Source organism: Peribacillus kribbensis DSM 17871 (assembly GCF_000430765.1).
Classification (GTDB): Bacteria; Bacillota; Bacilli; order Bacillales; family DSM-1321; genus Paraperibacillus; species Paraperibacillus kribbensis.
In genome coordinates this window covers 1-57332 of record NZ_AUMQ01000036.1, presented here as the reverse complement: position 1 = coordinate 57332, position 57332 = coordinate 1, and the positions used below count along the sequence as shown (strand labels likewise).

Sequence of the window (57332 nt, the reverse complement as noted above, 5' to 3'; positions counted from 1 at the left end):
AAAAAAAGTTTTATCGCACACTTAGGAAAAACATCCAATATATCTATAATAATATAGTATTTATGCAGTAGAAAATTTAAATGGAAGTAGAACTGTCCGTTTAAGAACCAGAGCAGCTTAAGGAAGCGTTTATAAGGGTTACCCGTACCTTTGGGAAAAACGGTACAAGGGAACCCAAGTTTATTAATGTGCAGGAACTAATGGGAATCCTATCGTTTTGAAAGGGGGAATTTATAGGTTACTTTGTCTGGAAGTGATATCTATGGACCGTCGGATATTAAATGCATTAACACCTGCCTATTACTACTATAAAGTGATCTGATAAGAACCCGGGGGAAGACTATGAGAAAGTTTAAATCGAAAATGACTTGGTCACAAATAATATTATTTTTAGGTGCTACCATTACCACCATATCGGACTTTTTATTCACTGGGAACATCCTATAATTGCGCAATCTATTATTTCGTAACTTTTATGATCTGTGCTTATATCTCTCAACTAATAATTAAAGTTGGGGAGTAAATGTTTTACATATGAAACTGTTCTGTAAGGCTTTTAAATACCAAGTACATATTTGCTTACGGGTGCGTTAGTTGAACAAGTCTAGGCTGCTATTGCAGCCTTTTTATTTTTACGCCGCTGTGCAAATAGTTGAACAAGATCAAGTTGGTAGATGTTAAAATAAGTAAAAAGATTACGGAGGAAGGATTCATGAAGAAAGAGGGAAGCATAGTTAAACAAACTCTAAATTCATTACAAAAACGATTACTGGCCCTTGAACTAACCTGTGCGATAGTTGAAGTTCTCCATATTAACCCAAATGATTTAGATTAAAATAATAAATTTAAGCTATATGATTGGTAAGCGGCCAATAGTTAAGGAATTGAATTTCTCTGGTCAACGGAACAAGTTTTACAAAATGGGGAGACATATAGGAAGAGGTAAAAATTTAATGGAGTATGAATTCCAAATATGTAGAGTTATATTTTGTACCAGTATTTAGTTGTGAAGATGGAGCAATTATTGAAATGAATACTTATTTAAAACTTAGTTTAAGGGCTTTAGATGACGATTGTTCCACTAATAAGAATAACCATATAAATCCCCGTTCCCAAAAACGGGGATTTTATATTGTATAGTGTATAACCATACTTAATCGAGTTAATATTTCTCCAGAATTATGATAAGAATGAGGTCTATCTGCTTTAAACCTTATAGAATCTCCAGTTGATATGGTGTATTCAGTGTCATTTACTCTTACTGTTAATTTACCATCAAAAACAGTTAAAAACTCTTCGGTTCCTTCTCCGTGGGATTCCGAACTAAGATACCCGCCTTTTTCTATTTCAATGGAATAAACCTCAAATCGTCGATTATCTTGGAATGGGAAGTAAGGATATAATCGGTATTTTCCATTATCCTCAGTTAATGTTTGTACCTCACTTTTCAGGACTACCTTTGTGTCAGGCTGCGGTGAATTTATTAGTGATGTAAATGAAATTTTTAGCCCATTTGCTATTTTCCAGATTGTTGTAATGGTAGGACTAGATTCCCCTCTTTCAATTTGTCCAATCATCGTTTTACTAACCCCAGTAAGTTCAGCAACTTTTTCAAGGCTTAATTTCTTACTTTCTCTCAAAGCCTTTAAATTATTTGCAACGATGAGATTAATTTCTTCCATAAAAACACTCCTTAGACTATATACAATATAACGTCGATAACATACAATATAACGTAAGACGTTATAATGACTTTTTAGACATTATAACATACATTAGGAGGGGGTTTATTTTGCCTGCATTATCATTTTTGTTATACGTATTTGTTACTACTTTTACTCCAGGTCCTAACAATATAATGGCAATGTTATCTGCTAATAAGTATGGTTTCAAAAAGACGATAAAGTTTTGCTTAGGAGTTGGTACTGGGTTTTTCGTCATTATGGTATTGTGCAGCTATTTTAATTTGTTATTAAAAAATACCATTCCTAAAATAGAATTCGGAATGACTATATTCGGTTCTATCTATATGTTGTACTTAGCTATAAAGATCATTTTTAGTAAGAAGGATGATAAGGAAAATGACCATAAAAACCATAATGGCTTTTATACAGGAATGTTTTTACAATTCATAAATCCCAAAGTTATCTTGTATGGAATCACAGCTATATCTACATTTGTCATACCATTCTACACTACTAATATAAGCTTAATTTTATATTCACTGTTTCTCGCTTTTGTCGGTTTTGTAGGCACTGTTTGCTGGAGTTTATTCGGTTCCTTGTTTGAAAAATTCTTAACAAGATATAAAAGTCATTTTAATGTGGTTATGGCTTTATTACTTTTATATAGTGCCGTATCGATATTTTTAAAGAAGTAAGGTAAGCAGTACCTACAAATGTATTTTTTACTTAACTTATCTGGTAACAGGAAGGATTAATACATCTTTTCGAAATGTACGTAGAGTTTCTTAAGAGCGGAATATGTAGAAAAAATACTTCTTTCCCTTCTCTGAATAGAAAGGGAAATGAAATAAACAGGAAGAATATTAGATAGAGCAAAAGGATGGTTTGTGGGTGGTTTGCTGGTAAAGTGAGACTTTTAAGAAGCTGATCAGTTTCCTGGTCCAGCAAAAACGAGCAAACCCGTATGAGCCATAATAAAATCAAGAGACAGAATCAAGACCTTCTCCGTAGATAATATGTTCAGTTAATAATTTCGCCATTGTTTTTGGCTAAATTTTTGCGCCATTCACTTCGCTCCGTAGTTGTTAGTTTCGCCCACTCAGTTTCTTCACCAATAATTCTTAAAGGTTTTTGAGAACGATAAGATCGTGTTAAGTTACCCGGGAACTTTTTGTCAGTAACATTTGGGTCGTTTTCAAATTCACCTGTTGGTTCTATTTTATAAACTCGTTCTCTTCCTTCTCCTTTTGCTAATGCTGCTGCAAGTCCTGCACCATTGGCATTAGCAGTGAAATAAATGTGGTTCATTTTAAGTCCTGGTTTGTAATTTGAATTTCCACCTGCTGTCAGCAAATCACCAACCTGTAAATCTGCCTTTGTCCCATGATAAAATGGTCCTTCATCAGAAGGTGCGTCGTTATATGAGTTTGACAATTCATAATTTCTTTTTGCATTATCAGAATCACACAACTCCTCATAGCATTTGGCAATGTTTAAATATAACGTTGAGTATGCACTCTTAACATTATCATCATTTATATTAAGTGCACACTGTAAAGAGGTTTCCATCCATTTCATTTTGTCTGAAATACTCTTTTGTTTACGAGCCATATGATAAGCTGCAATAAACCTTTCATAGTCGTCTTTTGCTTCATGCCATGCTTGATGAAACATCGTGGTTGCACCTTCAATATTTCCGCCATCTTCCATGTTCATCCCACTCATACAGAGTTTAATAACGACGTTGTTTGGGTCAAATTTTATATTCATCTAATCTTACCTCCAAAGTAATGAAATCACATTTCTCCAAAACCCTTATTTAAAAGACCATGCCTTCCCTGTGATATTTTTAAAAAAATAAATTTATTCCGCTAAATGTCCTGTTTATTGAACAAAAGTTAAGCAATTCTTCACCTGTATTTTACCATAAATATCGCTTATCCTTCTTGCACTAACCCAGACATAGGGAGATCCGAAAGAGTTACCCGAACCTCATTTGGTATTTTCTGAATCATAACTTCTTTCAAAAAAGACACCTCTTATACGTTCTATTAAAATGAGTGGATGGCAGGAATAGAAAAAGTTGCCGGTTGTTTCTCCCTTTCAAATGTATGACAATGAAGGCAGCAGGATAAGCAGTCAAACACAAACAACTAGGAGGGAAACCATGAGAAAATTGAGATTGCTAGTATCATCCATTGCGTGTGCGGTTATTATTTTTTCAGCTGCGGCTATGAAGCCTTCTGTTTCCAAAGCAGAGGCGGCAGGCCATGATCCGGTCATCTTCATCCACGGAGCTGGCGGCATCAGCGCGGATTTTTTCAGCATTAAAAACTACCTAAAAAAACAAGGCTGGTCTGATAATGAACTGTATGCGATTGAAATGATGGATAAAACCGGGAACAGCTTGAATAATGCCAGACAGCTTTCGGCCTTTGTTGATGAAGTTTTAAAGAAAACAGGCAAAAGCAAGGTGGATATCATCGGCCACAGCGCCGGGGGTATCAACGCTCTGACCTATATTCTGAACGGCGGCGGAAGCAAAGTGAATGATGTTGTCACACTAGGTTCGCCTAACAAATTTATCACTTCAAAAGCACCAGCTGGTACAGATCCAAATCATAAAATACGCTATACGTCCATTTACAGCACAAGTGATCTAATTGTTCCAAATTGGCTTTCCACTCTTGACGGAGCAAAAAATGTGAAGATCAGCGGAGTCGATCATGTTGGATTGATCTTCAACAGCAAAGTCGATGCGCTGATTAAAGAAGGCTTGAACGGCGGCGGACAGAATACGAATAATTAAGGGTTAAAGAGCTTTAACATCAAGTATAAAAAAACAAACCCAACCATGATGCCGGCACCAAGGATCACTTCGATCGCAGCCATTTGATACTCAGCTTTTTGCTGAAGTTTTTCCCGATATTTCATTTGGATCTTATTCTTATTATCATCTTTTTTCATTTCGAGCCCTTCCTTTCATTTTTATGGTGTTTAATTCTATAAAAATGGTGATATTCCTTTAATAAAATGAGACAAAAACAACCAGTGGAAATCTTTTCCACTGGTTGTTTATAATTTGTTAAAGAGGTGTTATCAACAAGTGATGAAACGCTTAATTCATAACGGAGCAGAGGGAATCGGTCTTGGCTGTACAGATATTGGCTTATTGGTTAAAGAAGGGGATTCTTCTGTATACAGCAGTCATTCATGCAGTGGAAGCTGTACGTACAGCCATGGATTCAACATCATGAGGAAGGCCTGTCCCGATTTAGGGAAAGGCCTTTTTTCATTTACTCGACTGTGAACATCCAGGTAACTCCAAAACGGTCTTTTACAGAACCATGAAGCTTGGAGAAGAATGTCGGCTGAAGATCCATATGTATCGTTCCGCCTTCTTTTAACACACTCCACGCTTTTTGGGCACGCACCTCAGAATCGAGCTCCACACTGATGGAGACTTTTCCGGAAGTTTCTGTTTCCCTTGTTCCGTCAGATCCCATAATGCTTCCTGATTCGGTAAGCTTCAGCTGGGCATGCAGGACAAGATCCTTATCACTTTCACTTACGGGGAAATCCGGATTTGGGGGCATGTCTCCATATTTCTGGATGGAAATCATCTCCCCATCAAAAGCCTCTTGATACAGCCTAAACGCCTCGCCGCATTCTCTGTTGAACATTAGATAAGGTTTGATCATAGTATTCACCTCCTTTTATCACTGCTGATTCAATTATATGTCATGAACCCTCGTGAGTTAAAGAAGACCCCATTTTTTTATAGAATTCATGTTAAATTAATGGAACTTTAATCATACATTTAGAGGATTTTCAGACATAAGAGCTATGATTAACCTGGGCCTGATTAGCATTTATAGGGGTCCTTAACTCTTAAGCTGCTTAACATGAAGGAGTACTAAGATGAAAAAAACGGACAAGAAAAAAATACTGATTCTTTCCGCTAATTTTGGTGATGGACATAAACAGGTAGCAAAGGCTATCACAGAAGCGGCAGAAGGTGCAGGTCAGGAAATAGAGACGATTACCCTTGATATCATGGAGTGGACCCATCCGCGGCTTTACCCGCTGAGCCACTTTATCTACATTCGAGGAATCAAAAAACTTCCATTTATATATAGCTTCCTTTACAAAAATACACGAGAGCCCAGTTATTTATCGGCAAAGTTAAATTCGATTTTAGCATCGGGGCTTGAGCAGGTGACAGCCATTATCAAGGACATTAACCCCTCTGTAGTTGTGAGCACGTATCCATTTGCCGCGGGAATTATGTCCAAAATAAAAGAAGCTGGATTAAGCCAGGTTCCTGCTATTACGGTCATCACGGACTATACGGACCATTCTTATTGGATTCATCCCTATACGGATCAGTATTTAGTAGGATCAAAAGAAGTGGGAGAGCGCTTAATTTCTTTAGGTGTGGAACCAGAAAAAATCAAAAATACAGGGATTCCAATCCGTCAGAGGTTCTCAGAAGTTCACTCAAAAGCCGAGCTCTCAAAAAAGTACAAGCTCGAACCGGGCAAATATACGGTGCTGGTTATGGGAGGGGGAGATGGATTGCTGGGAAACGGTTTATCCACTCTTCATGCACTTGAAAGAATTCCAAAGCCTCTTCAAATTTTTTTCGTTTGCGGCCGGAATAAAAAGCTCCAGAATCAGCTGGAAAACAGACTGAATGATTCCATTCACAGTATCCGGGTTCTTGGTTACTTTGAAAAAATTGATGAATTGATGGCTGTGTCCGATTTAATGATCACCAAACCGGGAGGCGTCACCATCTCGGAAGCCATGGCCATGGAACTGCCTATGCTGATTCACAACCCGCTGCCTGGGCAGGAGGAAGACAATGCGGATTACCTTTTACATGAAGGCTTCGCTATCCTGGCTAAGAGTAACAGGGATGTAAATGCTCAGCTTAAGCTTCTGTTTTCAGAGTCTGGACTCTTAAAACAAATAAAATCAAGAATACATCACCATCAGCGGAACGGCTATCCGCTTCAGGCGTTCGAAACAATTCTTCGTTGTATCCCTGAATAAACAAGAGGAATTGGTTAATATGGAAAAATGTTTTAGTGGAGTGGAGGAAAAGAGATATGTACGCTGAGGCTGTTTTTCTAATCCTGGCCTTTATTATTTTATATACACTGATTCCTTTTCTTCTTTCGAGAATACTGGGGATAAGAGCCCTAAAAAGAAATCGAGAATCATCCCATGTTGCTTTCACTTTTGATGATGGGCCGCATCCACATTATACTTCCCTGCTCTTGGATTTATTATTAGAGCACCAAGTGAAGGCCGCATTTTTTGTATTAGGATCAAGGGCAGAGAAATACCCAGAATTGATTCTTCGTATGAAAAAGGAGGGCCACATAATCGGCATCCATAATTATGAGCACCATTCGAATTGGCTTACACCCCCCTGGAATATTTATAGAGGAATTAAGCGAAGTGCCTCTATCATTGAGGACATCACCGGGGATAAGCCAGTCTATTACCGCCCTCCATGGGGGCTCCTAAGCATAGTTGATTATTTTATGATGAAAGAATATAAAATTGTTCTTTGGTCGCTTATGGCAGGGGATTGGCGGGCTAAAGGCGGATATCATAGAATAAGGAATCATCTCCTGGCGAGAGTGAAACCCGGGGATGTAATTCTATTGCATGACTCCGGGGAGACCTTCGGCGCTGATGAAGTCGCTCCAGGAAACACGATAGAAGCATTGAAGGGTGTTTTTCTTGAATTGGAGGAGCGGGGAATAAGATGGGTGAGGATTGATGAGCTTCATGGATGAAAAAACAGCTCTCCCAATCAGCTTCTTTCTCAAACTTTGGACAAACTCGGCGAGGATAGAGTTTGTCTTTTTTTCGTTCATTTATAAAGGGTGCAGATTCTATTCAAAAAAACGTACAAACCTTATTCTGGGAATCGGTTTGCGGAAGATATGTGAATAAAATCAAAAAGGCTGAAGAGAAAATCTCTTGCAGCCCTTTTTTCATCAATCAATTTAAGTTATTGAATCTTCGAATTACTTAATTTTCTATGGATGAGGCCTTTAATAACCGGAACCATGGAGATTAGTATGATCGCAATCGTCACAAGGCTAAAATGATTCTTGACCAGTGGAATGTTCCCGAAAAAGAAGCCGCTGAACGTCATTAAAAGGACCCAGAGTGCGCCTCCAGAAAGATTGTAAATCAGAAACTTTTTATAAGCCATCCCTCCAATGCCTGCAGCAAAGGGGGCAAAGGTCCGGATAATCGGAATAAATCTCGCCAGTACGATTACAATAGGGCCTTTCCTATCATAAAACTCCTGTGCTCTCTGCAGATGGCTTTTGTTGATTAATTTTATTTTTCTGCTTTCAAATACCTTAACACCGTATTTTGCTCCTATATGGTAATTAACAGTGTCCCCAAGCACAGCGCCCAAAAAAAATATCACTGCAAGGATACCGAGATTCAGGGATCCTTGGGCAGCGATGGAACCTGCTACAAAAAGTACGGAATCTCCTGGCAGGAAAGGAACAATCACCAATCCTGTTTCTAAAAAGAGAATGAGAAATAAAAGAGCATAAGTTAATCCTCCGTATTGCTTAACCATGGATAGGATATGCGTATCCAGGTGAAGGATGAAGTCGATAAAGTTTTTTATGGTATGCAATGTTAAACTTCCCTTCCATGATTCTTGCTGTAAAGTATTTTTACATGACTGTTTTGTTACTAATGAAGCTTTTCATGTTCACCTTAATTGTACCTCTCTTTCCTCATTGAATTATAAAATCTTCCTGAGGAGAGGATTAATTTTTGATTAAAATTTTTGATGGAGCTAGCAGGTGGTTCTCAAGATTGCAGACTAACTCGAGAAATGTCTTCCATAAGTGGGATAAAGGTGAGGTATGTGATGCCAGAGAATGAAAAAGATTAAACTTTGTCAATGTCAGAATAGGTATTATATTATGAATGAGGGCGGCCATTTTATTGGCAGAGAAGACAAAGGAAGTCAGTAGCCGGCCTATTAAAAAATACATAATGAGGTGGGATATGTTTATTAAGCAGCTTTTTGATGATTTTTTGGGGTTAGAATATGAAAAGTTGGATGAACATCATGTAAGAGTTAAATTGCCTGTTAAAGATTTATTGATCAATAGTGCCGGTGTTGTCCATGGAGGCATTATTTCTTCCATGGCAGATGTCGCTATGTCCAATCTAATACCTGCTAATCAAGAAGGTAAACAACAAGCACTGACTGCTGATTTACATGTATCCTTTTTGAAGCCCGCTTCTGGAGCATACTTGGTGGCAAATGCTAAAATAGTAAAACAGGGCCGTACTTTAATACGTACGGAATGTTCGATTTTTAACGATAAAAATGAGCTGGTTGCCACTTCGAAAGCTACTTTGTTCCGCACACATTAAATGTCAATTGATAGAATGCAAAAAGAGCTAGTATAATTTACTTATTTACTTTCCTAAACAATCAAGTATCATTGAAGGTTGTAAGGGAGTGCTGAATATGAGAATGTCTAGAAGCGATCGAAATTCATTTGAAAAAGGCGGAGCAATCAAAGCTTATACAGTAAAAAATATCTGGGAGAATACAGACTTTATTATTACACTCGATATTGAACTGGAAAATGGCTTAGTACTGAAGGATGCCAAAATGGAAATCACAAAAGAAGAAGTCATGGTCATGAGCAATCAGTCCGGTGACCTGAATGATGCAATAAAGTTAGCACTTGGCTTCTAATAAAAAATTAAAAGATAACAGCAGCAGGAGGGTGAAACTCAGGGTTTCATCCTCCTTTTTATATTTGCAGACAGGAAATACCGCATGAGTGAAAGAATTAGTTAAAAGGAGAGTCTGATAACTTAGTAATAAAGCGCTTGTTAGTGGAAAACGTCTAGTGGAGGCTTGATGAAGAGAGAATTGTCCGTTAGAAGGGGTCTCAAGACTAATATCGCGGCAGAATCAAGAAGTTATGGTTCAGAAGAATTTTGCGGCACTGCCGCGATCAAATGATAAGGTAAAGGAGAATAATAACCCATGGAAACACCTAGTTCAAAGAAACCGAACAGTTCGCCAATTATCCTAGTTCCTGGCTTTTGGCTGGGCGCCTGGGCGTGGGATGAAGTTGCAGATGCTCTGCGTCAAGAGGGCCACACTGTTACCACGCTGACACTGCCCGGTCTAGAATCGGCAGCTGAGGACCGTTCTGGAATCAAGATGTCTGATCATGTCGAGGCGATCGGAAGGGCGGTGAGAGAAGCTGGGGAACCGGTCGTGCTGGCCGTACACAGTGGAGCAGCTGCGCCAGGTTACGGTGTGAGTGACCGCATGCCGGAACAGATTGCTGCGATGGTCTACGTTGATACATTTCCAACAAAAAGTGCCATGAATCCCGAATTCGACGGAGTCGAGATGCCGCTGCCGTCTTGGGAGGAACTTGATGAAGCTGACATACGCGGGATGAGCAGCGAACACCGAAGTCTCTTTAGGCAGAGAGCTGTTCCTGAGCCGGGAAATATTGTCCGTGAGGCACCTGTATTAACCAACGAGAAGCGGCTTGAGATACCGAGCACAGTTATTTGTACGTCAGCACCTTCTGATAAGATGAAGTATTATGTCCAAGAGGGATATGAGTGGATAAGCGGTCTGACAGAACTGCATAATGTCACATATATCGACCTGCCGACTCACCACTGGCCTATGTGGTCGCACCCGAAGGAGCTTGCCAGTATCATAGGTGGTATTGCCGCAGAAACCCGCTGAATAGGAATGTGGAGATTTCAGTATGCTGCTCTTTATCAGAGAGCAGCTTTTGTTTTATTTAAACGGTTTTTTTCATTATTGATTTCGTGTTGGTAATGAGAATTCATAAAAATCACAGAAATTGGATGGCCATCCCATTCGACCATATGAGTTAAATTGGCGGTTTGGATGATTTCCTTTAATTTCAAAATATCCTGATTCACCAGCTGACTATTAAACAGAGGAATAAGCGACTATAACAAGGAGTGACGCTCAATGAGCAGCAGCAGCTGGATAAATAGATTCCGGATTTTTTATGTCATATTTAATAGATCTTCCCGTTTTTTCGTGAAGAAAAAGAAAGGGGTAATATGAGAAACCGTGGTTCTGTTGTCATTATAGAAGGAAATCAAGTGGCTCTAATAAAACGAGTCAGAGACGGCATGACTTATTTCGTTTTTCCGGGCGGGGGTGTCGAGAATGGGGAGCTTCCTGAAGAGGCGGCTAAAAGAGAAGCCCTTGAAGAACTTGGTGTAGTAGTTGAGATAGGGGACTGTATTTCCCAAGTTCGTTATGAAGGCACTCAGTATTTTTATTGGGCTAGAATGATAGGAGGTGATTTTGGGACAGGAGGGGGCGATGAATTTACAGATGTAAAGAAGGACAGGGGAACTTATGAACCGTTATGGGTGAGCTTAGGGGCGCTTTCAGAAATGGATATCAGGCCGAGAGAAATAGCTGATAAACTATCAGTGGAAATTGATGAGGGGCTGCTTTCTCCATGTCACACTGTCGGATAAAGCGAATAGGAAAGAAAAGCGGCCAATGATGAAACAAGTTTTCATCCCTGAGATGATGATCAAAGCTTTAGGCCGTAATTAATAGAAAAGCTTCTACCGTTTAATGTAAGGCTGGCCAAAGCCGATGTCCCGATTCTCACTTCTCCTTACTCTTTTATTAGCTTGTCTGGTTTCTTCCCTTCAATTGAGACAGATTCACCGCAGATGGTGTACCATCGGTCCTCAATATCCGCCTTGTCGAGCGTGCATGCTCCCTTGCTCACCAATTGATCCATGATGGAAATACCATAGGGAAATATCTTTGGTTTTCCGGTGAGAAACCGGCCAGGATAGTCATGGGGATATGCATCCAATTCCTCGCAAAGCGACCAGACGCTGATCTTTCCATTTTCCTCGAGGTATTGAATGATAAAGCGGTGTATATCCGAGCCTAGTGGAGATTGAAGATCAGGGATAAAGGATAGTTTTCTGGCTGATGCGGCGGCAGGAGGTATCTTAGCGGGTGATGCTTTCTTTTCTGTCTGCCTTACCGTCACATGATGCAGGAGCCTTTGAAGCTTGGCAAGCTGCTTGTTTAATAATGGGAGGGACAGCTTCAGCTGTTCCGCGATATCTGAGGGAAGCTCGATTTTTTCCTGCTTAACCAATTCAACGTATTTGTGGTCCCAGCCATATAGAAGCTTATGAAGGAGCTCGTCCAGTTCATAATCGAGTCGTTCAAAGCCTTTAATAATATCTTTGACGATGGATGAGGGTATTCCGGTGTGAAATTCAAAATGATTGCGGCCGAATTTTTTGATTTCTTTTGTTTTGCTGTTTCTCACAATATATTGAAACCTTAGGGCCATGCCGCATTCACATCGATAAGGACGGGAACCCGGACCCGCGTCACGAAGTTCGATGAATTCCCATTCCTCTATTTCTTTTTCCAATTCAGAGTCTGAACCGGTATATGTGCCTTTGCCCCGTGCCAGCTCATTGGAAAAAAGAGTCTGTTTTCCCCGTTTCAGCTTCTGAAGCAAATACTCTTTTTGCGGAGCTTCAAGGGTCTCCAAAATGGCATTTCGTTCTTCAATGGTAAAAAAATAATCCACGTTCAGCGCCTCCCTTGTTTTTATCTTATCATGTTTTCCAGGTGGTTCAGCATGTAGTTAATAGAGTAAATAAAAGAAAAAACCTTCTACGCTGTAAAAGTGGATATAAAGAACCTTCTCGCAGGTGCTTATCCAACTCAAGGTAAAGATAGCCTAATAAAAGAGGGAAACCACTAAAAAATGGTTTCCCGTTAAAATGTTCGGTATTTTAGTATAAAGTTTAATTTATACCTGCTGAGCAATGACAATTATCATCAACACAGATTTCTATTTCGGTTAAACAATTCAAGGAATGAGATAAGAGTGTGAACTCCTTATACAATAGGAAGCCAGCCAGGGATGCCAGTATAGTACTCCCACATTTTATCAGAAATAACCAGTTCCTTTTGATCTTTTTTAGATAATGTTGTTCGGATTTTGTCTTCTTCACCGGCTTGTACTTTTTGTACCCATTGAGGTTCCATTATCAATTCCCGCCCTAAAGCGATTAAAGGTACACCTGTTTCAAATGCTTCCATCACTTCATCGGGTGTCCTCAGCATCCCAACACCCATCACAGGAACACGATCGCCGACACGTTCGTGGATCATAACAACTCGGGATGTCTGATCGTTATTATCACGGATTGATCCGTTCCAAAAGCCGCCGACAGAAATATGGAGATAATCCAGGTCCTGGTCCGCTAACCTGTCCACTAATTGCAGCGTGTCTTCCATGGTGATCCCAGGATTCTCTCTTTCTTCAGGCGATAACCGATAGCCGATGATAAAAGGTTTTTCTGCATGGTCTGAAACTGCTTTTTTAACAGCGTCAACTACAGCAAGCGGGAAGGACATACGTTTTTCCAGCGTTCCACCCCACTTGTCAGTTCTGCGATTGGAGTGTGGAGAAAAGAATTGCTGAATCAAATACGTATTGGCACCATGGATTTCAACTCCATCATACCCAGCTTCGATTGCTCTTCTGGTTGCTTCTCCAAATGCTTTAATTATTTCATCGATTTCGTCTGCTGTCATTTCCCGGGGTACCACGGCATCGTCCCGTTCCGCTGCTACCGCACTCGGAGCAATTGGTTGACGATCGAGCAATTCTTCAGGCGGGCACATTCTGCCACCGTGAAAAATTTGTAAAATCGCCTTTGAACCTTTTTCCTGTATAGCTGTCGCCACACGTCTTAGACTGGGGATTAGGGAATCGGAATCTGCACCAAATTCACCCGGGAATCCTTTTCCATTCCTGGTGACGTATGTGCATGCGGTGATTACCGCTCCTACACCACCGGCACGTTCTTGATAATACGCAACTTCTTCGTCTGATACTTCACCATTTTCATGTGCCGCCGTATTGGTCATGGGTGCCATTGCAAGACGGTTCTTTATTTCAACTCCAGAACGGAAGGTAAATGGTTTAAAAGCAGCTTCATATTTTGGATTCATCATTTTTTCTCCTTTTGTTTACATCAAATTTGTTAAAGGGTTCAGCTATTTTAGCAAATGGATAACAATGACTACAAAAACTTCTTTTAGCAGGCACTTTTTTATATTCTGCACAAAGAATTCATAGTGATACATTATGCGGTCGGCCCGTTTTGACCTATTTTAGCTGAGTAATTTCAGCCAATATTTCATAGGAATGGAGGCGGGCCTTGTGATCGTAGACCTGGGCGATTGCCATGATTTCATCGGCTTGACTTTCAAGCAAAAACTCTTCCAGCTTTTCTTTTACGGTTTGAGGACTGCCGACAATCGAAGTTCCTAATTGATTCTCAAGGGCCGCCATTTCATAATCGCTCGCTATATCAGTAATATTATCCACTGGCGGCTGCAATGGGACTTCCTTCCCGCGCATCAAATTCAAGAACTGCTGCTGCAAAGTTGTAGCAAGCCGCTCAGCTTCCTGATCTGTATCGGCCGCAATGATGTTTAGTCCTACCATTGCATGCGGCTTGTCCAGTACTTTAGAAGGCTTAAACGAACGGCGGTACAGCTGGATAGCCGGCAGTGTGTTATGCGGTGAGAAATGGCTCGCAAATGCAAACGGCAGTCCAAGCTCTCCTGCCAGCTGGGCACTGTATCCACTTGAACCTAACAGCCAAACAGGTATGTTTAATCCCTCACCTGGAATTGCTTTCACATGACTATATCCTTGTGCCAGGGAAGGGTCAAAGTAATTCCGGAGCTCAGCCAGCTGCTCAGGGAAATCTTCACCTGAACTTCTCAAGTCACGTCTTAATGCACGTGCGGTAAGCTGGTCAGTGCCTGGCGCACGGCCCAGGCCAAGATCAATACGTCCTGGATACAATGATTCCAGAGTACCAAATTGCTCAGCAATAACAAGAGGTGCATGATTCGGCAGCATAATGCCTCCTGAACCTACCCGGATTCTTGATGTACCTGCTGCAACATGGGAAATGACTACCGATGTTGCAGAGCTGGCGATAAATGGCATATTATGATGCTCAGCGAGCCAATACCGGTTATACCCCAGCTTTTCAGCAAATCGGGCCAGCTCCAAAGTATTGCGAAAAGAATCAGCCGGCGTACTTCCATCTGCGATTGGGGAGAGATCCAGGACCGAGAATGGAATATCCGTTATTTGTTTTGTATTAGTTTCAGGCATTATGCTCATCTTCTTTCTTCATTAATTAATTTAACTGATTTACTATCTGCAGAAATTACGTCCTTTATTAGACTAGACACTCATTAATTTACTGCAGCCTGAGCCAAAATTTCATAAGAGCGCAGCCGTGCCTTATGATCAAAAATCTCTGTATGAGCCATAATCTCATCAGCGTCAGTTTTTTCTATCAACTCATGGAGCTGCTGCTTCACACCTGCAGGATCCCCGATAATGGAAGTGAAAAGCTGTTCTTCAACCGCCTTGCGTTCAGTATCGTTCCAAAGCTCGTCCATATTATCAACAGGAGGCAGAATGGGCGAAGGCTTTCCGCGGGTTAACAAAAGAAACTTTTGATACATCGAAGTGGCAAGCCTTTGTGCCTCCTGTTGCTCATCAGCAGCCACCACTTGAACGGCTAACAGTACATAAGGCTCCTCCAAAAATTGAGACGGACGGAAATATTCCCGGTACAGTCTAATGGCTTCCATCATGTTACCTGGAGCAAAATGTCCCGCGAAAGAGAATGGCAGCCCAAGGATTCCAGCCAATTGTGCACTATAAAACCCTGAACCCAACAGCCAAATTGGCACATTTGTTTTTTCGCCGGGAATGGCGTGAAAACTAAACGAACCATCCTCAGTGGTCGTTCCTGTACCATAAAGATAGGCGATAAGCTCCTGAAGCCGGGCATCAAATTCTGGTTCCCCAGCTACCCGCTGCCGCAATACATTAGCTGTAAATTGGTCGGTGCCAGGTGCCCGCCCCAATCCAAGGTCGATCCGGCCAGGGAAGAAGGTTTCTAATGTTCCAAATTGCTCAGCCACGGAGAGAGGCGAATAGTGGGAAAGCAGCATTGCGCCTGATCCAATACGCATTTTTTCCGTGACAGAGGCTACCCGGCCAATTACGATCGGGGATGCTGAACTCGCCATTCCTGTCCAATTATGATGTTCAGCAAGCCAAAACCGTTTATATCCCCACTGCTCAGTTTTCTTGGCTAGATCAAGCGTGTTTTGAAGGGAAAGTTCGGCTGATCCTCCTTCGACAATAGGGGAGGGATCTAGTACTGAAAGTTGTATTTTCTTTGCCATCATTCTTCCTCCTTTTATACAATTTAATTTAAACCTGGCCTGTACCTTTATGAGTTGGAAAGAAGGGTAAAACATATTCCCCAAGTTCCTGGATTACTTCCTCTGGAGGGCGCTTGGAAAAATAGAGAACAAACGCCAAATGGTTGACACCAATCGCTTGAAATTGATGAAGCAGATCAACTAAACGGTTTCTTCCCACGGAATAGCCTAAGGGTATGGGGACAGGCATTTCATCGGGGTTTTCCACTAAATTGATGAACAAGCTTTGAGAGAAGGGTTTAAAATCTCCTTGAGCATGAACTTCAGTTAAAGCACGATAATCCTGGATAAGCTGTGCCTGTTGAATCATGCTTCTTGGGTATTGAAGCCACCCATCCCCATTCCCGGCTATCCAATTGATAGACTGATTGCTAAATCCGGTCACCATGGTCGGAATCGAAGATACAGGCTTTGGGAATAACCTCATATCTGTGCCATCGATCAGCCCGGCGTGGGTGTGGATGGTCGGTTGATCCTCCTTTAACAGACGATCGAGAATTTCGAAATTTTCCTTAAATAGCGGACCGCTTTCTTGCTTAGATATCCCTAAAGCTGTAAAATCTTTTTCCCTGTCCCCTGATGCCACTCCCATAATCAATCGACCTGGAAACAATCGATCGATTGATGCAGCTTCCTTGGCTACCCTGACGGGGTGGCGCAGAGGGAGAACTACACTTCCTGTCACTAACGCAATGTGCTTCGTATAGGCCGCAAGATACGTTAAATAAATCCATAAATCGTACATTTGGCCGTTATCATCCACATTCAAATTCTGCATTGTAATATCACGGAGCCATAATGAAGCAAAGCCATATTCCTCAATTTTACGTGCAAGCTCCAGCTGATTCTCCATAATTGGATTTTTAGACATCCTGGCAGTCGGGAGGACAAATCCGAGTGTCATTTTGTCTTTCTGGTACATGCTGTTATAGGCATGATGATGTTGAAAACTCACTCTTGGTCCTCCTTAAAGGTTATATTTTTTGGCCTATATACTTTTCAAACTGTTTAATCGTTACCTCATTCCGCCGATAGTAAGTCCATTGTCCGATTCGTTTCATTTCCACCAGACCGCTTTGCAAAAGGATAGATAGATACTGGGAGGTAGTGGACTGTGATAGTCCTACTCTGCTGCGAATATCACTAACACAAACCCCGCCATCAAAGCCTTTTTCTCTGATAACATGTGCCTGCGTGGAAAAATTATGATCAGGATCTTTCAATATTTGGAGAATATTTACTCTTATTTGATTTGACAGTGCCTTGAAAATTTCAACTGCCTGTTCATCATTTAACATATTTGATTCCTGATTCAACGCTGCCCGCCCCTTTCTGATCTTATTAAAAACTATTTTGCTTGGAATGCGTATAAATTAATCGGACAAGAGGATATTGATAATTTGCGATATCTCTATATTATGTTCCTTTATACCCAAAATCAAATTTTATGCTTAAGACAGGGTTAGGAAACAGCTTTAAAGGAATGACACAAATCAGCTTAGAGAACAGGCGGAGGAGAGATGAGGATTATTTTTGCCCATCTTTTAAATGGTTTGGGTTGGTATATAGCTTTAAAAAAATCAAGACTTTAAAAGGATGGGTGAAGAAACGTCTGATGAAGAGAAAGTTGTAGATGACGATACAATGTCTATGGATTCTGTTGCTTCGTTTTTGGATCCTTGGAAACCACGTTTTGAAGCAGTCTTGATTGAGCCAAAGAGACGAGCTAATAAACCCTCTCAGGATGATATTGTAAAAGTAATTAATAGAGGAAAGTGATGATTTATCACCATTTATTGGGGAATTGGTTTATTGAATAATAAAAAATATGGCTATACATTGCTGTAGTATAGCCACAAAAATAACATTATGATGCTCACTTACACCAAGTGAGCCCGCCATCAATTCGAAGAACGGTACCAGTTGTAAAATCATTTTTCACTAAGTACAAGCAGGGTATTACATATGCTTTGAAATCATTTCTGTCAAAGCTTCTTTTGGATAGAACCCAATAACTTTATCTACAGCTGCTCCGTCTTTGAAAAGAATCAACGTTGGAATGCTCATGACTCCAAATTTTCCTACTGTTCCTGCATTTTCATCTACATTAAGCTTGATAATTCTAACTTTGTCACCCATTTCAACATCGATTTCCTCCAATACAGGTGCGATCATTTTACAAGGACCGCACCATGGTGCCCAAAAATCCGCTAAAACTAATCCCTCTTTAATTTCAGTGCTAAATGTTTGATCTGTTACGTGTGAGATAGCCACTTTTCATATCCTCCAATTCATTCTTATCTTTAATAAAAGTATTTTTTAATGCATACAAATAAATCAAAATTACCTCCTTCTAAATGTAATAATAAAAAAAGTTACAGATTGCATTTCTATAAAACGCACTGTAATAAAATAGTTTACAGTTTAGACATTACAATAGCAAAGGACTAGTAAATGTCCTGTCATAACTAACTAAACTATTTTAAAAAGGCACTTTTTAAAATATGCTTCCTTTCAAAAGGAATTACTGTAATTTTAATAATTACAGTTTACGAAGTCAAGAAAAATTAATTCGATATTCTCAAATGCTGCTATAGTGGGTATAAACCGATGCATGAAATAGGGGGACAGCAACTCCACTTGATAAACGAGCCAGATTCACAGAGGATTCGTCAATATGAAATCGTATCCGACAGAGAAGGTCACTTTTCATTTAAAGTTGAGAACTATTATGACACTCTTAAATGGCTTAGTATTATTTAAATGCTCTTGGCTAAAGAATGCTAATGAAATCAGCGCTATAACCAAATAAAGTAAGGTTGAAAACAGAAGTCCAAGGTGAGTCCATTTTTGTAATTTTCCAGAGTTCTTAATAAAGGGGCAAAACATAAATAATGGCTCAAAACCTAAGTATTGAAACAACATTTCTAAGTATCGGCTATAGCGATCTGCATACGACTCCCAGCAGTCGGATCTTTTTTGAGACTTATTAAAACTTCAGTGACTCCTCTTTTTGCAAACTCCTTACCAACACAACCATGTCCAATTTTCCTATTTCGATCGGGTAAGCGGCTTTTGTATCCAATCTTGGAAGGGTGTCCTCAAACGTACCGGAAACGGTTTTAAAATCTTTTAATACGGTTTTCCCTTTTTCCGTGAAAAGAGGATAGATCACCATTCCTTCGATTTTGTCTTTTTTCTTGTCATAAGCTAGTGTATCAGTGATTTGAATTTTATCGATAATTCGTTCATTACCACACCCTGATAATAGAACAAGAATGAACACAGCTACGAGGGAAAGGATTTTATTTTTTCCTTTTTCATTCATTAACTTCACTTCTCCTTCTTCAGGATTAAATTTACTATTTAATTATGTTTCCATCTCTTTCATTATTATCCAATACCTCATTCAAGAGGTTAGCGTAAGTACAGTGTTTTTTAAAGAGTTATACACTTTAATGCATTTTCATATCTTATCCATAAATTTACAGTTGACTTCGTGAACTGTAATATTTAAATTTACAGTATTGCCAGTAGAAAATGAGTTGGATAAGAATCTTATAACACACCAAGTTGTGCTTCTTTTCGAAAAGCAAAAAAATGGCTTGAGGAACATCAATTGACTATATTGAAAGAATCATATTAACTAATCCAGGATAAAAGCATCGGGCTAGTAATTCCACCTTTTGACTACGATTTCGATCAAATGAGGAATCCTCTACAATAAAGACTTTAGGACGGCTTTTGTCTGTGAGACGTTCTACTTAGAAAGTCCCAAAGAGAAGTAATAAACGCTGCCAGTTAAAATGTTGATTGGTTTAAGAAACGATAGAGGGAGGAAGAAAGTGGTGATTGAAGTATTCGTTACGGTTAATTTTAAAGATAGAAATTATCAAACCAATGTCATTGTAAAAAAGGAAATAGCATGGCTAAAAATTAAAAAGATAGCGGAAGAACAAGTCAAAAAACAATGGGATATTTAAATGTATAACTGGCTATAGCTATACAAAGATTTTACCAGCGTGTTTCCATTACTGTTTGACAAACTAAACTGTAATAATTATTATTACATTATGCTATAAAAAACTAAAAAGGCTTACTATATACTAAAAGCGTTTTTTATTTCTTAGGGGGCAGGGCCATGAATAGTGATTTTACGCTTGCCATTCATAGTTTAACTTTTCTTGCGTTGCAGTCAGACCGGATGTCAACAAGTGATGCTATCTCAGAGAGTGCTGGTGTCCACCCGGTACGCATTCGTAAAGTGCTAAGCTTATTAAAAAAACATGGATTTATAAAATCAAAAGAAGGAACCGGCGGCGGATTTATTTTTACTTTAGACCTTAGTGAAGTTAATCTCTGGGATATATATATGATAACTTCTGAAGGTGCTTTGCAGCCTAAGTGTCCTGATTCAAATGAAAAGTGTATTGTGGGCGCGAATATGAAAAGAGTATTATTTGCAATTTTCTTAGGTGCGGAAGAGCATTTGGGTGAATATTTAAAGAACTATACAATTAAAGAAGTTGTTGATCTTGTAAATCAAGATCAAAATAGCGGCTGTGACTAAGGCCGCAGACTTTTTTTGCTAAATGTAATAAAAAATATTACAGTTTTATTCTAGGTGATATATCTCCGATCACTGTAGCTTAAAAAGAGGTTATTTCTTGGCTGCATTCATAAAATTCAAAAATAGCATAAGAAGGTGAAAAAGGATGTTGACGAATGGTAATTCCGTTTTGAAAACAGGTGACTGGATTAAGGGGAAATTAAGGGATGGACAATTAATAATTGGTTATATTGAATCACAGAGTATTCTCGATGGAGTTGTTAAAGTAACGGTTGCTACTAGTGATAATCGTGAAACACTTGGCAAAACAATTTCGATTTTAAGTGAAAATGTTAGGAAACTGCCACTTTCTAAGGTGGTAAACAAGGAACAAATTCTATTTCTAATAGACTTGGCATTATCAACGGGGGATGAAGAATGGTTTATTGAGCTTGCTTCCAAGTTAAACTCGATCCATCAGCTTGTTGAGGGAGTGCGTTAAACCTTTCCATTAACCTTGTTTAATCATTTGTTGCATTTTTGCTGCTGCTGCTTTAATATCTTCTTGTCCACGCCAACAATGATAAAGTCTGGTTGTGCTTTGATTACTTCTGGAATTGTTTCTATTTTAATGCCTCCCGCCACTGCAGTTTTTGCATTTTTTACAACGCTTTTAATGGTTTTTATATCCTCAAATGAGTTTTTTCCAACAGCTTGAAGATCGTAACCAGTGTGAACACAGGAAATGGGAATGGTGAAAAAGGCGTGAGGGACGCCTTTTTTTGCTGAAATCAACTGATTGCGGGCTGGACGGCGCCCCATAGTCTTGTAACTTTAGACAGCTTCTCTCCTAGAAACTCCATCCGGTAAACATCAGGTTTTGTAGTCTGCGGCAGGAAATCCATACCGTAGTTATTGTCAAAATAGTTCATCATGAGCGTCATGACGGCTCCATGCGTGCCCAATGCAATTCTTTTTCCCGGATAATCTGAAAGCAGCTTCTTTAAAACGGAAATGGACCGTTCCTGGCATGCAGAGTTGGATTGTCCGCCGGGAAGCGCAAAGTCTGGGTCCAAAAAGGATTTCTCAAGCATAGGAAACAGCTCATTATTCGGCATAGGATGACTGCTTGATGAGAAGACTCGTTCCTTTAAATCTTCAAAGATCAGGACGTTTTTTTCCTGAACGTTGTGCGCATTCCCGGACAGTCAGAATTGCCCGGCTGTAGGGGCTGGAAACAAAAACCTCAATTTCCTCCTCCAGGATCTCCGCAGTACCAATTGCATCCGCTTTTCCTTTTGGAGTGAGTCCCTGTTCTCTTTCACGTTCTCCGGTTTTAGGCGACTCTCCATGCCTCACCATGTAGATGTATTTTTTATGATTTTCCTCCTGTAACTTTGATACTATTAGATTATGAATATATACGACACAAATCGACCAGTTCCTTCAAAATTACTCAGATTCAAAAATATTATGGGAAGACTTTCACTCAGTAAGGAATGAGACGGCTTTCTATGATAAACTGATAGCATCAAAATTTTCCAATTTTCAGTACATTCATCTGGTTGAAGAGAACAGGAGATTATTGTGCAAAAAATATTCAAAGCAGGCTTAACCGTAAGTTGTATCATTTATTTATTCATATTAGCGGTTATATTGTTTTTTGGAACAAGCAGATATTTTACAGATCCAGCACTTTCACTGACTGATTCGATAAAACCTTTTTTAAGTTGAAAAGAGGTGGATGAAATGAATCAATTTATGATTGCAGGTAAACAGGGATTCATCCGGATAAAATTTAATAAAGTGCACGGTTTTCCAGAGGAAACAAGTTATTTAGGCGGGTATGATGTAGAAGGCAATGTCGAGATTAAGAGTGGGAATTATTATGTTAAAGATGCTGAATTTTGGTTTTCAACTGGTCAGGTGTATCAGTTCTTCATTCAGCTGCAAAAATGCTATAGCCATTTAAAAGGCTGTGTTAGTTTTTCAGATGAAAATACTCTTAAAATTGATATGCATTTTAACAAATTTGGCGGGATCACGATTCAAGGGTATTTTCAAGAAACAGCACATCAAGAGAATATTCTCCACTTTGAGTTTGAAAGCGACCAAAGTTATTTGGTATCCACATTACAGCAATTACAAAATATTGCAGATCAATATGGTGATTTAAAAGGTAAAAGGTAAGATTTAACTATAGGAGAAATCTACTTGAAAAAGAAGAGAAGATATTTTATATCTGTTCTAGTCATAATAGGATTGGTTCTTTTGAATTATTTAGGGCCATATGATGTATTAGAAGCAATATCGGTCGGGAATTTAAAAGATTACCCTGAGCTCCAGGAACAGCTAGATGGAAATATCCAAAAGATTATATATTTAAGAAGAAAAACATATGAGGTACATACAGACAAAAAGGAATATATCTTGATTGAAAATCATAGTGATGACGTGTTTAGGAGATTTAAAGTATTCGAGATGAAGGAGAAGAGGCTGAAGCTATTTTTGAATCCAATGTAAACAGAGACGCAGCGGTCATCAATCCTTACAAACACCAAGTCCAACGCAGGATTCCTGTGGGAGACAGCCCACTGGGTATTGCATTTACACCAGACGGCAGGCGTACGTATGTTGCCATTATGGGGGAATACCGTCTCTGTCATCGGAGTTACTCCTGTAGGACTGGTGCCTTTAGGAACCGCAGCCGGAATCATCTGCAGAAGAAAATGGAAAAAATCATAACGAAGCATCCCTAAAGAATTGAGGGGATGCTTCGTTTTATTTCTGGAGCCCATAAGTTAAAAGATTGGTAAAAATCTTGCAAGCACTGACCATGGTTTGATGATGGAAACCGCAGTCACATAACATAGAATAGAAAAGATCCTAATACACTTTTAGATGGTAAAAGTTTTTCTGAAGAGTTATATTCTGGTTAGTTAGTCGATATTACTAACAAAAAAATTAATAAGGCCGTGATTGTATGAGCAGTAATAAAACTCCCTTCACTTTGAAAGAGCACAACAAGAAAAGCATCCTGTATTGTATTATGAAGCATTCTCCTATTTCAAGGGCTGAAATATCAGCAAGGATACATATCAGCAAGCCAACTGTGTCACAGCTGGTGGATGAGCTAATCCGCGATAAATGGATTTATGAAAGCGGGATTGGTGAATCTGCCTGGCAGGGAGGGGGAAAACCTATCCAGCTGCACTTTAATGAAAAAGCAGCCTATATCATCGGGGCAGATATTGGAGGAACAAAGGTCAAGACGGTCATCAGTGATTTAAGCGGCACCATCGCCGCATCTAGCAGTTTTAAAACGGAAGCATATTTGGAATCTGGGCTGATTAAGCAGATTGCTGCAGAAATTGAGCAAATGACGGAAAAATCCGGGATTGAGAGGGAAAAGATTTTGGGCATGGGAGCTGGAGTACCAGGCATTACCGATGCAGAAAACGGCATTGTAATTGAAGCGCCAAGCTTGAACTGGATCCGCTACCCTTTTGTGGCAGAAGCAGAACGCTATTTTTCCTTTCCTGTCTATGTAGAAAATGATGTGAATGCTGCCGTGTTAGGAGAACAGTGGCTGGGAAATGCCCAAGATAGAGAGAATGTGATGTTCCTGGCAGTCGGCACAGGAATTGGCTGTGGAATCATCATCCATAACAAGCTCTACAGAGGATCAGCCAATGCTGCAGGCGAGCTGGGCTATATGGTTACCGATAAAAATGATATGGAAAATGAGTTCAAGCCCACCTTTCACCGGTATGGCTATCTGGAAAGCATGGCAGGAGGAGAGGCAATCGGCCGAAAATTCAGCTCCCTTGTCATGAAGAACCCGGCCTATCCCTTGCGCCATGATGCAGGGTCAGCAGGACTGACCAGCGATCAAGCCTTCACCTATGCGGAAAAAGGGGACCGAGAAGCGCTCGCCGTCGTACAGGAGGCTATCCAGCACCTTGCCTATGGAATAATTAATGCCGCATGCCTCTTAAATCCAGAGGTGATCATTTTAGGAGGGGGAGTATTAAAGTCCGCTGATTTTATATTACCGAGACTGCGTGAAATCGTGGATCCTTATCTTCCGGTCTCAGTAGAATTAAGGCCTTCCCAGCTAGGGGACAATATGGGGGTTTTGGGTGCTGTTTCACTATTTTTAGGAAAACACGATGGCCTCATAAATGATCCAAAGGGTAATTAGTAGTCGAAAAAACAAGGTGATTTTTGATTGTTAATGCAATTGTCCTGAACGTTCTCAATAAATTGTCCGGCATCACGGCCGAACAATCCTTGTCTTAAAAAAATGGAGATGAAGCCATGAATAGATTAGAAGAATTTATGAGAAACGAGGGAAGCGTCTTTCCCGGGAAAACGTATGTAGAAGAACTTTTAAAGCCAGTTTTCAATGATCAGCGCGATTTCTTGTTTCATGTGATGTTTGATATCCACCGGGCACACGTGATCATGCTTGAAGAACAAAAGATTATTGAAAGCAGCGAAGCAAGAGTCATGCTGGAGGGCATTAATAGAGTGGCAGAGACCGATCACAGCACTCTTTCCTACCAGCCGCAGTACGAGGATCTGTTTTTTATGATGGAAGCAAGAATTGGGGAGGAAATCGGCCCTGATCTTGCAGGAAAGATGCATATCGCAAGAAGCCGGAATGACATGGGCGTTGCGATGTACAGGCTGGTGCTAAGGGAGCAGCTGCTTTCCTTTCTTGGCAGCTGCTACTGTCTCAGTGAAGTCCTCCTGGAGCAGGCAGGCAGCCATAAAGAAACGATCATGACCGGATATACGCACACCCAGCCTGCCCAGCCGACAACGCTCGGTCATTACTTCCTGGCCATCTATGATGTGCTGCAGCGGGATATCAAGCGGCTTTGGGGTGCATATCGCACCGTGAATCAATCCCCTCTGGGGGCCGCTGCCCTTACCACAACCGGTTTTCCGATCTGCCGCAATCGAACCTGTGAGCTGCTGGCCTTTGATTCGGTAATCGAAAATTCCTATGACTCCATTGGAGGGGCAGATTATCTGCTGGAAACGGCATCCGCTTTGATGGTGTGCATGGTCAATACGGGGAGATGGATCCAGGATTTTCTCATGCATGTTACGAAAGAATTCGGTTCCTTTTGTGTGGCCGATCCATATGTCCAGGTAAGCTCTATCATGCCGCAGAAGAGGAACCCGGTATCCATCGAGCATTCCCGTTCCATCGCGAGCAGCGCATACGGCGAAGCACTGGCTGCGTTGAACATGGTTCATAACACCCCATTTGGGGATATCGTCGATACCGAGGATGACCTGCAGCCGCATCTATACCGTGCCTTCGCAAATGCGAAACGGGTGATGAGGCTCATGCATGCAGTGATCCTGACTTTAAAGGTGAACGAGGAGAGGACAAGGGAGCTCGCGAAGAAATCGAATATCACCATAACCGAGCTGGCGGATACACTTTCAAGGGAGCATGGAGTGCCGTTCAGGATGGCCCATGGAATTGCAAGCTTTATCTCAAAGGAAACCATCAAGCAGAAAAAGGAATTGTACGACTGGGAAATGGCTGAGATCAACGAAATGATTGCAGGATTTGTAAACATCTCTTTGACTGAAGAAGAGTGGGAAAACATTCTTTCTCCTGTGCATTTTGTAAAAATCCGAAGCATTAAGGGAGGACCGAGCCCAAAGGAAGTTGAAAGAATGTTAGGGGAAAGATTGAACGTACACAAGAGTGAGATGGAATCCTATAAAAAGACCCTTGAAAAACTCGCCGATAAAAGAAAGCAGCTAAAAGGGTACAGATTGTAAGCTGGGTCCTCACCGTGCTGCAGCACGGCGGGGACTGGCCATTTTTTTGTGCATTCTAGTCTTTGTCAGACCCCGAGTAGTAGGGGTTTTTCTCGCTCACAAGCTGGAGTCCGGTTCTGGGGTCGTAGTAATAGACAAGGCCCTTTTGGTTTCTTTCCTCGGTTATGTAACGGAGCTCGGCTGCCTGGTTATGTTTGGCTTTAAAGCGGGAGATTTTCATGTTGAGTTCAAAGGAGTGGCCAAAACGCAGGTTGACTCGTGTTTTCAGTGGTGAGAGCTTCTCGGGCCGCCCTACATGTGTGAAGGCGAGCCAAATGCATTTTTCACTTTTAGGAGAATAAAGCGGAAACCAGTATATATTCAGCTGTGAACAAACAACAACAGGGCACATGCTGATATTTCCAAGCTTAGATTTAGTGCTCTGGATCCCTCCCGGAAGATTTGATCCATAATAGAGCATGCTGTTATTCAAAATATCGGCGGGCTTTTCCTTGACGAGAAAGCTTTCTCTTCCTTGAATGACTCTCGAGCAGTGATTTCCAAGTGAATCAAATTCTGACTTAATCAGCACCGTGTCTGGATTAATAATATAATGATTTTTTTCTTCCATCCCAGTTCCTCCCATGAATCTTTCTTTTAATCCCTAATGACCATCCTGCCGGCAGAAATCTACAGATCATGCACCCCCTTTATTTGCTAATTCCATTATCTTACAAAAGTTAAATAATGTAAAATATTTCTTAAAAAAGAGCTAGTTTTTTCAAGTTGGCCATTTAAGGCAAGCCTGAGGGTAGTTTAATTGGTGATTTTTAGTTCAATATTTCCTGGGAGTCCCGAAAAATTTTAAATTTAAATCTTTAAGAATAATAGGGGGAAAAGTCCTTTACAATAGAAGAGGCTGGGAATTTAAAGAGGAAACATATTTATCAGGCTGCTATGCTGGATCCCCTTACTTCAGCGGTGCTATCCATGGATGTATCATTTCATTGTGTGATGAATTAATAGAGGTCCATGGGGAGTATCTGCCGAAGTTTTCAGGCAGTCATGTGGTTTAAGATGATAGTTTCGGTAAGAAGAAGCCCTCTCATAGGAAAAGGGCTTTATTTATGAATAGACTGGACTGTTTGTAAGTCTTTTGAATAGATCACCGGAGCTCTGTTCGGTATTTTTATCAAATAAGGCTATAACACCGTACATTTTATGACCTCCTGGATTCCAAGATTTTAATCAAAAAATGACCAATCAGGATAGGCAGACTATACATCTATCTTAACTCAAAAATTAGACTCATACTATATCGCAAATGCTTGTCTCCTCTCATAACATAAATGGAAGTCTTTAAACCCTGAGATCATGACCGCTCTGTTTGTCATTTCTTTTTAGCATCAGTCCTGCCATTCTCCAGGGATTATGAGGGGAGAGGTCCGTTTGGCAAATGTACAATTAATACCCTTTAAATTAGAGGGGATGAATAGCAATATTTTTGAGGTGCCCGCCGGAGTGCGGATGATTCGAGCAAGTTCTTTCTGGACACTTGGGTATCGCGGGGAGAATGCCGTGGTGGCGGTGATTGATACGGGCTGCCAGACCAATCATCCTGATTTGAGGGGACAAGTTATTGGAGGCCGGAATTTTACAGCAGATTATAATGGAAATCCTGACAATTATTCCGATAATAATGGCCACGGTACGCATGTGGCCGGAATTATTGCGGCTGCTGAGAATGGTTTTGGGGTTGTGGGAGTGGCTCCGAAAGCTAAGCTATTGGTGCTTAAGGCGCTAAATGGTCAGGGAACAGGTACGATAAAGTCTATTACGGAGGCTGTGGACTATGCCGTAAATTGGACGGGTCCCAACGGGGAGAAGGTACGGGTCATTTCCATGTCTTTGGGAGGGCCGGATGATGACCAAGCCCTGCATACAGCCATCCAGAATGCTGTCCAACACAATATCCTTGTGGTTTGTGCAGCTGGCAATCAAGGGGATGGCAGCGCACAGACGACGGAAACCAGCTATCCAGGTGCCTATGAAGAAGTAGTGGAGGTAGGGGCAGTGAATCAGTCCCGGAGGGTATCCACATTCAGCAACTCCAATAGTCAGGTGGATTTAGTGGCACCAGGTGAATATGTGATATCGACCATGCCAAAATTTCTGTATGGAATCATGTCCGGTACATCCATGGCTGCACCGCATGTGGCCGGGGCAGCAGCCTTGCTGATTGACCGGTTTGAAAAGAAACATAATCGTCCGATTACGGAGCCTGAGCTGTTCCAGGAACTGATTGCCCATACCCTGCCTTTAGGCTATCCGAGGTCACAGGAGGGAAATGGGCTGCTGAGGTTAAATGAAGTGCAGCGCCAGAAAATGCGCAGCTTATTAATCGATATTCTCCGCCAATCAGCAGGACAATAAATGCAAAAAAAAAGAAGGCCGCCTGGCCTTCTTTTTTAGATCCGCTTAGCCCCGATGAACTTAGGCTTCCAATAAGAATTGCTTGTGCTTGCTATAGAAACTCCATAAGAGGTCGCTGCCTGAATCATCTTGCCGCTTCCTATGTATATGGATACATGAGTTGGTCTTGAAGCTTTATTAGGAGCAAAGAACATTAAGTCTCCGGTTTTCATCGTGCTTGAGCTTGTCCTGGTTCCTTTTTTGTACATTTCAGCTGCAGTGCGCGGCAAAGTTTTACCGGCTTTGCTGTAGGAATATTTCACAAGTCCTGAGCAGTCGAAACCGCTAGGAGATATTCCGCCGAAACGATATTTGACACCTAAGTTGCTTTTTGCGACAGAAACTGCTTTTGCATGATAATCAGTTTTAGCTGTTGGTGCGGCAGGCTTAGCAGTCGTTAAATACTTCGAGCTGACATAACCCGTCTTTGAGCTGGCATTAATTTTAGCCCAGCCTTTAGATTCAGAGTAAACTGAAACCTTGGCTCCCTTTGATAAATGTGCTAGAACGGCACCGTTTGTGGATGCAGTTTTCCGTAAATTCAATGTTCCAGAGCTGACCTTGACATATTTTGTAGTGACCTTCGCAGCTGCTTCACTAATGGAAGGGACTGCAACCGAGAGACTAGAAACAATTAACAAGACTGAAGCTAATTTCTTTAACAAATTCATTTACCCCCGTTGTTATCTGTTAAAACCTACTATACAGGAAATAACATAACAAAATCTTCACGACACTATTACAGTTTTGTTACATATTATGTCGAAAGGATTACCTAAAAAGAGATTCCGTGTAAATTTATGGGAAAATATATGGAAGGTTTATACAATTTCTGCAAATCTTGTTGGGAAAATTAGAGGGATTAAAAGTGGAAATTGTGTATGATTTGGCAATAAACCCAGCGGAAAATATAATTGTACCTGTGCTTGAATATTCACAGATTGGGGTATCAGGATATATAGAAATCTACTTTTATTTGTCTTGGGAGTGAATGATTTGAAAGCAGAATTGCTTATAAATAGCGCATGTATACTTGGGGAAGGACCTTTTTGGCATGACCATAAGATTCACTGGATCGATATAAAGGAAAAGACGTTGTTCACCTACAAACCATCCAGTAGCGGAAGCCGATCTATAAAACTTCATGATTATGCAGGTGCGGTCGTCCCAAGACAGTCGGGAGGATGGACCGCTGCGTTAAGGGATGGCTTTTATCATATCCACGCAAACGGAGAAGCAGAGTTTATAGCCGACCCGGAGAGCCATCTTTCCGATAATCGTTTCAATGATGGGAAAACCGATCAGCACGGACGGTTTGTTGCCGGGACCATGTCCCTTTCAAATGAAGAGAAAAAAGGAGCGCTCTACAGACTTGAACGAGATGGCAGCGTCCATAAAATGCTGGACCATGTTTCACTATCCAATGGGCTGGCTTGGACCCATGATGGAAATACGTTTTACCATATAGACACTCCAACCCAAAAAATTAATGCCTATGATTATAATCTGGATACAGGAGAATTATCGAATGGCAGGACCGTCATCGAGGTTCCTCCTGGCGAGGGAGCTCCGGATGGAATGACTATCGACACAGAGGGAAACCTGTGGGTTGCCCACTGGGGCGGGGGACAGGTGGCCTGCTGGGATCCAAGGACAGGGAAGAAGCTTCGATCTATCGAGCTTCCAGTCGAGCAGGTAACCTGCTGCACATTTGGCGGAGAAGAAATGAATGAATTATTTATCACGACCGCAAGAGATGGATTATCCCAGGAAGACTTGGAAAAACAGCCTTTGGCTGGCGGACTTTTTCATGTGAAGCTGGATGTCAAAGGATATCCTGTGACTCCCTTTCGAGGATGACCGTTCCAGCCTATTGAGATAAAGGGTTCCCTTTTGAGATGCTTACATGAAAAAATAAAACTCGCGAATTGAACTGCACCCCAATTGTTAGACACTTGATATCTAACAATTGGAGGTGCTTTTTTATTGGGATACATAAGCTTTATTAAAATAAAACAAATAAAGAAATAGACGTATGACCATTCATACGTCTATTCTTATGTCATTTAATCGGAATCCTTTATCTATAGAAAATGGCGGCTTTCAGTTAGGGAATAGGTATTATTATATGAACAGAGGGGAAGTGGTTTACAGATTAGAACTTTTTCCATCTAATCGATTCAAATCCAGAATGCGGGTGGAAGTTAGCCTGAAGTTTTAGATATTCATTTTTCAGCTCATTCAACGTTAACTCGAAAAGCTGTTTGCCATCTTTTTTAAATTGTTCAAACTCAATCAGTTTATGAATCAGTTCGTTTCTTCTTCCTTCAATTGTTCTGTTGGAACCCATCCTGCACTCCTCCTTATATGTTTCAAAACGTCCTTATATAGAAAATAGGCATACCCAAGTAAACTTATAAGCTGTAAATCTGTTGGAAATCATTATCTTATTATCTTATAATTTATTCTTATTATTCCGACCTGTCAACTATAATTTAATTCTGAATTCATGATGGGTCCTTTTTTTTTAGTGAACGGCCCATTTCTCTGGAGGAGCTGACTCTGAGCAAAAATCCATGCTATACGAGTAATAACAAGAAAATCTCGAGTGAAAAATAAAGGAATACGAGCAAAGAAGTTCAAGCAAATAGTTAACCTGTTTGAGTATAAATTAGCGGAGGCTGAGAAAAAAGAAGGGCAGCGTGAGGGGACCGGGGCTGAATCTCAGGGAGGCCAAACCAGAAAAAAACGCCACCCAGAAGTGCCTCCCAAATGGCGTTCCTAAATGAACTTTCGGCCTTAATCCAGCTCCACACTCTCCATGAACTCCACAAAGGCTTTTACCACTGCCAGCTCCAGGGAGGATTCCTGATATACAAGTACAGTCTTTCGTATGATTTCTCCTGTGATTTTGGATTCGATCTTTAATGTGTGCAGTCCCTCGTTGCCAACAAGGCAGATACCAGGCAGGATAGCATATCCGAGACCCCTGATGACCATTTCTTTGCAGGTGTCAATATTGTCGACGTCCATGGTGATATAAGGGGGCAGTGTGAAGGAATCCTTCCACCATTTATCAATGGTGGTTTTAAGGGTCTGGTCGGTCTGGTAATTGATCCTGGGCAGGGCAGGCAGTTCTTTTGGAACAATGGGGTCTCTTGAAACAATATAGATATTTTCTTCATTCAACAGCAGCTGTGGGCCCTGCCAGTTGTAACGGCCCCTTGTGATCCCTACGTGGACTTCTTCTTTATTCACCATCTGATTGATATCGAAGCTCCAGCCGGTTTTCAGGTTGACCTCGATATCGGGATATCGGGATAAAAATCCTTCGAGAATTTGCGGCAGCTTATAGCGGGCAAAGTTTCCTGAGGAACCAAGCCGGAGGGTCCCCCTAACTTTGTGATCCATATTTGACAGATGTTCCTTTGTTTTTCGCAGCTGGAACAGCATGTTCTGAGAATACTGGACCAGGTATTCACCATGGGTAGTGAATTCTACTCCTCTTTTCTTTCTTAATAGAATCTTCGTATTGAATTCCTTTTCCAGCTGCTGGATCCTGTAGGTCAGGGCGGGCTGGGAGATATATAAGCGCTCGGATGCCTTTGAGAGGTTTCCTTCCTCGTATATGGTCTGCAGCAGAATCCAATCTTTTTCCTCCATTGAGCTTCATCTCCCTCTAATAAATCTTAGATATAAAAGAAATTTATATATGCCAATAAAATATAAGTATTTTATTTATATTATAAACTAAAATATACTTTTAATAGAATAATAAGAATATTTGAACAACAACATGGAGGGCTGGGATATGAATCAAACATATGAAACAGATGTAGTGGTGGTGGGAGCAGGAAATGCCGCTTTGTGTGCAGCCATTTCAGCGAAGGAACTGGGTTCGCGTGTTCTTGTTCTTGAAAAAGCGGAAAAGGAAAAAAGGGGCGGAAATTCATTTTTTACAGATGGCGCCATCCGGTTTGCATATAAGGGCTTAACGGCCATCAGGGAAATTGTGGAGCTTGATGAAGAGGCAGCAGGAAAGATCAGCATGCCGGAATATACAGAAGAAGATTACTATAGCGACCTTATGAGAGTGACCGAGGGAAAAAGCGACCCTGAGCTTGCAAGACAGCTTGTGTCCCAGTCCTTTGAAACCATCTCCTGGATGAGGAACCATGGGGTCAAGTTTGAACTGAATGCTGAGAATCAATCCTATGAAAAAGATGGTAAACGACATTTTTGGGGCGGACTTCCGGTCAGGACCTATCACAAAGGGATTGGTCTTGTCCAAAAGCTGAATCAGCGGCTGGGCGAGCTTGGGGTTGATGTATGGTATGGAGCAAGAGCTGTCAGGCTGACGAAGGAGGATGAAAGAATCACAGGAGTCATCGTCCAGCATGGTGAAAACGAAATTGATATAAAAGCAAGCGCTGTCATTCTTGCCTGCGGCGGGTTTGAAGCCAATAAGGCGATGCGCTCGAGATTTATGGGAGCTGAGTGGGAAGCAGCCATCGTTAGAGGAACGGAGCACAACACTGGAGACGGCCTGCAGATGGCCCTGGAAGCAGGCGCTGAAAAATATGGCGACTGGTCAGGCTGCCACTCGATCGGCACAGATTATCACGCACCAAAGGTAGGAGATTTCAATAAGCCCGGGGATATTTTCAAAAAGTCCTCCTTCCCGCTGGGGCTCATCATCAATAAGAACGGGGAGCGGTTCGTGGATGAAGGAGCGGATTTCAGGAATTATACGTATGCCAAATATGGCCGCGAAGTATTGAAGCAGCCAGACCATATGGCTTTCCAAGTCTTTGATGCCCAGGTGCGCTCAATGCTGAGGAGCGAATATAATCTCGAGGAAGCCACCTGCTATCAGGCTGACACGCTGGAGGAACTCGCTGATCTGATTCCTGTAGCCAAGGAGCAGTTCTTGCAGACTTTAGAGGCCTACAATTCAGCAGTTCAGGATGGCGAATATAACCCTACTGTTAAAGACGGAAAGAGAACGGAGGGAATCACTCCTGCAAAGTCGAATTGGGCGCTGCGTATGGATCAAGGTCCGTTTTACGCTTACCCGGTTACCTGCGGCATCACGTTTTCTTTCGGCGGATTGCATGTGAGCCCGGAGGGTGAAGTCCTGACTAAGGAGCGACAGCCTCTTCCAGGTCTATTTGCAGCAGGTGAAATGATCGGCGGCATCTTTTATGAAAATTATCCGGGTGGATCAGGGCTGATGTCGGGTGCCGTATACGGAAAACTCGCAGGTGCCTCTGCAGCAGGATATGTGAAACAAGGAAATCTCATCAAAAGCTAGGAGGGGAGGATCTTCCTTCTCCTTGCGCACTAAGATGGTCCGTGCCAAATGAGCAGGATGTGTATTCTATATCATTAGAATTTGTACCAATGCGAAAAAGAAACCGAACGGAGGATGAAACATGAATCATTCAGCAAGTCTCAATATATCCAATCGATTAGATAGACTCCCCTTTTCATCTATTCACAAGAAGGTTATTTTTGCCCTTGCTATTGCCTATTTCTTTGAATTCGCAGATTTGAATACGTTTTCATACGTATCACCGGTGCTTGTCAAGCAATGGAACCTGCCGATGAATGTCATTGCGACCATTAACTCCTGTGCATTTTTTGGAATGTTTCTAGGGGCTACGCTCGGCGGAAGGCTGGGGGATAAGGCAGGACGGAAGAAATCCATTATCATTTCGCTGATCTTTTTATCTCTATTCTCATTTTTGAATGCGTTTTCTTGGGGTGTCTGGTCATGTGCCATCTTCCGTTTTATCACGGGAATGGCAACATCCTCCCTGCTTGTGAATGCGAACACTTATATCATTGAGTTTTTTCCAAAGGCCACACGCGGGAAATATCAGGGACTTGCGATTGCCATTGGAATCATGGGAATCCCCATTACTGGATGGGTTTCGAGTTATCTGATTCCTATGTCAGACTGGGGCTGGAGGCTGGTGTTTGTCTGGGGCGGGCTCGGAATTTTTGCTTTATTGCTGATCAATCGGCTTTTTGAGCTGCCAAGGTGGTATGAAGTCAATGGACAGAGAGAAAAGGCCAAGGAAGTAATCGAGACGATTGAGAGGCTTGTGATTCAGGAAAAAGGCGGTCTTAATGATGCGGAGCCTGAGAGGGCAGTGGAGTTTCCTGGGAAAGGGAATCGGATGTCTGATATTTTCAAAGGGATTTATTTGAACAGGACAATCATTCTTATCGCCGTCTGGATTTTTCAGACCATCGCTTTCTATGGTTTCGGTTCATGGGTGCCGACACTGCTGGTCCAGCAGGGAATCGACTTAAAGGATTCTCTTCTATATAGCACCCTGATCACGCTGGGGGCACCATTAGGAGCCCTGCTTGGATCCGCTGTTTCAGACCGTTTTGAACGGAAAACCAATATTGCCATCGCCTGCTTCTTCATAGCGGCATCCGTACTTTTATTCGGGTTTACACTGAATCCTGTCATGATTGTTGTATTTGGTTTCTTGATCAATTTAATTGAAAGAACCTTCTCATCCAATCTTTATACCTATACATCTGAGGTATATGGAACTGAGGTACGTTCCTTCGGGCAGGGACTGACCTACGGCATCGGCCGTTTCTCCAATGTTCTGGGGCCGTTTTGTATCAGCTTCATCTACAGCGGTTATGGATACATGAATGTCTTTATCTTCATTGCGGCTGTCTGGATTGCTTCCGGAGTGGCCATTACCTTTGGTCCCCGGACTTCCAAACGGAGCCTGGAGGAAATTAATAACTCGTATCAGGAAGATATTTCTGCCGGCAGTGTACAGACAGAAACTTCAAGCATCTAAACTATCATAGACAGCGGAGGAATGGAATTATGTATGATTTTGGGCAGGTTTACAAGATCCCTACGGTAATTATGAGAGGAGGGACCAGCAAGGGGCTGATCGTTCGAAAATCAGATCTCCCCCGAGATCCTGTTTTACGGGATGAAGTTCTCCTTAAAATGTATGGCAGCCCGGATGAAAGCCAGGTGGATGGGCTGGGGGGAGGCACCTCCCTCTCCAGTAAATTAGCCATCATCGGGCCTCCTACACATCCAGATGCCCACATCGATTATACATTTGGCCAGGTCAGCCTGGAGAAAAAGACAATTGACTATAATGTGACATGCGGCAATTTCGTGACCGCTGTGGGGCTGTATGCAGCGGAGGAAGGCTATGTGCCATTGGTGGAGCCGATCACTTATGTCAACATATACAACAATAATATCAATAAGATGATTGTGGCGGAAATTCCGGTGAAAAACGGCCAGATCCAATATGAAGGTGATTTTGTGATTGACGGCGTCCCGGGAACTTCTTCCAGGATCATGCTGAATTTCATGGATTCAGGAGGGACCTTTACGGGACGGACGCTTCCTACAAACCGGCCTTTTGATTCTATTACACTTCTGGATGGCCGTACATTTGAAGTGAGTATCATTGACTGTGCCAATGTATTGGTATTTGTGAGGGCAGAAGATGTTGGGCTGAAGGGAACCGAACTCCAGGGCGAGGTGAACGGTAATCCTGAGATCCTTGATACATTGGAAAAAATCAGAGTGGAAGCCGGAATCATGGCCGGTCTCCTTAAAGAGGAAGACCGGCACATCATTTCCCCGGCCGCCCATGCACTTCCGAAAATTGCGGTTGTCACCAGCCCAAAGGACTACATTACTGTGAAAAATAAAATGGTTTATCGGGATGAAATTGATATTGTTTCACGCTATATCACCATGGGGCAGCTCCACCGGACACATGCCGTCAGCGGGGCCATGGCCCTTGCCGCTGCCGCGAAAATTCCAGGAACCATTCCCCATCAACAAGCTTTTATGGGAGGGGGCGGCATCCGGATTGGACACCCGTCAGGAACCATGTACGTAGACGCGGATGTCGAATTCTCCGGCGGCAGCTGGAATGTAAAAAGGGCAGCGAATGGAAGGACGGCAAGGAGATTAATGGAAGGATATGCTCATATTCCGTTCTCACTGCTGAAGGTTCATCAGAAGACAACTGAGGAACTTTCGAATCTTGCATAAAAAGAATGCCGCAAAGCTGACAGCTTTGCGGCTTAGTCAATTTAGGACTGAAGATTAGGCTGCATTTCCTGTTTATTCAATGACAGCTGCCTCAGGTCAAACCGAGCTCTTTCCTCCTTTTATGCGTTAGTACTGGTGACTTGGAATGCGGCTGATGAGCATTCTTTTTGGCTAATGCTTTTTTTACTGCATCATCTGTACGGGTGAAAAAATTCTCGTGTCCTATGAGCTCGTATAACCCTGTTTTTTTGAATATTTCCCGCGGCGTTTTTTGGAGGCCGGAGATGAACACCTGCCGATTCTGGGATTTAAATTGCTTCACAATGCTTGTGAGATGGGCTTCTCCAGACAAGTCCATAAAGGAAACCTTGCTCATTCTCAAGAGCAGAATGTCAGGATCTGAATGAAGGATATTTTCAATTCCTTCTTCAAATCGTTCAATGGAGCCGAAGAATAAGGGTCCTTCTATAGTGTACATTTGAATATGCGGAGGGGGAGTGCCCGCTTCTCCCATTTCATGCTTTACCAGCTTTTCTGCCTGATCAATGCGAAGTGTGGTGCTCATCAGCCTGACAAAAGCGATAAGAGCTAAAAGTAAGCCTATTCCCACTCCGGTTGTAAGATCAATTAAAACGGTCAATAGGAATGTAACACTCAAAATCAGGGAATCCATGGTCCTGGTTTTGAGAATAAGGGCGAACTCCCTTCGCTCACTCATATTCCAGGCAACAAACATCAGGATGGGAGCCATGCTTGCAAGTGGAATGGCGGAGGCATACGGTGCGAATACGAGGAGCACCAGCAGTACCACGATTCCGTGCACGATGCCTGAGATGGGAGAAGCTCCTCCATTTTTAATATTGGTTGCTGTTCTCGCAATGGCTCCCGTCGCGGGAATTCCCCCGAATAAAGGGGTTACTATATTGGCGATTCCCTGCCCGATCAGCTCTTTGTTGCTATTATGCTTCTCTTTTGTCATTCCGTCAGCTACTAATGCGGACAACAGGGATTCAATCCCTCCGAGCATGGCAATCACCAGGACGGCGGGAAGGAGTTCGATCACAAGGCTGACGGACAGCTGAGGAAACTGAAAGCTCGGCAGTCCATTTGGAATAGCCCCATAAGTGGACCCAATAGTCGCAACCTCACCAGGGAAAAAGAAGGCAGCTATTAGTGTAGATACAAGCAGTGCAAGAAGGGCCCCAGGTACCTTGGCGATGAATTTGGGAGCAGTTATCACAATCGCCAGGCTGATACAGGCGACGATAATACTGTAAATATTTACCGTATTTAAATGAACGACGATTTCCTTCATGTTTAACAGGAAGGCTTCTTCTTTTTCCAGATTGCGTAGCCCTAGAAAATTGGCAATCTGTCCTGAGAAAATGATGACCGCAATCCCGGCAGTAAAGCCTATGGTCACCGGCCTGGGGATGAACTTGATATACCTCCCAAGCTTGAACACCCCCATCAGCAGGATCAGGAACCCGGCCAGGAACCCGGCAATCAGCAGTTTCTCATAGCCATATTGCATGACTACTCCTAACAGGACCGGCACAAAAGCGCCAGTCGGCCCTGCGATTTGATATTTGGACCCTCCTAAGAGGGAAACGATAATACCGGCAATGATCGAGGTATAAAGCCCGTATTCCGGCCGCACTCCTGAAGCGATCGCAAAAGCCATTGCCAGAGGGATGGCAACAATTCCAACAACAAGCCCGGCAACAAGGTCCTTCTGAAGGCGGTCTAAGCTGTACCCGGAGAATCTGGCATCAGGGATCATGCCTGCACCTCCTTTTTAAAGCTGGAAGGAGTTTCGCGGGTCATGTGATATCCATCTTCGACTAAATCCAGCTTGCCCGTCTCTGGATGGATCACCATCCCATGTACAGGAATTCCTTCTGGCATTAAAGGGTGATTTTTGATTCTGTGACTACTACTTTTAACACTTTCTTCCACACATGAAAAACCAGTCAGCCAGCTCGATAAATCAATCCCGGCATGTTTAAGGGTTTCGAATTTTTCCGGCGGAACCCCCTTGCTCCTGGCAGACTTTAGGATGGAATCTGACTGAAGACCCACCATGCCGCAGCCGTGATGGCCGACAACGAATACTTCCTCGGCTTTAAGTTCATAAATGGCAACAAGAATACTTCGCATGATGCTGCCAAATGGATGGGACACGACGGCGCCTGCATTTTTTATGATTTTGGCATCGCCATTTCGCAGGCCCATTGCCTTAGGAAGCAGCTCAAGCAGACGAGTATCCATACATGTTAAAATGACAATTTTTTTATCCGGGAACTTCGTTGTCTTGTAATCCTCGTACTGATTTTCTCCAACAAAAACCTCATTGTGATTTAGAATATTAGACATAATAGTCATGATCTTTCTCCTTTCACTTTGGTTTCAAGCTTGCCATCTTTGTTAAAAAGGTTTTCTACTATTTCTTTCTATCTCCTTTCATGTTTTAAATAGCTATTTAGCACTTTACTCAGTAAATGTGTAGAAACTATGGATTTTCTTGTTTTTCCTTCTTTTTTCCTAACTTTCAAAAAGATAGTCTTTTAGTCTCAAACTGGAAATATTTAATGTCAGAAAGGCTGTAAATTATATTAAAATATAATAAACAAGTGAGGCAGTTGCTGCATTAATTACCTCGGGAGACAATCACGGAAAAGCAGGAGGGAATACGTGAAAAAGAAAATTTTAATCGTGGAAGATGAATGGAATATGAGAAACCTCTTGAGGATTTATTTAGAGAAAGATTATCAGCTGCTGGAGGCAGAAGACGGCAGGCAGGCCTTTGATGTTTTATCATCCGCACATGTGGATTTAATCATTCTTGATGTTATGCTTCCGGAACTGGATGGATGGGAAATTTGCAAGGAGATACGAAAAAAACGCCAGACGCCTATCCTTATGCTTTCTGCCCGGAATGAAATAATGGATAAAGTGTGCGGACTTGAAATTGGGGCGGATGATTATTTAGGCAAGCCTTTTGAGCCATGTGAGCTCTCAGCGAGAATCAAAGCATTATTCCGGCGATCACTGATCAATGAACATTATGCCGAGAATGTTATGGTATTTGGAGAACAATTACTCACGATTAAGACCGACAGCAGGACGGTTTTAGTCAAAGGAAGGAAGGCGGAGCTCACCCCAAAAGAATATGATCTCCTTTATTTCTTAGCGAGCCAGCCGCAGCGTGTGTTCACAAGGGAGATGCTGCTGGAGGTGATCTGGGGATTCCAGGATCATAGAGATCTAAGGGCAGTAGATTCACATATAAAAAATATTCGGCTAAAGACGAAGGAATTAACCAGTGATTATAATCCGATTCAAACCGTGTGGGGAGTGGGCTACAAATTTAATGCCGCGGATGGCTCTCTATGAAATGGAACAGCATCGTCCTAAAGTGGGGGGCAACCATTTTCCTCGTTTATATGAGCGTTCTCGTGCCTCTTATTTTAATAATCAATGAACTTTATAAAAGATCCTATTTACATGATGCCCGCCATCAAATTGTACAGTTAGCCGATTATTATTCCAAGACTTTTTCTGAGCTCGATATGGAATCACTCCATACAGCCGCGAAGCTTACTGAAACTGATTTCTGCTTGATTGATCAGAAGGGGGTAGTTTTAGTTTCCTCCAACATAAAACTATTTCCACAAGGCATCCGGGTCGAGAGAAAGCTAGTAAACTATGCTTTTGCAAAAAAGGCGGTTAAAAATAAAGAGTATCATGCAGAGGATCATCAGAATTATTTCCTCTCCGGAAAGCGTCTCGGAAGGGGGGCGGGAGAAGAAGAAGCCGGCCTCTTCCTGTTCTCGGGTACCGACCCTATTAACAAATCGGTTCATCATATGAAGGTTCTCGTACTTTCTTCCATGCTCGGTGCTTTATGTGTAGCCTTGGTATTTACCTATATGGCTTCAAGGAAGCTTGCTTCGCCCCTGCTGAAAATGGAACGGGCTACAAGAGCGATTGCAAAAGGAAAATATTACGAGAAGGTCCCAGCAAAATCAAAGGATGAACTGGGATCCTTAGCCAAGGCCATCAATGATCTGGGGCACGAGCTGGAGAGGTACAGAAACAGGCAGAGTGAGCTATTTGCCAATGTATCGCACGACTTGAGAACTCCAATCTCCTACATAAAAGGTTATACACAAGTCATAAGGGATCAATTGTACAAAGAGGAGAAGGAAAAGGAGCTCTATTTATCCATCATTCTCAGCGAATCCGATCAGCTGAATGCTTTGATCACGGATCTATTCGAGCTCTCCAAAATAGAGGGAGGTCAGGTCGGGCTTACATATGACCGGCATCATCTGCCTTCCTTGATTGGCAGCTGCCTCAAAAAGGCTGAATTGAAAGCAAAGCATAGAAGTGTTCACCTTCACCAGGAGATAGATGAAGGAAGTTTGATGGTCATGACAGATGGAGTGCGCCTGGAACAGATTCTTATGAATCTAGTTGAAAATGCTATCAACTACAATAAGCCAGATGGCCATGTGACGTTAAAAGCCTGGAGAGGCAGAGAGAAAATGTACATTCAGGTAAGAGATACAGGTATCGGTATACCCCGTGAAGATCTTCCGTTTATTTACGAAAGGTTTTATAAAGTCGATAAATCAAGGACCAATAGAATGGGGAGCACTGGCCTGGGTTTAGCCATTGTCAAACACCTGGTTTTATTATTAGAAGGGGAGATCCAGGTCACGAGTATCCTGCATAAAGGGACGACTTTCACCATCGCACTGCCTGCTGACTTTCAGCCGGCCAGGAGAAAAGACGTTCAAGAATAGAATGTATGGATTTCAGCAAAAAAGCGTGAATTCAGAACGAATCCACGCTTTAATATCATTTTTTATTTGGTTTATGGCCTTTATCATTCACTCCTATCGCCGCGCCATTCCGGCTTGAGTCGGCAACACCCTTAAAATATCCCTCTTTTTGATTGATGAGAATACTTTGTACATTTCCAATCTCGGCTTCATCGGTACCAAATGCATGCCCCATCTTGTTCAGCATGCTGATGGTATCCGGGGATATTCCTTTTTCTCTCAGGTAAGAACCTGGTTTATTCGTGTAAATTCTTGGCTCTTCTACGGCTGCCTTGAGTTCCATATTATATTCTAAAGAATGAAGGATGGTTTGCAGCACAGAAGCGATGATCGTTGGTCCTCCTGGAGACCCGACGGTCAATACTGGCTTGTTATTTTCAAAGACGATCGTCGGCGTCATACTGCTGAGCGGGCGCTTGTTTGGTTCAACTCCGTTTGCTCCGCCTGGAACAGCATCGAAATCCGTCAGTTCATTATTCAGCATGAAACCATAGCCGGGAACCATGATGCCGCTGCCGAAAACCTGTTCAATTGTAGTCGTATATGAAACCACATTGCCCCATTTATCCGCTACGGTAAAATGAGTGGTCTGCCCGATTTTTTTATCATCGTTTTGAGGAACGACAGCATAATCCGGGTTGCTGGTTTCATATTTCCATGGATCTCCCGCTTTTACAGTTTTAGCGGAATGGTCCATGCTGATCAGCGATTGACGTTCCTTAATATAGCGGGGGTCCAGGAGACCTTTTAAAGGAATATTCACAAATTCGGGGTCACCGGCATAGGCTGCACGGTCCGCGTAGGACAGATGCATCGTTTCTGCCAGGAGATGATATTTCTGCCAGGAACGGACGCCATATTGAGAAAGATGAAAGTCGTCCAGAATCTTCAGCATTTGAAGAAGGAAGACACCGCCTGAGCTTGGAGGAGGCATGCTTGCGATCTTATACCCTTTATAATCTCCCCAAATTGGCTGGTCGACAGTGACGTCGTATTTATTCAAATCGCTGAACTTCATCGAACCGCCTTTATCCTGTACTGTCTTTGCTAGTTTCCTGCCGGCTTCTCCGTGATAGAGCGCGTCAGAGCCCTGAGCACGAATCAGCTTAAATGTTTTTGCCAAATCCTTTTGGACGAGTCTGTCTCCCTCTTTCAATGGTTTACCCCCGCGGAGGAAGACGTTTTTAGCGGCACTTTTAGAAAGCTTGTCCTTGCTGTCGGCAATGGACTTTGCCAAAACTGAGTCAATATTGAATCCTTTTTCCGCCAGGTTGATGGCGGGGGAAACCAGCTGCGCCATGGGCTTTGATCCCCATTTGTCATGAGCCTCCTCAAGCCCCTTCAGCGTACCTGGTACACCAACGGAAGTTCCGCTCTCGACACGCTCCTCAAATGGTATGGGCTGTCCCTTTTCATCAAGGAACATATTTGGCCTGGCGCCGCTTGGGGCCCGTTCCCGGCTGTCAATGATGGAGGTTTTCTTTGTCTTGGCATCATAGACCATCATAAAACCACCGCCGCCGATTCCAGACATCATTGGTTCGACCACATTCAGCGCAAACTGAATAGCTATGGCTGCATCAACCGCATTGCCGCCTTTTTTCAGGATATCAGCACCGGCCTTTGAAGCAAGAGGGTGTGCCGTAGCCACCATCCCATCGGTACCATAATCTACCTGCGAATAATTATTCTTCTTAACAGGTCCTTTAGCAGATACAGAAGAAAGAGGAGCAGCAGCTAACAAACTAAGGGTAAAAGCAAGAATAACAGACAAAGTTCTTTTCATAGTCTACCTCCTGGGTTTGTAGTGTCATTTTTAGTCTAAAAAAGGCGGAGATAAAGAGCAAACTTGAAGACTGAATATTTTGAAATTAATTCTTTATTACCATGAACTGGGATTGGAAACTGGGAATTAATAATCAGAAGTCCATGCCGAAAAATAAATTCTTACTGCCTTATGCTATCCTTTACGGAGATAAAACAGCAGGCTTTTTGATGTATAATTCTCAAAAAGAAGAATTCGATGGTTACTGGATCTACCGGATCATGGTGGATAAGAAATTCCAAGGCAAGGGCATATGAAAGGCAGCCACTAAGATGGTGATATCTAAAATAGCGGAGCTGCCTGATGCACAAATAATTATAGTTGGCTACAATCCGGAAAATAAGGAAGCTCATCATTTATATGCGAGTCTGGGATTTGTCGATCATGGCGACCGGTTTGGCAGGGAAATGGCTGTCATCAAATATCTGAATAAATAAAGACAAAGCGATCATTTCTTCGCTGTAATTGGAATGGCTGCTATCTATTACCAGCAATCTCTGAAATTATAAACGGTGGGGAACAAAAGTTTTATAAAGGAAACTTTTTTGAGGAGTGACACATTAGAAACAGCTTGGAATATACTATACAAAAGGAGGGAATGAAAATGCCCTACAGTCCGCGTATGAGGAAAAAGATCATTGCCTATTCTTATATTTTTAAAGCCCTGGGGATTATTAGTGAAGAAGAGTATAACAATGTGTTTCAACATTACAGCAGTCAAAAGTTTACCGATGATAAGTAGAATAAGTTTCTGGAGGGTACTATTTTTTTACCGAAAAAGTTGCCTCTGTGCAACTTTGGTACATAAGAGCAAGTTTAAGGTGCCAGCCAATGGTCCTAATCAGAAAAGCTTTATCATGTAAATAATTGATTCGTCCAGCAACTTCAGGGGAAACCTCTGGAATAAAACACCATCCCTCTGTCGAAAATAGACAAAAAGAAGGGAGAGATTGAGGTGACGGTTAAACAGATTGGGTTTTTTGAAGTGAATGATGGTCATTTAATGCTCACAGACCCGACCTACCCTCTGGGAGTAAATGAAGAAGGAGGTAAGAGGATGCAGGCGGAAGTGATAAATGCAAGAAAAGGACTGTGGGTTGCGAAGGTCCTGCAGCGTTCCATGGATGCTGCTTCCGGAATCAAAAATGCCTGTGTTTTTGCCTTTCACAAGGAATCCCTGGAAAATGGCAGCTTAGACACCAAAGGATTTAAAGACTACGCCAGGATTACGGTTGATTCTTCCCGGGCTGGCATTGTAACAGCAGGCTGGCTCTTAAAAAAAGTATATAACCCACGCCTGAATCACGATAAAAACCACTATGCATTCAGAGAAGGAATTGTCTCCGAGTCCGGAATGGGGGACGGTTTATATCAGACTCGAATCCTGCACGATCAAAATGAGACAGTGGGCCTTATGCTGGATTTCCTTCCGCTATCGAAAGCAGAGCTGATGAATGGGAAGAATGGATTGGTTGGATAGGCAGAAAAAATAAGATCTTAGATAGAAAGCAGCAGGCTGAGAGTATTCATAAAGTTTCCGTATAGAGGTACATATCATATAATGGATAATGAAAATAGCGTGCAAACTGACACAACTTTGCACGCTATTTTTCTGATTTATAGAGTTTTTGACCCCTGTAAAGTTAAAGCATTTAGTTAAGAGGTTAATGAGTTATAAATTTCCCCAATTATCCCTTTCAATTGATGAACTTCTAAATCTGTATTAGTCATTATAACTAAACCGGTCTCCTGATATGGGCAGGCAACCATCATAGATTGGAAGCCGACTCCCCATCCAAGGGAAGAAATTTCAAGTTCTTTATCTACCCCATCTAAAAATACCCCCAGTCCAGTCCAATCTTTACAGCCTTGCGGGCTAATCATTTCTTTTGCTTTCATTTTAGAAAGTCCAATTTTACTCTTCCCTTTTAAAGAACTAATTAATTCAATTACCAATTTCGCTAAATCAGTAGGGGTTGTCCATAGTCCAGAGGCTGCTGGATATGGATATATGGCGTATATTCCATCAATTAATTGTCCTTTTTTGTTATGTCCATAAGAAAAGTTTTTCATGGTTAATTCAGAAATGAGCTTTGGGAATAAGCTGTTTTCCATTTTTAATGGTTTAAATAGTAGTTCATTTGCGAGTACTTCAAAAGTCTTACCAGTCGCATCTTGTATTAGTTGTTGTATGATGCAGAAGCCAGCATCTGAATATTGAAATTCACTGCCTGGCTCAAAAGATACTTCAATTGGTGCTTTACAATAGGATGTCTTTCCTTTTAGTAACTCAACTATTGAAGGTATCGGATCTGTCGAATCAAGTTCATAAAAGCTATCATCTGGATCGACTACTCCAGATTGATGACTAAGTAAATGACGCAAAGTAATCTTATTATGTAATGTGAACTTATTAACAGGAATTCTCCACGATCTTAGCTTTTTATTTATATTCTCATCTAATTCAAGAATTCCCTGTTCCGTCAATATCATAACTAGCATCCCTGTTAAAAACTTACTTATGGAACAAGCATTAAAAATCGAATCAGATTTAACAAAATTAAAGGTTCCCATTTTATTCAAACCATAATTTTCAACCACGCTTAGCTGGCCATTTTCAATCAATGCCAAGCCTAAGCCCGTTACATTATAATGTTCCATTAGATCTTTAATACTAATATTACCTAGTTTCATAGAGCACCCCCAATTTTTAACATTACTATAACATCTGTGAGAATGTATGTTCCCTTGTGGATTTTAATTCTTCTTACAAAATTCGAAAAGAATTGTTGCTAATCAACACGTCAATTGACAAGGATTTTTAAGCGTATATTGGTCATTGCCCTTTTGTCATTCCTGCATTTTCGGTTGTGACACCTTAACAGCAGCGGATGTGGCTGTCGCACTGGGAAAGGTGGAGCTCGGAAATCCTGCCAGGGTGGAGCATCTTGACAAAACCATCAAAGGAAAAAGTTTATGTGAGAATGGTGAAATCGCTTGAGGAAGCCATCGATAAAGTGAAAACCAGTGCTGCGCGGTACCCGTCAATCTGGTTGGAGGAGCCAGCATTCTTCTCCCCGAAAGCTTGGAGGGAGCTTCAGAGGTCATCGGTCCTCACCACTCAGGAGCAGCCAACGGTAACATGGAATAATATACTGCTGCCTTCTGAGGAACAAGTTAATAGCCAGCTGTTTTTATTCCTGATATTTTTTCTGCCATTCCCTCAGCCATGCTCGATAATCTCTATGAATCTCCTCTCCTGTTTTCCCATCCAGTGAATAAAAACCGCCAACGATAGAGGCTCGTTCATTTAAAACTGGAAACGAAGTTCCTCCGATGATTTTGCCATTGTACATCCACACATCCACCCTTGTTTTCCCTAAATAGCCCTTTTCCGATTTAAACATTTTATCCAGTGGGTGGTTCTTTACATGAAATGTTTCTATATTGATTTTTTTATCTATATACTCATCTGGCTTCACTCTTTGGACAGACCACTCATCCTGATCATGATCATTTCCAGCTAAACCCCGCCTGGGAAAAGAGTAAGTGCTTTGCCCTTGAAAGGAAAGGATGATATAGCCTTTTTCGTTTAGATACGATTTGGCCAGACTGCCGTTATGAGTTAACGTGGGTGAAGGATCTTTAGTACACCCTGTCAGGACGACTACAAATACTATCAATGAAAGGAGCCATTTCAACACTCTTCCTCCTATTGGAAATATCATTTACATTAACTGTAAATGATATAGGGCGCTTTGGCGATAAAAAGTGCTTGGAATGGGTGAAGGTTTTATAGTAATCTCCCAGGGTAAAAATTTTATGAACAAATTTACGGGGGAATGTAGTTTGAAGAAAAGATGGTGGAAAGAGGCAGTCGTGTATCAGATTTATCCGATCAGCTTTAAAGATTCAAATGGGGATGGCATCGGGGATCTGCAGGGAATTATTTCTAAGCTCGAATATATAAGGGATTTGGGTGTGGATGTGGTTTGGCTGTGTCCGATCTACCAATCTCCCAATCACGATAATGGCTATGATATCAGCGATTATCAGGCAATTATGGATCAGTTTGGAACAATGGCGGATTTTGATCTCCTTCTCGAAACGGCACATGCTTTGGGATTGAAGATCGTTATGGACCTGGTCGTCAACCACACTTCAGATGAACATCCATGGTTCATTGAAGCGCGTTCCTCCGTTGACAGCCCCAAACGGGATTACTATATCTGGCGGAAAGGAAAGGACGGCGGTCTTCCGAATAACTGGGAATCCTATTTTAGCGGCTCAGTGTGGGAATATGACGAGAAAACAGATGAATACTATATGCATCTCTATACCAAGCACCAGCCTGATTTGAATTGGGAAAATGAAGAAGTGGTGAATCAAATCAATGATATGGTCCGCTGGTGGCTTGATAAAGGAATCGATGGATTCCGTTTCGATGCCATAGCACATATTGTAAAAGCCGTGGGTCTCCCGGACGCGCCAGATCCCGAACATCTTCCCTATGTACGAGCGTATTCTCTTTTTTCCAATCTGGAAAAAGTCCATAAGCTTCTCAGAAACCTCAATGAAGAGGTACTGGATCAATATAATATTATGACAGTTGGCGAAACCTCTGGTCTTGGACCGGAACAGGCACTGGATTATATCGGGGATGAGCGGAATGAGCTCAATATGGTATTCCAATTCGAGCATATGCAGATGGATGCCGCTGCGGGTGGGACGGGGAAATGGCACCTGAAGCCTTGGACTCTCTTAGATTTGAAAAATATTTTAAGCAAGTGGCAGACTGTGCTTCACGGGAAAGGATGGAACGCCAATTATCTCTGCAATCACGATCAGCCCCGCTCTGTTTCGCGCTTTGGGAATGACGGCAAATACAGAAAAGAATCCGCCAAGATGCTGGCCACACTCCTTTTGACCCTTGAAGGGACGCCTTACATATTCCAAGGCGAGGAAATCGGGATGACCAATCCTAAATTTGAACTCATTGAAGAATATCGGGACGTGGAAACACTGAATCATTATCATGAATCACAAAAAAATGGAGTCCCGCTGGAAAAGATCATGGAATCAATCTGGAAAAAAAGCCGTGATAATTCGCGGACACCGATGCAGTGGGACTCTGCCCCGCATGCCGGCTTTACCACTGGGAAGCCCTGGATTCAGGTGAATTCCAATTACAAGGAAGTCAATGTCCAGAACGACCTGCAGGATCAGGACTCCATTCTTCATTATTATAAAAAGCTGATTGCACTTCGTAAGCATAAGGATGCTCTCATCTATGGCGAGTATAAGCTGCTGCTTCCGCTTAATCCGGATCTCTACGTGTATATTCGTACATTAGAGGATGAACAGGTATTGATCATACTGAATTTCTTCGATGAGACTCCAACGTTTACACTTCCTGAAGATTTAAAAGGAAGGAAGCCGCAGCTCTTATTATCCAATTATGAAGTGGAAGAAGAGGGAATTCAATCGTTTGAAATGCGTCCATATGAGGCGAGGATCTACCAGCTTAAAAGCAAATAGAACTGGATATCAGAGAGTATGAAATAAAGTATCACCTCATAGAGCCTATACCCTGTCTTTCTAAAATTGGTTAATGGGCGCAGTTTATGATAAAACTAAGTAATGACATGAAAAGTACACATGTGAATAATGGAGTGACTATATGAGTAAAGCAAAAGGTAAGAGCGGAACGGGCAGAGGAACAGGGAAGAAGGGCTGGAACCGATGGAAAGCTGGTGCCAACAAAGCAAAGAGTGCAAAACCTTACAAAAGCAAAGGTGTAAAAAATGATCAAACTGAGTAAGATCATCCTATTACGATCAGCAGGCCAAACAAAGGTCTGCTTTTTTCTTTTGCTTTATTACCTTTATTGTTGTTGATTGAAATTTTCCGTTCACCCTATACTGATGTAAATTTGAGGATTACTAGTTTTAAGGATGTGAATTTTTGTTTATTCTTTGGAGAAATCAGTGCCTTCCAAATCAGAGCCATAAATTATTTCAAGCCTATCAATCGAAAGAGCGGAAGATGCTAAAGGATTTTTTGTATGTGAGATTGTCCTAATATCCTTTATTGATATTTTCTTTTTTATTGGACCATTTTGGAACTGTCGTAAACCAACTCCAAACTAACAGGATGGCAGAAGGTATAGTGAAAAAAAGAGCTTCAAATTCTCTTCCTATAAAAATTGGAAAGAGGCATTCATTGTGAATGCCTCTTTGGGTCTATGGTTTAAATAAATTACCTTGTCACCTTTTGAACGTTTTTCAAGTCAGCTGAAATGGTAAGTCCATTTTCCGTAACGGCCAGCTGGATGTTTGTCAGGGTACCAGTTACATAGGAAGAGCCGCTTTGACCGTTAAGTATGCCAGCTATATCGGACTGATTATTAATTTCAATATTTTTGCCGCTAAACCCATTAAGTGGATGATGCTTAAATCCAAATCTGTTTAAAGAGAACTGACCGTTCTGCGGATTATAGGATCCCTTGACATTGACATCACCTGTCAAGGAGACGGTGGTTGAATCATCCCCTTTTACAACTGAGCCGACTGTGAAAAGCCCAAGCTTATCTCCCTGCTCTAGGTTTTTTAAGAAATTGTACTTGTTCTGAAACTTGTAATGGTGGCCTTCATGGTGATGATTCCATGCCTGCTGGGAGTGGTACCTTTCATCGGCTTTGGAGATTTCATGAGCTCCTGCAATGCCAGGTACAGATGATCCAAACAACGCTGCCAAAGCGATCCCTGCAGTTGCTTTCTTTAGCTTATTTGTTTTCATTGTAAGCACTCCTTGCTGTCTGTTTTTTTGTGTCGATTAATGACACATTATGGATGTACCCGGTATGGTTGAGAAATAACGGAAATCATGGGATTGTAAAGAAATTCATCTAAATGTTAACTTTGAAAAATTTGTAAAGAAACATCCATATGACTCACAAAACGAAATTTTCTGTCATCTTTTTGCATGCCATACTATAATAAGCACTAACAAATGATGAAAGAGGGCACACAGTGGAATCAGGTAAGCAGTTAGTAAGTCTAATCAATGCAGCCAGGGTGCTGACATCTACTCTGGATCTGAACAAGGTACTGAATCAGTTAATTCATGAGGTGCTGAATGTCATTGATGGTGCTCATGCCGGAATTCTATTCATTTACCATGAAAAGAGAAAAAAGCTCGTTATTACCGAGGGAGTCGGCTTTGATCTGGACTATCTAAAGCAGATCGAGCTGGAGCTAGAGGAGGGCATGACGGGAAGGACCTTCTCAACGAAAAAAGCACAGATTTTCCGCCATGTACATGAAACGACCGAGGCCATGAATAATATTAAGCCAAATAATCTGGAGCTGTTTCATAAAGCACTGGGGGAAACTCACTATTTTCCGATGAGTACCATCAGTGCTCCGCTGCTTTCTAAAGACGGGTGCATCGGAGTACTGACCATCGACAGCTTTTCGGATAAGGTGATCTTCACCAGCCAGGATCTCTTGATTTTGGAAAGCTTCGCTGCACAGGCTTCCATTGCCATTGAAAACGCCAAGCTCTTTGCCCAGCAGGAACGTTCTAAGAAAATTCATGCTGAATTAGCCAAAGCTTCCGTTTTCAAAAATGATCTAAGTCAAATCACCACAACCTTGGCCCGCCTGATCCAGCGGGATGTATTTCTTTTTAATGAGTTTCTGGACTCTATTGTGTCTTCCAATCCCGAAGGCAACAAGCAGGCAAATGAGTCCGTTAAGAAATATAGCGGAGTCTTCCAGCAGCCGGCTCACAACCAGCCGCTTTCCTATGAGACTCTGGAAGAAGAGGGATTCCGCCTCTTTCCTATTAAAACAGACAAGTTTACCATCGGAATCCTTGCGGTCAGAGAAAGCGATGAAGAATTCGATGCCCTTGATGACCTGGCCATTGAACTGGCTAGCAATCTTTTTGCCCTTGAGCTGCTGGGACAGGAAAGAGCCCTGTCAGAGCTCAGCAAGTATGAGGGTTACCTGCTGGAACAGCTTCTCAATGATAAGCTCGATGCCTTTACAGCACCCCAGCGGAAAATTGCAGGCATTTCGGGCCACAACCGCTATTTATGTGTTCATATCACCATCAGCAATGAGCGGCTTCCATTTCAGGAATTCAATAGCCGCAAGCAATATTTTAACCGCATGTTAAATCACGAGCTTCAAACTCTTTCCTATAAGGTCCTCGTACAGGATAAGAATTTGGAGTATGTTCTCCTTCTGATCGTCGACGACCAGAAGGGGGAGGAAGAAATATTAAAAGCGATGACAGCCTTTTTTTCCAGGCTTTATCGAAAAATCCGGGAAACCACCTCCTTTGTTTACCATGTAGGGCTGGGGAGAGTGTTTCATGCTCTCACGGATATCCAAAGCTCCTACCGCGATGCTCTCCGCTGTACGGAATATGGTAAATTAAACCGGATGGAAGACAATGTTCTTTCCTATAAGACTCTCGGAATGTACCGATTGTTCTTAAAAAGCGATCCGATAGACCTTCAAGATTATGTAGAAGACCGGATCGGCAAGCTGATTGCCTACGATGCAGAGCATAATACGGAGCTCGTCCAGACCCTTACTACGTATCTTGAGAGCAATCAAAATATGACACTGACTGCAGCAAAGAGCTATGTTCATATCAATACCATCAAATACCGGCTGTCCAAAATGAAGAAGCTCCTCGCTCCATACGAACTTGAAGGGAAGGGTGCTTTTGACATCCAGCTGGCTCTGTATCTGCGTGAATATATTCATTATCTATAACGCTTTGGCTGCAACAGACAAATAACGACAAGGTTATTTGTCTTTTTTAGCTATACACATTATTGACAGATTATTCTATAATTTCAGTTAACACCTTTGAAGGAGGGCAGACATGATTACTGAAAAGAGCCCTATACTAGACAAACTTCTAAACGATTATAACCAAAAATGGGATCATTCCGGTGTATCCGGCGAACGGCTTGCAAGAAGATTATCAGAGCTTGCCGAAATCGGATTGACCGATGAGCATGGCTCCTATCGGATTGGCTTTTCAAAAGAAGAGCGGATGGCTAAAAATCTCGTGAAGAAATGGATGGCCGAGGCAGGTCTTCAAGTGTATGACGATGGAGCCGGCAATGTTTTCGGCCGTCTGGCCGGAAGAACACCTGCCCTGCCTGCTGTACTGTCTGGCTCCCATGTGGACAGTGTCCCGAATGGAGGCCACTTCGATGGTCCGCTCGGAGTGCTTGCCGCCCTTGAAGTCGCAGAGGCGTGGAAGGAAACGGACTTTCAGCCGAACAAGCCATATGAGGTAGTAATTTTCACAGATGAAGAAGGAGCAAGATTCAATGGAGGCCTCTCTGGCAGCAGCGCTTTTACAGGAGCGATGGACATCGGCCAGGAAGTCCATAGAGTGGATTACGAGGGAAAATCCTTTCAGCAGGTAATTGAAGAGGACGGCCTGACGCTTGAGGGAATTCAAAAGGCCAAGCGGGACATGGAGAAACTTCATGCATATATTGAAGTGCATATCGAACAGGGCAAAAGACTGGAAAAGGAAAATATGCCTGTCGGAGTAGTGACCGGCATTGCCGGACCATCCTGGCTGAGGATTCAGTTTCACGGTGAAGCCGGGCATGCAGGGAATACCCCGATGGATGACCGGCGGGATGCACTGGCCGCTGCAGGTGAGTTCATTTCAGAGGTTCCCTTTCTCCCGAAAAGGGTGAGCAGTACAGCGGTGGCCACTGTCGGCAAGCTTACGGTCCATCCGAATGGCATCAATGTTATTCCAGGGAGAGTGGAGCTGTTTGTGGATATACGCGATATTTCTCAGGAAAGCCTGGATGCCCTGACCCAGTCAGTGATCCAAAAGGCTGAAGAGATTGCTGGCAGGCATTCGATCATGCTGGAATGCGAGCAGACCTTAAATGTTTCTCCTATGCCGGTGGATGAGACTCTGCAGCAAGTAATCGCAGCTGCTGTAAGACAGAGTGGCCTGGATCCAGTATTCCTGACGAGCGGGGCCGGGCATGATGCCATGGTCGTTGGCAGGCGCATACCATCCGCCATGATTTTTGTCCGCAGCAAGGATGGAATCAGCCACAATCCTGCCGAATGGACCACTTTGGAGGATTGTGCGGCAGCGGTGCATGTTTTAAAGAACACATTAGAATCCTTAACAGACTAGAAGGGAGAGTCAGACATGAAAGTAGATACGCTTAATATTAACCAGCTGGTAGATGAAGTTTCTAATGAGGTGACCAAGTGGAGGAGGTATCTCCATCAGCATCCGGAGCTTTCCTTCCAGGAAACAAAGACAGCCCAGTTTGTCTATGAGACACTCGAATCCTTTGGCGGCATTGAGCTCTCAAAACCCACTTCGACAAGTGTCCTCGGAAAAATAAAAGGGGAACTTCCAGGTAAAACGATTGCGATCCGGGCGGATATGGATGCCCTTCCGATTGAGGAGGAAAACGAAAGTGAATATGCATCTGAGATTCCGGGAGTGATGCATGCATGCGGACATGATGGCCATACCGCCATGCTGCTTGGAACAGCAAAGGTCCTGGCTGAATTAAAAGATGAGATCAAAGGCGAAATCCGCTTAATTTTCCAGCATGGGGAAGAGCTTTTTCCGGGAGGTGCGGAGGAGCTTGTAAGCAAGGGGGTCATGGATGGTGTGGATGCGGTCATTGGGGCACATCTCTGGGCGCCGCTTGAAATCGGAAAGATTGGCATCGTATACGGACCGATGATGGCATCACCGGATACGTTCTATATCACAGTCAAAGGAAAGGGAGGCCATGCAGCCCTTCCTCATGATACCATCGATTCCATTGCCATTGGCGCACAGGTGGTCACGAATCTTCAGCACATTGTTTCTAGAAATACGGATCCCCTTGATAATCTGGTCGTAAGCGTATCGAAATTCACGGCAGGCACGACACATAATGTTATTCCTGGAACTGTGGAGATGATTGGTACGGTACGCACCTTTGACGCTGATCTTCGTCAATCGGTGCCCGCTACTATGGAGCGGATCGTAAAAGGCATTACAGAAGCCCACGGTGCAGAATATGAATTCACCTACGACTTTGGTTACCGGCCGGTGATCAATGACAAGGAGATTACCGCGGTACTTGAAGAAACCGTAAAGGAAGTTTACGGAGAAGAGACCGTAGACAGAATGAAGCCGAATATGGGCGGCGAGGATTTTTCCGCTTATCAGCAAAAAGCGGCAGGGACATTTATTTACATCGGGGCTGGAAACAAAGAAAAAGAAGCGGTCTATCCGCATCATCATCCGCGGTTCGCCATCGATGAGGATGCCTTGGAAAAAGGAGTGCGGATCTTCTCGCACGCGGCTTTCAAGCTTCTGTCCCAATAAAACATTAAAGAGGAGGCAATGAATGTGAACGGTCTTATGCGAATATTGGCAGCAATTCCTTTTGTAGGTATTTTAATCGGCGTTTATTTTGTGAATAGAGTTACCCCATATCTGTTTGGGATGCCGTTCCTGCTCTCCTACTGCGTCATCTGGGTGGTGCTCACCTCGGTGATTATGACGGTCATTTACTTTATCGATCCCAAAAATAAGGAAGGTGCTGCCGAATGAATTCAGCTCTCATTATCATTTTTATTGTGATGATTCTTTCCATTTTCCTTGGGATTCGAGCGAAAAAAGGAAAGGATATGGACCTTGAACAATGGACGGTCGGCGGCCGGGGGTTCGGCACTATCTTCGTCTTCCTCTTAATGGCCGGAGAAATTTATACCACTTTCACCTTTCTCGGCGGAAGCGGCTGGGCGTATGGAAAGGGTGGCCCGACCTACTACATCATCGGGTATGGATGCCTCGCCTACATCATGTCGTATTTCCTTCTTCCGAAAATCTGGAGCTATGCAAAAGAGAAAAAGCTTTTGTCTCAGTCTGACTTTTTCGTAAGCAAATACAAAAGCCCTTCACTTGGGATTCTGGTTTCCCTGGTTGGGGTGGTCGCCATGATTCCGTATTTCGTCCTTCAGCTGAAGGGACTTGGCATCATTGTATCCGAAGCTTCCTACGGAACCATTTCCCCGGCGGCTGCCATCTGGATCGGCCTTGCAGTTGTGACCGTGTACGTCATGGTATCAGGAATCCACGGATCCGCCTGGACGGCGGTAGCAAAGGATATTTTGATCCTTGTGGTCGTCCTGTTCTTAGGAATTTATCTTCCGATTCATTATTATGGCGGAATTCAGCCGATGTTCGAAGCGGTGGACCAGGCCAAGCCGGGATTCCTTGCCCTTCCGGATACAGGAATGAGCCCGTCCTGGTTTGCCTCAACAGTCCTTTTGACGGCTCTGGGCTTTTATATGTGGCCTCATACATTCGGTTCCATTTATTCAGCCCAGACTGCAAAGGTATTCAGAAAAAACGCGATCTTCATGCCGATCTATCAGCTGGTTTTGCTGTTTGTCTTTTTTGCCGGCTTTGCGGCCATCCTGCAGGTACCGGGGCTTGCTGGACCCGAAGCCGATTTGTCGCTGCTGCGGATTTCCATCCAGACCTTTGATCCATGGGTAGTCGGCGTCATCGGAGCTGCCGGTATTTTGACGGCTCTTGTACCGGGCTCCATGATCTTAATGGCAGCTGCGACTCTACTGGCTAGAAACGTATACCAGGCAGTAAGGCCGAGCGTCTCAGATGCTGAGGTTTCTAAAATTGCCCGGTACCTGGTTCCAGTTGTCGCCCTTATCGCTGTATTTTTCACCTTCAAGGGCGGAAACACCCTGGTGACTCTGCTGCTGATGGGCTACAGTCTCGTCACACAGCTATTCCCATCACTCATCTGCAGCCTGTTGAAGAAGAACTTTGTCACAAAGCAGGGAGCCTTCGCTGGTATCCTGGTGGGCGTAGCGACCGTAACCTATGTATCTATAACAGGTGCTACCGTAGGAACGATGCTGCCATTCCTGCCGCAGGCGATTAAGGATATGAACGTCGGCATCATCGCCATGGTCATCAACCTGATTGTCCTGGCAATCGTGAGCCTGGCAACCAAAAACGTTTCCGTTACAACAGCGAAAACGAAGACTGTTTCGTGATCGTTTCGGATCCAAAAAGTCACGTAAATAAAGCAGGTGGAGAACTAGGAACATGTTCTCCACCTGCTTTTGATTTTGTTTCGACTGATTTTCTCATCTGAAATTTTATGGGTCGAAGCGCAGAGTCGGTTGTAGTTCCAAGGTGCAGTCCGGGTTCGGACAGGTTGAGGGATCGGCAGGGAAAAGTAGTCCGGAGGCAGTGCGGGTCGGACAGGTTGAGGCGTGGGAAGGGGAAAGTTGAAGGTAGTCTAAAAAGTGGACACGTCACTAGGACAATTTTATATACTTTAACTAACAATCTTAGGGGCGTGTTAATAAATGAGAAAAACCTATTCACCCGAATACAAGGAATACGTCGTTAAATTAGTCCTGGAGGAAGGCAGGAAGATGAGTGAACTGTCTCGAGAGCTTGAAATTCCTTATGGCACCATGAATAAGTGGGTCATGGAATGTAGAAACAAAGGGAAACAGGACAAGGAAGCTTATCAGACCCCTTCTGAGCTGGCCAAGAAGGAAGAGCGGTATCTGAAAGAAATTCGTGAATTGCAGGAGGAGGTGGAGATCTTAAAAAAGGCCA

General features: G+C 42.6%; 61 protein-coding genes and 4 pseudogenes. 37 read left to right on the top strand and 28 right to left on the bottom strand.

Annotated elements, in window-relative coordinates; translation table 11 throughout:
* The first annotated feature begins 712 nt into the window (after positions 1 to 712).
* Entirely contained in the window at positions 713 to 835 is a 123-nt protein-coding gene (locus H539_RS33075; RefSeq protein ID WP_281171403.1) for a hypothetical protein, read from the top strand.
* Between the two features lie 292 nt (positions 836 to 1127).
* Here the strand turns inward: H539_RS33075 and H539_RS0107740 are convergent, their stop codons facing one another.
* Positions 1128 to 1682: a helix-turn-helix domain-containing protein gene (locus tag H539_RS0107740; RefSeq protein WP_026693041.1), complete on the bottom strand. Its 555-nt coding sequence runs from the start codon at positions 1680 to 1682 to the stop codon at positions 1128 to 1130.
* 110 nt (positions 1683 to 1792) lie between these two features.
* Between H539_RS0107740 and H539_RS0107735 the strand changes: the two genes are divergently transcribed.
* Complete coding sequence (locus H539_RS0107735; protein ID WP_026693040.1) at positions 1793 to 2380, top strand: LysE family transporter; 588 nt, start codon at positions 1793 to 1795, stop codon at positions 2378 to 2380.
* A 325-nt stretch (positions 2381 to 2705) separates the two neighbouring features.
* On the opposite strand, the gene arr is transcribed toward H539_RS0107735, so the two are convergent.
* Positions 2706 to 3455 (bottom strand): NAD(+)--rifampin ADP-ribosyltransferase, encoded by a 750-nt coding sequence (arr, locus tag H539_RS0107730; RefSeq protein WP_026693039.1) that lies wholly within the window; start codon positions 3453 to 3455, stop codon positions 2706 to 2708.
* Between the two features lie 397 nt (positions 3456 to 3852).
* Here arr and H539_RS0107725 point away from each other — a divergent pair, with 397 nt between their 5' ends.
* Complete coding sequence (locus H539_RS0107725; protein ID WP_026693038.1) at positions 3853 to 4494, top strand: esterase/lipase family protein; 642 nt, start codon at positions 3853 to 3855, stop codon at positions 4492 to 4494.
* Here H539_RS0107725 and H539_RS31380 read toward each other — a convergent pair.
* Complete coding sequence (locus H539_RS31380; protein ID WP_155889964.1) at positions 4491 to 4652, bottom strand: hypothetical protein; 162 nt, start codon at positions 4650 to 4652, stop codon at positions 4491 to 4493. The genes H539_RS0107725 and H539_RS31380 overlap by 4 nt on opposite strands.
* Positions 4653 to 4791: 139 nt before the next feature.
* On the opposite strand from H539_RS31380, the gene H539_RS0107715 reads away from it, so the two are divergent.
* On the top strand, positions 4792 to 4995 hold the full coding sequence (locus H539_RS0107715) for a hypothetical protein (RefSeq protein ID WP_155889963.1): 204 nt from the start codon (positions 4792 to 4794) through the stop codon (positions 4993 to 4995).
* Here H539_RS0107715 and H539_RS0107710 read toward each other — a convergent pair.
* Positions 4982 to 5386, bottom strand: coding sequence for a VOC family protein (locus tag H539_RS0107710; RefSeq protein ID WP_026693036.1), 405 nt, complete (start codon positions 5384 to 5386; stop codon positions 4982 to 4984). The two genes, H539_RS0107715 and H539_RS0107710, sit on opposite strands and share 14 nt — an antisense overlap.
* Before the next feature lie 220 nt (positions 5387 to 5606).
* Here H539_RS0107710 and H539_RS28080 point away from each other — a divergent pair, with 220 nt between their 5' ends.
* Together H539_RS28080 and H539_RS0107700 are read left to right on the top strand one after the other, a co-directional pair.
* Positions 5607 to 6743 carry an MGDG synthase family glycosyltransferase gene (locus tag H539_RS28080; RefSeq protein WP_051348495.1) on the top strand — a complete coding sequence of 379 codons (1137 nt, stop codon included), beginning with the start codon at positions 5607 to 5609 and terminating at the stop codon, positions 6741 to 6743.
* Between the two features lie 56 nt (positions 6744 to 6799).
* Positions 6800 to 7498: a polysaccharide deacetylase family protein gene (locus H539_RS0107700; protein ID WP_026693035.1), complete on the top strand. Its 699-nt coding sequence runs from the start codon at positions 6800 to 6802 to the stop codon at positions 7496 to 7498.
* 218 nt (positions 7499 to 7716) lie between these two features.
* Here the strand turns inward: H539_RS0107700 and H539_RS0107695 are convergent, their stop codons facing one another.
* Positions 7717 to 8367 carry a DedA family protein gene (locus H539_RS0107695; protein ID WP_026693034.1) on the bottom strand — a complete coding sequence of 217 codons (651 nt, stop codon included), beginning with the start codon at positions 8365 to 8367 and terminating at the stop codon, positions 7717 to 7719.
* Positions 8368 to 8747: 380 nt separating this feature from the next.
* Here H539_RS0107695 and H539_RS0107690 point away from each other — a divergent pair, with 380 nt between their 5' ends.
* The 4 genes from H539_RS0107690 (at position 8748) to H539_RS28075 (ending at position 11255) form a co-directional block, all read left to right on the top strand.
* Entirely contained in the window at positions 8748 to 9122 is a 375-nt protein-coding gene (locus H539_RS0107690; RefSeq protein ID WP_026693033.1) for a PaaI family thioesterase, read from the top strand.
* A 97-nt stretch (positions 9123 to 9219) separates the two neighbouring features.
* Positions 9220 to 9453, top strand: coding sequence for a hypothetical protein (locus tag H539_RS0107685; RefSeq protein ID WP_026693032.1), 234 nt, complete (start codon positions 9220 to 9222; stop codon positions 9451 to 9453).
* Positions 9454 to 9750: 297 nt separating this feature from the next.
* Positions 9751 to 10476 (top strand): alpha/beta fold hydrolase, encoded by a 726-nt coding sequence (locus tag H539_RS0107680; protein ID WP_026693031.1) that lies wholly within the window; start codon positions 9751 to 9753, stop codon positions 10474 to 10476.
* Between the two features lie 350 nt (positions 10477 to 10826).
* On the top strand, positions 10827 to 11255 hold the full coding sequence (locus tag H539_RS28075; RefSeq protein WP_051348494.1) for an NUDIX hydrolase: 429 nt from the start codon (positions 10827 to 10829) through the stop codon (positions 11253 to 11255).
* A 146-nt stretch (positions 11256 to 11401) separates the two neighbouring features.
* Here the strand turns inward: H539_RS28075 and H539_RS30070 are convergent, their stop codons facing one another.
* From H539_RS30070 to H539_RS0107635, 6 genes are all read right to left on the bottom strand, one after another.
* The gene (locus H539_RS30070) at positions 11402 to 12349 is read right to left on the bottom strand and encodes a hypothetical protein (protein WP_051348493.1); all 948 of its coding nucleotides are present in this window, start codon (positions 12347 to 12349) and stop codon (positions 11402 to 11404) included.
* A gap of 314 nt (positions 12350 to 12663) precedes the next feature.
* A complete protein-coding gene (locus H539_RS0107655) occupies positions 12664 to 13785 on the bottom strand; it encodes an NADH-dependent flavin oxidoreductase (RefSeq protein ID WP_026693030.1) in 1122 nt (373 codons plus the stop codon).
* 157 nt (positions 13786 to 13942) lie between these two features.
* On the bottom strand, positions 13943 to 14968 hold the full coding sequence (locus H539_RS0107650; RefSeq protein ID WP_026693029.1) for an LLM class flavin-dependent oxidoreductase: 1026 nt from the start codon (positions 14966 to 14968) through the stop codon (positions 13943 to 13945).
* Between the two features lie 83 nt (positions 14969 to 15051).
* A complete protein-coding gene (locus H539_RS0107645) occupies positions 15052 to 16059 on the bottom strand; it encodes an LLM class flavin-dependent oxidoreductase (protein ID WP_026693028.1) in 1008 nt (335 codons plus the stop codon).
* Between the two features lie 28 nt (positions 16060 to 16087).
* Positions 16088 to 17053, bottom strand: a complete 966-nt coding sequence (locus H539_RS0107640) for a TIGR03571 family LLM class oxidoreductase (RefSeq protein ID WP_026693027.1) — start codon at positions 17051 to 17053, stop codon at positions 16088 to 16090.
* Positions 17054 to 17072: 19 nt separating this feature from the next.
* A complete protein-coding gene (locus tag H539_RS0107635) occupies positions 17073 to 17396 on the bottom strand; it encodes an ArsR/SmtB family transcription factor (RefSeq protein ID WP_026693026.1) in 324 nt (107 codons plus the stop codon).
* A gap of 298 nt (positions 17397 to 17694) precedes the next feature.
* On the opposite strand from H539_RS0107635, the gene H539_RS0107630 reads away from it, so the two are divergent.
* Positions 17695 to 17877, top strand: a complete 183-nt coding sequence (locus H539_RS0107630) for a hypothetical protein (protein ID WP_026693025.1) — start codon at positions 17695 to 17697, stop codon at positions 17875 to 17877.
* Between the two features lie 180 nt (positions 17878 to 18057).
* On the opposite strand, the gene trxA is transcribed toward H539_RS0107630, so the two are convergent.
* The 4 genes and pseudogenes from trxA to H539_RS33405 all read right to left on the bottom strand — a co-directional run.
* Entirely contained in the window at positions 18058 to 18372 is a 315-nt protein-coding gene (gene trxA / locus H539_RS0107625) for a thioredoxin (RefSeq protein ID WP_026693024.1), read from the bottom strand.
* A gap of 435 nt (positions 18373 to 18807) precedes the next feature.
* Positions 18808 to 19023 (bottom strand): GerAB/ArcD/ProY family transporter, encoded by a 216-nt coding sequence (locus H539_RS33410; RefSeq protein ID WP_081415813.1) that lies wholly within the window; start codon positions 19021 to 19023, stop codon positions 18808 to 18810.
* 64 nt (positions 19024 to 19087) lie between these two features.
* Positions 19088 to 19426: a Ger(x)C family spore germination protein gene (locus tag H539_RS0107620; RefSeq protein WP_026693023.1), complete on the bottom strand. Its 339-nt coding sequence runs from the start codon at positions 19424 to 19426 to the stop codon at positions 19088 to 19090.
* 331 nt (positions 19427 to 19757) lie between these two features.
* Positions 19758 to 19947 (bottom strand): annotated as a pseudogene (locus H539_RS33405) (IS4 family transposase); the annotation flags it as partial.
* On the opposite strand from H539_RS33405, the gene H539_RS0107615 reads away from it, so the two are divergent.
* The 3 genes from H539_RS0107615 (at position 19947) to H539_RS0107605 (ending at position 21149) form a co-directional block, all read left to right on the top strand.
* The gene (locus tag H539_RS0107615) at positions 19947 to 20081 is read left to right on the top strand and encodes a BA3454 family stress response protein (protein WP_026693022.1); all 135 of its coding nucleotides are present in this window, start codon (positions 19947 to 19949) and stop codon (positions 20079 to 20081) included. The pseudogene H539_RS33405 and the gene H539_RS0107615 overlap by 1 nt on opposite strands.
* A 158-nt stretch (positions 20082 to 20239) precedes the next feature.
* Positions 20240 to 20668: an RrF2 family transcriptional regulator gene (locus tag H539_RS0107610; protein WP_026693021.1), complete on the top strand. Its 429-nt coding sequence runs from the start codon at positions 20240 to 20242 to the stop codon at positions 20666 to 20668.
* A gap of 145 nt (positions 20669 to 20813) precedes the next feature.
* Complete coding sequence (locus tag H539_RS0107605) at positions 20814 to 21149, top strand: IDEAL domain-containing protein (protein ID WP_026693020.1); 336 nt, start codon at positions 20814 to 20816, stop codon at positions 21147 to 21149.
* 9 nt (positions 21150 to 21158) lie between these two features.
* On the opposite strand, the pseudogene H539_RS28065 reads toward H539_RS0107605, so the two are convergent.
* Positions 21159 to 21388: pseudogene (locus tag H539_RS28065) on the bottom strand (beta/alpha barrel domain-containing protein); the annotation flags it as partial.
* Positions 21389 to 21438: 50 nt separating this feature from the next.
* A pseudogene (locus H539_RS28060) lies at positions 21439 to 22009 on the bottom strand (histidine phosphatase family protein).
* Between the two features lie 387 nt (positions 22010 to 22396).
* Between H539_RS28060 and H539_RS0107590 the strand changes: the two are divergent.
* The 4 genes from H539_RS0107590 (at position 22397) to argH (ending at position 26458) form a co-directional block, all read left to right on the top strand.
* On the top strand, positions 22397 to 22837 hold the full coding sequence (locus tag H539_RS0107590) for a WapI family immunity protein (protein WP_026693018.1): 441 nt from the start codon (positions 22397 to 22399) through the stop codon (positions 22835 to 22837).
* A gap of 24 nt (positions 22838 to 22861) precedes the next feature.
* Entirely contained in the window at positions 22862 to 23170 is a 309-nt protein-coding gene (locus tag H539_RS0107585; RefSeq protein ID WP_026693017.1) for a hypothetical protein, read from the top strand.
* Between the two features lie 460 nt (positions 23171 to 23630).
* Positions 23631 to 24851, top strand: coding sequence for an ROK family transcriptional regulator (locus tag H539_RS0107575; RefSeq protein WP_035322132.1), 1221 nt, complete (start codon positions 23631 to 23633; stop codon positions 24849 to 24851).
* Positions 24852 to 24967: 116 nt separating this feature from the next.
* The gene (argH, locus tag H539_RS0107570; RefSeq protein ID WP_026693015.1) at positions 24968 to 26458 is read left to right on the top strand and encodes an argininosuccinate lyase; all 1491 of its coding nucleotides are present in this window, start codon (positions 24968 to 24970) and stop codon (positions 26456 to 26458) included.
* Between the two features lie 55 nt (positions 26459 to 26513).
* Here the strand turns inward: argH and H539_RS0107565 are convergent, their stop codons facing one another.
* Positions 26514 to 27068, bottom strand: coding sequence for a competence protein ComK (locus tag H539_RS0107565; protein ID WP_026693014.1), 555 nt, complete (start codon positions 27066 to 27068; stop codon positions 26514 to 26516).
* An 857-nt stretch (positions 27069 to 27925) separates the two neighbouring features.
* Here H539_RS0107565 and H539_RS28055 point away from each other — a divergent pair.
* On the top strand, positions 27926 to 28870 hold the full coding sequence (locus tag H539_RS28055; RefSeq protein ID WP_425414700.1) for a S8 family peptidase: 945 nt from the start codon (positions 27926 to 27928) through the stop codon (positions 28868 to 28870).
* Positions 28871 to 28905: 35 nt separating this feature from the next.
* Here the strand turns inward: H539_RS28055 and H539_RS0107550 are convergent, their stop codons facing one another.
* Positions 28906 to 29574 (bottom strand): C40 family peptidase, encoded by a 669-nt coding sequence (locus H539_RS0107550; protein WP_162144700.1) that lies wholly within the window; start codon positions 29572 to 29574, stop codon positions 28906 to 28908.
* 331 nt (positions 29575 to 29905) lie between these two features.
* Here H539_RS0107550 and H539_RS0107540 point away from each other — a divergent pair, with 331 nt between their 5' ends.
* A complete protein-coding gene (locus H539_RS0107540) occupies positions 29906 to 30769 on the top strand; it encodes an SMP-30/gluconolactonase/LRE family protein (RefSeq protein WP_051348491.1) in 864 nt (287 codons plus the stop codon).
* A 295-nt stretch (positions 30770 to 31064) separates the two neighbouring features.
* On the opposite strand, the gene H539_RS0107535 is transcribed toward H539_RS0107540, so the two are convergent.
* Entirely contained in the window at positions 31065 to 31259 is a 195-nt protein-coding gene (locus H539_RS0107535; protein ID WP_026693011.1) for a Fur-regulated basic protein FbpA, read from the bottom strand.
* Positions 31260 to 31708: 449 nt separating this feature from the next.
* Positions 31709 to 32572, bottom strand: coding sequence for a LysR family transcriptional regulator (locus tag H539_RS0107525; RefSeq protein WP_026693010.1), 864 nt, complete (start codon positions 32570 to 32572; stop codon positions 31709 to 31711).
* Between the two features lie 148 nt (positions 32573 to 32720).
* On the opposite strand from H539_RS0107525, the gene tcuA reads away from it, so the two are divergent.
* The 3 genes from tcuA to H539_RS0107510 all read left to right on the top strand — a co-directional run bounded on the left by tcuA (position 32721) and on the right by H539_RS0107510 (position 36977).
* The gene (gene tcuA / locus H539_RS0107520; protein ID WP_026693009.1) at positions 32721 to 34223 is read left to right on the top strand and encodes an FAD-dependent tricarballylate dehydrogenase TcuA; all 1503 of its coding nucleotides are present in this window, start codon (positions 32721 to 32723) and stop codon (positions 34221 to 34223) included.
* A 121-nt stretch (positions 34224 to 34344) separates the two neighbouring features.
* Positions 34345 to 35745 carry an MFS transporter gene (locus H539_RS28050; protein ID WP_051348490.1) on the top strand — a complete coding sequence of 467 codons (1401 nt, stop codon included), beginning with the start codon at positions 34345 to 34347 and terminating at the stop codon, positions 35743 to 35745.
* Positions 35746 to 35774: 29 nt separating this feature from the next.
* A complete protein-coding gene (locus H539_RS0107510; RefSeq protein ID WP_026693008.1) occupies positions 35775 to 36977 on the top strand; it encodes a 2-methylaconitate cis-trans isomerase PrpF family protein in 1203 nt (400 codons plus the stop codon).
* 91 nt (positions 36978 to 37068) lie between these two features.
* Here the strand turns inward: H539_RS0107510 and H539_RS28045 are convergent, their stop codons facing one another.
* The gene (locus H539_RS28045) at positions 37069 to 38760 is read right to left on the bottom strand and encodes a SulP family inorganic anion transporter (RefSeq protein ID WP_081415810.1); all 1692 of its coding nucleotides are present in this window, start codon (positions 38758 to 38760) and stop codon (positions 37069 to 37071) included.
* On the bottom strand, positions 38757 to 39362 hold the full coding sequence (locus H539_RS0107500; protein ID WP_026693007.1) for a beta-class carbonic anhydrase: 606 nt from the start codon (positions 39360 to 39362) through the stop codon (positions 38757 to 38759). The genes H539_RS28045 and H539_RS0107500 overlap by 4 nt, the downstream gene beginning before the upstream one ends.
* A gap of 309 nt (positions 39363 to 39671) precedes the next feature.
* Here H539_RS0107500 and H539_RS0107495 point away from each other — a divergent pair, with 309 nt between their 5' ends.
* Together H539_RS0107495 and H539_RS0107490 are read left to right on the top strand one after the other, a co-directional pair.
* Positions 39672 to 40373 (top strand): response regulator transcription factor, encoded by a 702-nt coding sequence (locus H539_RS0107495; RefSeq protein ID WP_026693006.1) that lies wholly within the window; start codon positions 39672 to 39674, stop codon positions 40371 to 40373.
* Positions 40370 to 41788, top strand: coding sequence for a HAMP domain-containing sensor histidine kinase (locus H539_RS0107490; RefSeq protein ID WP_026693005.1), 1419 nt, complete (start codon positions 40370 to 40372; stop codon positions 41786 to 41788). Before H539_RS0107495 ends, H539_RS0107490 begins: the two co-directional genes overlap by 4 nt.
* 55 nt (positions 41789 to 41843) lie before the next feature.
* Here H539_RS0107490 and ggt read toward each other — a convergent pair whose 3' ends face one another.
* Positions 41844 to 43613, bottom strand: coding sequence for a gamma-glutamyltransferase (gene ggt / locus H539_RS0107485; RefSeq protein WP_026693004.1), 1770 nt, complete (start codon positions 43611 to 43613; stop codon positions 41844 to 41846).
* Between the two features lie 101 nt (positions 43614 to 43714).
* Between ggt and H539_RS33285 the strand changes: the two genes are divergently transcribed.
* The 4 genes from H539_RS33285 (at position 43715) to H539_RS0107470 (ending at position 45132) form a co-directional block, all read left to right on the top strand.
* Complete coding sequence (locus tag H539_RS33285) at positions 43715 to 43909, top strand: GNAT family N-acetyltransferase (protein ID WP_051348489.1); 195 nt, start codon at positions 43715 to 43717, stop codon at positions 43907 to 43909.
* Between the two features lie 15 nt (positions 43910 to 43924).
* Positions 43925 to 44089, top strand: a complete 165-nt coding sequence (locus H539_RS33280) for a hypothetical protein (protein WP_342664002.1) — start codon at positions 43925 to 43927, stop codon at positions 44087 to 44089.
* Between the two features lie 167 nt (positions 44090 to 44256).
* On the top strand, positions 44257 to 44394 hold the full coding sequence (locus H539_RS31370; protein ID WP_155889962.1) for a hypothetical protein: 138 nt from the start codon (positions 44257 to 44259) through the stop codon (positions 44392 to 44394).
* Positions 44395 to 44607: 213 nt separating this feature from the next.
* On the top strand, positions 44608 to 45132 hold the full coding sequence (locus H539_RS0107470; protein WP_026693003.1) for a hypothetical protein: 525 nt from the start codon (positions 44608 to 44610) through the stop codon (positions 45130 to 45132).
* Positions 45133 to 45308: 176 nt separating this feature from the next.
* Here the strand turns inward: H539_RS0107470 and H539_RS0107465 are convergent, their stop codons facing one another.
* Positions 45309 to 46346, bottom strand: coding sequence for a serine hydrolase domain-containing protein (locus H539_RS0107465; RefSeq protein ID WP_026693002.1), 1038 nt, complete (start codon positions 46344 to 46346; stop codon positions 45309 to 45311).
* Between the two features lie 500 nt (positions 46347 to 46846).
* Complete coding sequence (locus H539_RS28035; RefSeq protein ID WP_051348488.1) at positions 46847 to 47353, bottom strand: hypothetical protein; 507 nt, start codon at positions 47351 to 47353, stop codon at positions 46847 to 46849.
* A 148-nt stretch (positions 47354 to 47501) separates the two neighbouring features.
* Here H539_RS28035 and H539_RS0107450 point away from each other — a divergent pair, with 148 nt between their 5' ends.
* Entirely contained in the window at positions 47502 to 49190 is a 1689-nt protein-coding gene (locus H539_RS0107450) for a glycoside hydrolase family 13 protein (protein WP_026693001.1), read from the top strand.
* A 142-nt stretch (positions 49191 to 49332) separates the two neighbouring features.
* Positions 49333 to 49473, top strand: a complete 141-nt coding sequence (locus tag H539_RS30660) for a DUF3934 domain-containing protein (RefSeq protein ID WP_081415809.1) — start codon at positions 49333 to 49335, stop codon at positions 49471 to 49473.
* Between the two features lie 95 nt (positions 49474 to 49568).
* Here H539_RS30660 and H539_RS30655 read toward each other — a convergent pair.
* Positions 49569 to 49870: pseudogene (locus H539_RS30655) on the bottom strand (PH domain-containing protein); the annotation flags it as partial.
* Positions 49871 to 49910: 40 nt separating this feature from the next.
* On the bottom strand, positions 49911 to 50450 hold the full coding sequence (locus tag H539_RS0107440) for a hypothetical protein (protein WP_026693000.1): 540 nt from the start codon (positions 50448 to 50450) through the stop codon (positions 49911 to 49913).
* Positions 50451 to 50683: 233 nt separating this feature from the next.
* Between H539_RS0107440 and H539_RS0107435 the strand changes: the two genes are divergently transcribed.
* The 6 genes from H539_RS0107435 to H539_RS0107410 all read left to right on the top strand — a co-directional run.
* Positions 50684 to 52444: a helix-turn-helix domain-containing protein gene (locus H539_RS0107435; RefSeq protein WP_026692999.1), complete on the top strand. Its 1761-nt coding sequence runs from the start codon at positions 50684 to 50686 to the stop codon at positions 52442 to 52444.
* 112 nt (positions 52445 to 52556) lie between these two features.
* A complete protein-coding gene (locus H539_RS0107430; protein WP_035322129.1) occupies positions 52557 to 53855 on the top strand; it encodes a Zn-dependent hydrolase in 1299 nt (432 codons plus the stop codon).
* 15 nt (positions 53856 to 53870) lie between these two features.
* A complete protein-coding gene (locus H539_RS0107425; RefSeq protein ID WP_026692997.1) occupies positions 53871 to 55055 on the top strand; it encodes a M20 family metallopeptidase in 1185 nt (394 codons plus the stop codon).
* Between the two features lie 36 nt (positions 55056 to 55091).
* Positions 55092 to 55283, top strand: a complete 192-nt coding sequence (locus H539_RS0107420; RefSeq protein ID WP_245602142.1) for a DUF3311 domain-containing protein — start codon at positions 55092 to 55094, stop codon at positions 55281 to 55283.
* Positions 55280 to 56755, top strand: coding sequence for a sodium:solute symporter family protein (locus tag H539_RS0107415; protein ID WP_026692995.1), 1476 nt, complete (start codon positions 55280 to 55282; stop codon positions 56753 to 56755). Before H539_RS0107420 ends, H539_RS0107415 begins: the two co-directional genes overlap by 4 nt.
* 318 nt (positions 56756 to 57073) lie before the next feature.
* A partial coding sequence (locus H539_RS0107410) for a transposase (protein ID WP_026692994.1) occupies positions 57074 to 57332 on the top strand: 259 nt, incomplete at its 3' end.

Bases quoted from the DNA above. Each gene is read 5' to 3' on its own strand.
- tcuA (WP_026693009.1), top strand. From the start codon at position 32,721: ATGAATCAAACATATGAAACAGATGTAGTGGTGGTGGGAGCAGGAAAT.
- H539_RS0107710 (WP_026693036.1), bottom strand. From the start codon at position 5,386: ATGATCAAACCTTATCTAATGTTCAACAGAGAATGCGGCGAGGCGTTT.
- H539_RS0107420 (WP_245602142.1), top strand. From the start codon at position 55,092: ATGCGAATATTGGCAGCAATTCCTTTTGTAGGTATTTTAATCGGCGTT.
- H539_RS0107700 (WP_026693035.1), top strand. From the start codon at position 6,800: ATGTACGCTGAGGCTGTTTTTCTAATCCTGGCCTTTATTATTTTATAT.
- H539_RS0107630 (WP_026693025.1), top strand. From the start codon at position 17,695: ATGGGTGAAGAAACGTCTGATGAAGAGAAAGTTGTAGATGACGATACA.
- ggt (WP_026693004.1), bottom strand. From the start codon at position 43,613: ATGAAAAGAACTTTGTCTGTTATTCTTGCTTTTACCCTTAGTTTGTTA.
- H539_RS0107650 (WP_026693029.1), bottom strand. From the start codon at position 14,968: ATGCCTGAAACTAATACAAAACAAATAACGGATATTCCATTCTCGGTC.
- H539_RS33075 (WP_281171403.1), top strand. From the start codon at position 713: ATGAAGAAAGAGGGAAGCATAGTTAAACAAACTCTAAATTCATTACAA.
- H539_RS0107725 (WP_026693038.1), top strand. From the start codon at position 3,853: ATGAGAAAATTGAGATTGCTAGTATCATCCATTGCGTGTGCGGTTATT.
- H539_RS0107525 (WP_026693010.1), bottom strand. From the start codon at position 32,572: ATGGAGGAAAAAGATTGGATTCTGCTGCAGACCATATACGAGGAAGGA.
- H539_RS31380 (WP_155889964.1), bottom strand. From the start codon at position 4,652: ATGAAAAAAGATGATAATAAGAATAAGATCCAAATGAAATATCGGGAA.
- H539_RS0107575 (WP_035322132.1), top strand. From the start codon at position 23,631: ATGAGCAGTAATAAAACTCCCTTCACTTTGAAAGAGCACAACAAGAAA.
- H539_RS0107415 (WP_026692995.1), top strand. From the start codon at position 55,280: ATGAATTCAGCTCTCATTATCATTTTTATTGTGATGATTCTTTCCATT.
- H539_RS0107565 (WP_026693014.1), bottom strand. From the start codon at position 27,068: ATGGAAGAAAAAAATCATTATATTATTAATCCAGACACGGTGCTGATT.
- H539_RS28080 (WP_051348495.1), top strand. From the start codon at position 5,607: ATGAAAAAAACGGACAAGAAAAAAATACTGATTCTTTCCGCTAATTTT.
- arr (WP_026693039.1), bottom strand. From the start codon at position 3,455: ATGAATATAAAATTTGACCCAAACAACGTCGTTATTAAACTCTGTATG.
- H539_RS0107425 (WP_026692997.1), top strand. From the start codon at position 53,871: ATGAAAGTAGATACGCTTAATATTAACCAGCTGGTAGATGAAGTTTCT.
- H539_RS0107490 (WP_026693005.1), top strand. From the start codon at position 40,370: ATGAAATGGAACAGCATCGTCCTAAAGTGGGGGGCAACCATTTTCCTC.
- H539_RS28050 (WP_051348490.1), top strand. From the start codon at position 34,345: ATGAATCATTCAGCAAGTCTCAATATATCCAATCGATTAGATAGACTC.
- H539_RS0107620 (WP_026693023.1), bottom strand. From the start codon at position 19,426: ATGAATGAAAAAGGAAAAAATAAAATCCTTTCCCTCGTAGCTGTGTTC.
- H539_RS0107690 (WP_026693033.1), top strand. From the start codon at position 8,748: ATGTTTATTAAGCAGCTTTTTGATGATTTTTTGGGGTTAGAATATGAA.
- H539_RS28045 (WP_081415810.1), bottom strand. From the start codon at position 38,760: ATGATCCCTGATGCCAGATTCTCCGGGTACAGCTTAGACCGCCTTCAG.
- H539_RS0107645 (WP_026693028.1), bottom strand. From the start codon at position 16,059: ATGGCAAAGAAAATACAACTTTCAGTACTAGATCCCTCCCCTATTGTC.
- H539_RS30660 (WP_081415809.1), top strand. From the start codon at position 49,333: ATGAGTAAAGCAAAAGGTAAGAGCGGAACGGGCAGAGGAACAGGGAAG.
- H539_RS0107655 (WP_026693030.1), bottom strand. From the start codon at position 13,785: ATGAATCCAAAATATGAAGCTGCTTTTAAACCATTTACCTTCCGTTCT.
- H539_RS0107635 (WP_026693026.1), bottom strand. From the start codon at position 17,396: ATGTTAAATGATGAACAGGCAGTTGAAATTTTCAAGGCACTGTCAAAT.
- H539_RS33410 (WP_081415813.1), bottom strand. From the start codon at position 19,023: ATGTTGTTTCAATACTTAGGTTTTGAGCCATTATTTATGTTTTGCCCC.
- H539_RS31370 (WP_155889962.1), top strand. From the start codon at position 44,257: ATGCCCTACAGTCCGCGTATGAGGAAAAAGATCATTGCCTATTCTTAT.
- H539_RS28055 (WP_425414700.1), top strand. From the start codon at position 27,926: ATGAATAGCAATATTTTTGAGGTGCCCGCCGGAGTGCGGATGATTCGA.
- H539_RS0107510 (WP_026693008.1), top strand. From the start codon at position 35,775: ATGTATGATTTTGGGCAGGTTTACAAGATCCCTACGGTAATTATGAGA.
- H539_RS0107605 (WP_026693020.1), top strand. From the start codon at position 20,814: ATGTTGACGAATGGTAATTCCGTTTTGAAAACAGGTGACTGGATTAAG.
- H539_RS33285 (WP_051348489.1), top strand. From the start codon at position 43,715: ATGAACTGGGATTGGAAACTGGGAATTAATAATCAGAAGTCCATGCCG.
- H539_RS0107430 (WP_035322129.1), top strand. From the start codon at position 52,557: ATGATTACTGAAAAGAGCCCTATACTAGACAAACTTCTAAACGATTAT.
- H539_RS28075 (WP_051348494.1), top strand. From the start codon at position 10,827: ATGAGAAACCGTGGTTCTGTTGTCATTATAGAAGGAAATCAAGTGGCT.
- H539_RS0107680 (WP_026693031.1), top strand. From the start codon at position 9,751: ATGGAAACACCTAGTTCAAAGAAACCGAACAGTTCGCCAATTATCCTA.
- H539_RS0107440 (WP_026693000.1), bottom strand. From the start codon at position 50,450: ATGAAAACAAATAAGCTAAAGAAAGCAACTGCAGGGATCGCTTTGGCA.
- H539_RS0107590 (WP_026693018.1), top strand. From the start codon at position 22,397: ATGAATCAATTTATGATTGCAGGTAAACAGGGATTCATCCGGATAAAA.
- H539_RS0107740 (WP_026693041.1), bottom strand. From the start codon at position 1,682: ATGGAAGAAATTAATCTCATCGTTGCAAATAATTTAAAGGCTTTGAGA.
- H539_RS0107685 (WP_026693032.1), top strand. From the start codon at position 9,220: ATGAGAATGTCTAGAAGCGATCGAAATTCATTTGAAAAAGGCGGAGCA.
- H539_RS0107465 (WP_026693002.1), bottom strand. From the start codon at position 46,346: ATGAAACTAGGTAATATTAGTATTAAAGATCTAATGGAACATTATAAT.
- argH (WP_026693015.1), top strand. From the start codon at position 24,968: ATGAATAGATTAGAAGAATTTATGAGAAACGAGGGAAGCGTCTTTCCC.
- H539_RS33280 (WP_342664002.1), top strand. From the start codon at position 43,925: ATGGTGATATCTAAAATAGCGGAGCTGCCTGATGCACAAATAATTATA.
- H539_RS0107535 (WP_026693011.1), bottom strand. From the start codon at position 31,259: ATGGGTTCCAACAGAACAATTGAAGGAAGAAGAAACGAACTGATTCAT.
- H539_RS0107500 (WP_026693007.1), bottom strand. From the start codon at position 39,362: ATGACTATTATGTCTAATATTCTAAATCACAATGAGGTTTTTGTTGGA.
- H539_RS0107610 (WP_026693021.1), top strand. From the start codon at position 20,240: ATGAATAGTGATTTTACGCTTGCCATTCATAGTTTAACTTTTCTTGCG.